This is a genomic window from Streptomyces sp. NPDC058864 (assembly GCF_042742985.1).
Lineage (GTDB): Bacteria > Actinomycetota > Actinomycetes > Streptomycetales > Streptomycetaceae > Actinacidiphila.
This window is the reverse complement of the sequence record NZ_JBHYMQ010000060.1, coordinates 1-54,535: the sequence shown is the minus strand read 5'-3', so window position 1 is coordinate 54,535 and position 54,535 is coordinate 1. Positions and strand designations below refer to the sequence as shown.

Here is a 54,535-nt window from a genome sequence, read left to right as displayed (position 1 = left end):
CAGCATGGACATGACGAGCAGTCGGCCGGGACGAGGATCAGTAACACGATCGAGCGATCGCGAACCAGGGAAGATCGGACTTAACGACCTCTCAGTGTCGAGGGGTACGGTTCAACGCGTGAAGATCGTCGTGCAGGTGAAGGTGCTGCCGACCGCTGAACAGGCGGTTGCGATGCGCTCAACCCTGCGCGCGTGCAATGACGCGGCGAACTGGGTGTCGCAGGTCGCGTTCGATCGGGGTTTGCCGCGCGAGTACGAGCTTCGGAAGCACACGTACTCCGAGCTCAAGGCCCGCGGTCTGGGCGCCCAGTCGGCGCAGCACGTCATCAAAAAGGTCCGCGACGCTTACACAACGCTCCATGCGAACATCAAGGCCGGAAAATTGGGGAAGTCTGGTTCGAAGCGCAGGGTGAAGGCAGAGGCGAAGCCGATCACATTCCGGTCGGAGGCCGCTCAGCCGTACGACGAGCGGTGCCTGACCTGGCAATATGGTGCCGCGACTGTGTCCATTTGGACCACGGCTGGTCGGCTCAAGGGCGTCAGGTTCGTCGGCGGCGCAGACCAGTTGAAGATCCTGCGGGAGTACCGGAAGGGGGAGTCTGACCTCGTGGAACGCGACGGCGAATTCTACCTCCTCGCAACCTGCGAGATTCCCGAGGCCGACTTCAACGACGACCCAGCTGGGTTCCTCGGCGTGGATCTCGGCATCGTGAACATCGCAACCACCTCAGACGGCAACGTTCTCGTCGGCCGACGGCTGAACCGGTATCGGGCGCGGCAGGCAGATTTACGAGCCAAGCTGCAGAAGAAGGGCACCAAGTCGGCGAAGCGGCTACTGAAGAGGCGCGCCCGCCGGGAGCGGCGGTTCGCCGCTGACACCAATCACGTCATCTCGAAACGCATCGTGGCAGAGGCTGAACGCACCTCCCGTGGAATCGCCCTGGAAGACCTGGGTGGGATCCGCATGAGGGCTCGGTTGAGAAAGCCCCAACGAGCTGCGGTGCACAGCTGGGCGTTCGCCCAGCTCGGAGGGTTCCTGGCATACAAAGCACGCCGGGCCGGCGTGCCTGTGGTCTTCGTCGATCCGGCGTACACCAGCCAGACTTGCTCAGAATGCCAGTACACAGACAAGAGGAACCGGGCCTCACAGGCCCGGTTCCAGTGCAGGTCGTGCGGCGTCGTTGCGCAAGCAGACCTGAACGCTTCCCGCAACATCGCTCGCAAGGGCGAGGCTGCGTGGACTGCGGGGCGTCAGTCACGCGTCCCAGCCCCTGCCTAGCAGGGGCTCAGATGCGGGAGGTCCCACGGCCGCCAGTCGTGTACCTACCTGCAAGGCCGGTTCTTCAGGGCCGGGTTAAGTTGACGAGCAGTACTGCGCCTCCTTGCCGATGGCGCGGTACATGCAGTCCGCGTTCTCCAGGAGCAGCAGCACCGCCTCGCGGTTGCGGCTGGTCTGGGCGGGGATCACCTCGTCGGGCGGGTAGAAGCCCGACGAGCCGTTCGGGCCGGGGTACATCTCGAAGGTGTACGCCCAGACCCCTTGGTTCGCCCAGAGCCAGTCGATGATCGACCCGTCGGTGATGTAGAGGTCGCTGGACTGTTCGGGGGTGTAGCCGTTGGTGGCCGCCATGGTGCGGCCGAAGGTCGCGAAGGTGTTGTACTGGTCGGCCGTCATGCCGGTGGTGGTGTTCGCGGTGGTGTAGCCGAAGGGCCACAGCACGAGCTGGCTGTAGGTGTGGAAGTCGATGCCCGCGGTGATCTGCTGCCTGCCGCCGACGACCCGGCCGCGGACGAAGTCCGCGACGAGCCTGACCTCGGGTGCGGACTCGGCTGACGCGCCCCGGTAGGTCTCGCTCGACTTGGTGCCCGAGGAGCCGCCGCAGCAGCCCCAGCGGTAGTTCCAGTTGCGGTTGAGGTCGGTGCCCACGGCCGAGGAGCCGGCGTTGGGCTGGCGGTTCTTGCGCCAGCTCCGGTAGGAGCCGGTCGCGATGTCGTACTCGCCGCCGTCCGGGTTGAGGTCCGGGATGATCCAGATCTCGCGGGAGTCGACGATGTTCCTGACGCGGCTGTCGGTCGCGTAGCCGTCGCCCAACTGGTGCAGCAGGTAGAGCGCCATCTCCACGGTGAGGTGCTCACGGGCGTGCTGGTGATGGGTGAAGAGCACCTCGGGTTCCGCCTCGTCGGTGCCGACGTTGTCGCTGATCTTGACGGCGACGATGTTCCGTCCGCTGTAGGAGGTGCCGATGACCTGCTGCCGCATGACGGCGGGGTGTGCGGAGACCAGGGCGTTGATCTCCGCGGTCATCTCCGCGAAGTTGTGGTAGCCGGAGTCGGCGCCGGGGAAGTCCAGCACCGAGGCGCCGCCCTCGCCGCCGCGGCCGGTGGCGGCCGCCGCGGGCGGGCCGGGGAGCGCGGTGAGGCGGTAGCCCGCGGAGCGCAGTGCGGCGGCCTGCGCGGCGTTCGCGGTGACGACGGTGGAGTGGCTGCGGGCCGCGTCGATCGACACGCCGTGGGCGGCGAGCGCCGTGCGGGCGGCGACGGTGCCGGTGCCGGCCACCTCGTACTGCCGGACGACCTCGTCGGCGGCGGCCGCGACGGGACGGCCGCCGGCGGTGGAGGGCGAGGCGTCGGCCTGTACGGCGAGCGAGGTGGCGAGGACGCAGGCGAGCAGCGCGGCGGTGACCGTCGCCCGTCTGCCGGTCCGGGGGATGCGCATGGTTGTCCTCCTGGGTGTGGGGGTGGCGCAGGAGTTCGGACCGATCGTGCGGGTGTGGCATGACCGCGTCAACGCGGAATGCGTGCTTCGGTTGTGAACGCCCGGAATTCTCCCGCGGATTGGCCGGTGGGACCTGCCTGTGGCGGGTTCCGCGGTGCCGGTAGGATCGGGCCGATGCCCGGGCGTAGCGCAGAGGCAGGCGCACCGCCTTGCTCAGGCGACTCACGCCGGTTCGAATCCGGCCGTCCGGGCAGCCGGCGCACATGGGCCCGTAGGGCAGAGGCAGACCCGCCGCCCTCTCAAGGCGGATACGCCGGTTCGAATCCGGCCGGGCCCCCGATAGGATCATCGCAATGCCCGGATGTAGCGCAGAGGCAGGCGCCCCTCCCCTCAAGGAGGGACACGCCGGTTCGAATCCGGCCGTCCGGGCAGCCGGCGCACACGGGTCCGTAGCGCAGAGGCAGGCGCCGCCGCCTTGGCAAGGCGGATACGCCGGTTCGAATCCGGCCGGACCCACCGGGAGGCGCCGGAGGACGGGCAGGGGCAGTGGGGGACACGGACGGCATCACGGAGGCGGAACTCGCCGTCTTCGACGAGGTGGTCGGCAAGCTGCGCGAACTGCCCGTCGACGACCCGGTACGGCTGCGCGCCGAGCAGGTGGCCGCCTCCTTCGCGCGTGACGGACGGCTGCGGCGCAGGAAGACCCGGCGTGAGGACCGCGCCGCGGCGGACGCGGAGGTCGTGGCGGCCACCGCGACGGGAGCGCGGGAACGCCGCGAGGACGCACCCCTCGACGAGACCCCGCAGGGCGGCGCCGCGGGGGAGTTCGCCAGGCCCCGTCGCTGCTACGTCTGCAAGTCCCCCTACCGGCGGGCGGACGCCTTCTACCACCTGCTCTGCCCCGACTGCGCCGTGGACAACACCGCACGCCGGGGCGCCCGTACCGACCTCACCAGCCGACGCGCGCTGCTGACCGGCGGCCGCGTCAAGATCGGCTTCCAGCTAGCCCTGATGATGCTGCGGGACGGCGCCGAACTCCTGGTCACCAGCCGCTTCCCGTGCGACACGCTCCGCCGCTTCACCGAGGCGCCCGGCAGCGAGCGGTGGCTGCCCCGGCTCACCGTCGTCGCCGTCGACCTGCGCGACCCCCGGCAGGTCGTCGGCCTGTGCGAACGGCTCCGCGAGAGCGGTGAGCCGCTCGACATCCTCGTCAACAACGCGGCCCAGACGGTCCGGCGGCCCCCCGGGTCGTACGCGGCCCTCACCGCGGGTGAGCGCGCGCCGCTGCCCGCCGGGGCCCGGCCGGCGGCGCTGCTCACCGCCCCCGGCTTCGGCACCGTGCGCGCGCTGCCGGCCGCCGCCGGGCCGACCGCCGAACTCCTCCTCGCCGAGACCGACGAGGCGGGGCTGCTGCCCGACCTCGCCCCCGAGAACTCCTGGTCGGCGGAGCTCGGCGGCCTCGACCCGGCCGAGGTGCTGGAGACCCAGCTGGTCAACTCCCTCGCCCCCGCGCTGCTCTGCGACCGCCTGCTGCCCCTGCTGCTCGCCTCCCCGCGGCCGCGCCGCTACATCGTCAACGTCACCGCCGTCGAGGGCCGCTTCGCGGTGCGCAACAAGACCGCCGGCCATCCGCACACCAACATGGCCAAGGCCGCTCTCAACATGCTGACCCGCACCAGCGGACCCGCGCTCGCCGCGCAGGGCGTCCACATGTGCAGCGTCGACACCGGCTGGATCACCGACGAGAACCCGCTGCCGAAGAAGAACCGGCTGGCCGGCCAGGGGTTCCGCACCCCACTGGACGTCGTGGACGGCGCGGCCCGGATCTACGACCCGATCGTGCGCGGAGAGGCCGGGCACCCGGTCTCCGGCGTCTTCCTCAAGGACTACCAGGAAGCCGAGTGGTGACATGACGGACGACCGGCCGCCCTACGCGGGTGTCCCCGAGGTCGTGCCGCGCCCGCACGCCGACCTCGAACCGCTGCTGGGCTGGCTGCGCGGCGGCGAGGGGGTCGCCGAACGCCGGGACTTCCCGGCCGGGACCGCCCTGCCCGACGGGCGGCTCGACCTGTGCAAGCAGGCACTGGGCCCGGAGGGCGCCGCCGCGGTTGCCGAGGCCCTGCGCCGGGCACCCGTCACCGGTGCCGTACGCCATCTGCTCCTCGGCACCGACGGACTGGGCGACGAGGGTGCCGAGGTCGTCGCCGAACGCACCCGGGACACCGGGGTCGAGACGCTCTACCTCGGCTGCAACGGCATCACGGCGGGCGGAGCCTGCCGCATCGCCGACAGCCTGAGGGCCTCGCCGCAGGCCGTCACCGGGGTCTGGCTGAAGCGCAACCCGCTCGGCGGCGGCGCGGGCGAGGCGGGCGCCGGACTCGTGGAGGCCGCACGGTCGTTGCGCACCCTGGACCTGGTGCAGACCGGACTCGACCCGGCGGGCCTCGCCGTGCTGGCCGACGCGCTCGTCGTCGCCGCCCGCTCCGGACGCGCCGTGGAACGGCTGTTCGTCGGCGGCAACGCCCTCGGCACGGCCGGCGCGGCCTGCCTGACGACCCTCGTCACGACGGGAGCGGTCGCCGAACTGTACGTGTCGGCGGCCCGCCTCGGCGACGAGGGCGCCCTTCTGCTCGCCGAGGCCCTGGCCCGGGCGCCGTACGGCCGGCTCACCCGGCTCTCCGTGGCCAGCAACGGCATCGGGCCGGCGGCCTGCGCCCGCCTCGTCGCCGCCGCTACGACCGCCGGCGTGGAACTCCTGGACCTGGGGCGGGTCAAGGCCGCGCGGGTCCTGGACGCCGCGGACAACCGGGTCGACACCGAGGCGGCCGCGGCGATGGCCGGGGCACTGAGCTCGGCGCCGCACCGGCTGACCCATCTCGTGCTGGCCCACACCGGAATGCGCAGCCGGGAGGCGCACCGTCTGCTCGACGCCGCCCCGGGGGCCGCGACCGCGACCCGCTACGTCCTCGGCAAGGGCATCGCGACCAGCGTCCGGCGGCGGCTCGACGCGCTCAGCGCCCACCTGCCGCCGCCGGCCCTGCCCGCGGACGTGGCCGCCGTGCGCAGCGTCCACCGCACCCCGCGCTGATCAGCGGGGCATACGGGCGAAGGTCTCGATCCAGAAGCGCTGCGTCTGCTCCGAGGCGCCCACCAGATACGTGGAGCGCAGCTTGGGCGGCAGCAGTGCCACCAGCCGGGCGACCGCCTTGCGGTGCCGCTTGAGCTGGGACAGCTCCGCGTTGGCGAGCACCTGGTGGACGACGTCGCTCTCGTCGTTGCCCTCCGCGGACTCCTCCCGGGCACGTCTGAGCCGGGCCTCCCAGGCGTCCACGTCCCGGGCCAGCTCGCGCAGCCCCGTCACCGAGCGGTTCGCGAGCCGGTCGACCAGGGCGGTCAGCGGCACCGGTGCGTACTCGCCGTCGCCGAGGTAGACGGTGGCCATCTGCAGCGGCAGACCGCGCTGGTGGAGCTTGATCAGCCGCTCGATGGTGCGCTTGGTGATCCAGGCGCGGCCGTCCTCGTCGATGTCGTGCTTCCACCACTCCAGCACGGTCTCGGCAATGCCGCCGTACCGCGCGATCAGCCACTCGTTGGCCGGGATGTCGCCCGGCTCGACGGTGAGCGAGGCCGTGAAACGGGTCGCCTGGGCGATGTTGTTGCGCGACACCATCAGCCTGCGGCCCAGATGGTACGGCGGGTTCTGCACCGCTATCTGGGCGCGGAGGTTCTCGATCGGGCGTCCCGCCAGCGACCACTCCTGAGTGATCTCCATCAGCTTGGCGAAGGCCGCCTTGTCCTTGGGCCGGTTGTACTCGTCCCAGACGATCGCCTTCGGCTCGCTCCCGGTGAACTTCTGCGCCAGCAGGGTGTCCAGGGAGCCGTCCCGGTCCGGAACGGGCGCACACAGGTCCTCGACGTTGGTGACCGGCAGGGAGAAGTACAGCGGGTCCCGGCCCAGGTCCGCGCGCAGCGTCTCGCGCACCACCTCGGTCTTGCCGCAGCCGGGCGGCCCCTGGAGCAGCACCGACCACCGGTTGCGCAGCGCCGCCCGCACCACCGAGCGCACCGGGTCCGGCACCGTCGCCGGATTGGGCACACCGAGCTCCGCGGCGATCCGGTCCAGGATCTCCGGCGTCCGGTCCTGCCCAGGGGAGCCGTCCGGCCGGGGTTCCGCCAGGCGCAGCCGCTCGCCGTTGACCAACGGCAGCCCCCAGCGCAGCGGGAACCCCTCCCGCGCGTTGGCGAGGACGTGGTCGAGGGTGCGCGGGGAGAGCAGCTCGCGGACCGCCGGGCCGAGCGACGCCCACAGGGCGAAGACCCCGTTGAGGTCCCAGTCCCGGTACTTCTCGGCCAGCTTCCGCCGCCACGCCGTGTCGTTGGCGGTCACCCGCACCGTGACCATGCGGTCGAGGACGGCCAGGTCGCCGCGCCGGGCGGCCGTCTCGGACAGCGACTCGTTGTCGCTGAGGAACACCCCGATGCAGCCGAGTTCCCTGAGGTCGTACTCGCCGAGCGTCCAGTTGCAGGCGATCTGCATCAACTGCGACTGGATTGTCTCGCCCGCCTGCAGCGAGTCGTCGATGAGCAGCACGAACGGGCGCCCCGGCCGCAGCTGGCTCATCACCAGCTGGCGCAGCACCAGTTCGTCCGTGTGCGGGTCGCGGACCGGCGCGTTCACCAGGAGGTCGTCCGGGGTGAGGTTGGCGGCCGGGACGTAGACCAGTCCGGCCTGCGGATGGGACTCGGCGACGTGCGAGAAGAACGTCGACGTCTTGCCGATGCCGTGCTCGCCGAAGACCTGCCCGGTCTGCCCCATGTCGATCATCGCGTCGATGAACGACTCCAGCCGGGAGACCTCCGGGCGGCCCTCGGGAGGCCGCGGATAGGTGGCGTTGGCCCGCCGGGGCCGGGGGCCGGCCGTGGCGGTCGCCGCGGTGCTGGTCATGTCGCTCCTGTCGTGACGCGGTGGCAGGCCATGGGAGGGGTGTGGGCGTCGGGCCAGTCGTCTCCGCCCTCGGTGATCAGCCATATCCACTTGTCGGGTTCCTGCGGCGTGATGTGCGGGGCATGGCCGTCGGTGAGCACGATCACCGCGTCCGGACGCTCCTCGAAGCGCCGCCCCTGGACCTCCGTACGCCCTTCCACGTAGTCCGCCACGGCCTGGAAGCTCGTGCCCCCGCCGCCGTACACCCGCTCACCGGGGACGAAGGGCATCACGACGCCGTCGAAGGAGAGCCAGTGGGCCTCCACGCCGTCGATCCGCCCGACGAGTTCGGTCAGCCAGGTGATGACGGAACCCGGCATGGACCCCGAGGTGTCGTAGGCGATGACCAGTACCTTGTCGCGGACCGGGCCGCGCCGCGACAGCATCGGGTCGTGGCCGAGCGCCGCCAGCAGCGCACCCCGCTTCTTCGGGTAGACCAGCCGCTCGCCCTCCCGCAGCTTCGAGGCGACCACGTCGACCAGCCACCGCTGCCACCAGTCCACCCGACGGATCCTCACCGTCTCGCCGCGCAGCGCCCCCGCGCCCAGCTGTCCCCACAGCCGGGCCGTGCGCTCGGAGGCGCCCTCGGTGCGGCCCATGAGGTCCAGCAGCTCCCGCTCGGCACCGGTGTGCCCGCGCCGCGCGGCCAGCAGCGAGTTCAGCAGGGACGAGGACACCAGTGCGTCGATCGTCCCCTGGTCACCCGGCACGCCCCCGTCCCCGTGCCCGCCCTCGAGGTGCACGCACAGCGAGGTGAGCGGCACCGGCGGGTGCTTCATGCGCTTGAGCTCGGTGTAGACGCCCATGTCGGTCTCGACGAACTCCGCGTAGGGCAGCGGTGTCAGCCCCTGCTCCGTCAGATCCCGCTCGTACGCGGCGTGGACCTCGCGCGGATCGACCCCCGTCGGCCGTCCGTCCCGCAGCGGAAGACCGTCCCGCCGCAGCCGGACCAGCGCCACGTGGTTGATCGCCACCTCCGCCGCGGTGGAGAAGACCGGGTCCTCCCGCAGTGCGGGCTCCGCCAGCAGATGCCGGTGCACGACGTGCCGGGCCTCGTGGAAGAGGACGAACTTGACCCCCTCCAGCCCCAGGCCGACGAAGAACCCGGGGTTGTACAGCAGGAGCACCGAGCCGTCCCCCGAGGCCACCACCGCCGCGGTGTCCACGGCCGTGGTCGGGATCTGGTGCGGGCACTTGGCGTACAGCCAGGACGCGACCGCCGACTCGGTCAGCCCGAAGTCGAGCAGCGCGGCCTCCTTCAGTCGCTGCGCCTCCGCCACGACGTCCGGATCCGCCGGACGCCACCGCTCCAGCGCCCGCCGGTCGGCGAGGTCGACCACGGGTCGTCGTCGTGTCCGCTCGTCGAATCCCATGTCAGCCCCCCCGCTTTCGTCCCCCGAACCCTCCGGCTCCTCCGGTGACTCAGTGTTACCAGAGGCCACTGACATTGGGCCTCCGGCTCCTTCCGCGGCGCTCCCCGCGATCGCCCCCGCGGTCGTGACGAGTTCCGGCAACGTGCCCGTGAACGTCGGCAGGAGCTGCACCAGCACCGCCCACGCCTCGGTGTTCCCGCCCAGTTCCGAGCGCACCAGTGGCCGCAGCGCCGCCGCCGCCTCCGCCAGCCGCAGCGGGAACGCCCAGCGGCCCATGGCCAGGACCCGCAGGACCTCGCGTGCCGGACGCGAGCCGGTCGCGAACTCCGCCGGGCCGTCCACGACGCCCGCGTCCCGGAGCCGGTTGGTGAACTTGCGGTGCGTGCCGAACTGCGTGCGCAGCGCCGGCGGGCAGTCGGGACGGATCGCCAGGGCCCAGCGTGCGTAACCGGGCAGCGGCTGCTCGCGGTCGGCCCCGGCCACCACCGCCCAGTCGTTCCGGCCCACCAGCAGCGCGGCGGCGCGGCCCTGGGACATGCCCGTCACGGCACGCAGCGCGGCGGTCAGCTCCTCCGGGCCGGACGGCAGCCAGAGTTCCGGCGGCGGATGACCCGAAAGGTCCGCGGGCACCTTCACGCGGCGGGAGCGGCCCGGTCCGTACGGAACGCCGTTGAGGATGTCGTACCGTACGCGGTCGTCGGCCCGCCAGTGCTGGTACACCAACGAGTTGATCCGCGGATCGTCCTCCTGGAGCATCCACCAGAGCACCGACGCCGGCAGGCTGTGCCACAGCGTGCCCCACATCGGCTTCTGCGGGGGCTTCGCGGCCCCCGCCGGATCCTCCTCCGGGACCCCCGTCCGGCTCCGCGCACGCGCGGCGGACTCCGGGTCGACGAGACCCAGCAGGAAGCCCAGTTCGCCGGCGGACACCGCCTCGTTCAGCATGCCGCGATCTTCTCACCCGCCACCGACACCGGGCGACTCAGATTCCGCGGCGCAGCACCCCGTCCAGAACGGCCGACCACTCGCGCACGATGCCCGCGCGGCGCGCGCCGTCGTCGCTCAGCAGGTTCGCCAGCCCCAGCCCCCGCGCCATGTCGAGGGTGGCCTGCACGGTCTCCCGGACCCCGGTCACCGACTCGTCCGCGCCGAGCATCTCGACGGCCAGCCGGTGCGCCTCCCGGCCGATCCGGCCCTCCAGCGCCGTCACCCGGGGCCGCAGTTGCTCCTCGTTGGCCGCCGCCACCCACAAGTGCAGCGCAGCCCGGAAGATCGGCCCCGTGTAGAGGTCGACGACCATGCCGACCACGGCGTGCGTGCGGGGCACGCCCTCGCGGGGGAGGGCGTGCGCGTGCTCCCGCAGGGCGATCAGCCACTGCTCGGCGACGAACTCGATCGCCCCGGTGAACAGGTCCTCACGGGTGGGGAAGTGGTGCTGCGCCGCGCCCCGCGACACCCCTGCCCGCTCGGCGACCACCGTCACCGTGCTGCCTCCCCAGCCGCGTTCGGCCAGGCATGCGACGGCCGCCTCCAGCAGCCGCTGCCGGGTGGCGCGGCTGCGGTCCTGCTTGGGCGTACGGGCGGTGGCGCTCACAGCGCCCATGGCGCGGCCCGCCGTTCGAGGAACGCCCGCATCCCCTCCGCCGCCTCGGGTGAGCCGAAGAGCCGGGCCGACTGCTCGGTCAGCGCCGTCGCGTCCCGGTCGAAGACGCGCAGCACGGCGGCCGTCGTCAGCGCCTTGGACTCGGCGAGCCCCTGCGGCGACGCCGCGCGCAGCCCGGCGAGGATGCCCTCCAGGGCCTCCTCCGGCGCGGCCACCAGGCCGGTGCGGACGGCCTCCGCGGTGTCGAAGACCTCCCCCGTCAGGTAGTGGCGGGCGGCGGCCCGGGCGTCCATGCGCGGCAGCACCGTCAGCGAGATCACGGCGGGGGCGAGGCCGAGCCGCGCCTCGGTGAAGGCGAAGCTCGCCCCCGGCCCCGCCACCGGGACGTCACAGGCCGCCAGCAGCCCGAGGCCGCCCGCGCGCACATGACCCGTCACGTGCGCCACGACCGGCTTGGGCAGCTCCACGACCGCCCGCAGCAGCGCCACGAGCCGCCGCGGCCCCTCCGGCGACGCCGCCTCCTTCAGGTCCGCGCCCGCGCAGAAGGTGCCGCCGGTGTGCGTGAGCAATACCGCCCGCGTGGCCGGGTCCTTGCCGGCCCGGGCCAGCGCGTCGGACAGCTCGTCGACCATGCGTGCGGAGAGCGCGTTGCGGTTGTGCGGGGAGTCCAGCGTCAGCGTGGTGATCCCCCGGTCGTACGCGCTCCGCACGCAGGGTGCCGCGGCGTCGTCGGTCATCAGGTGGTTCCCCTTTCCCGGGCGCGCAGTTCGCGCCGGAGGATCTTGCCGCTGGCGGCCCTCGGTATCGCGTCGGTGAACTCCACGCGGCGCACCTTCTTGTACGGGGCGACCTGCGCGGCCACGTGCGCGATCACGTCGTCCGCGGTGAGGGCCGAGCCCTGCTGCGGTACCACGTACGCCTTGGGGATCTCGTTGCCGTCCTCGTCCACCACGCCGATGACCGCGGCGTCGGCCACCCGCGGGTCGGCGAGCAGCACGGCCTCCAGCTCTGCGGGCGGCACCTGGTAGCCCTTGTACTTGATCAGCTCCTTGACCCGGTCGACGACGTGCAGCCAGCCGTCGGCGTCCACCCGGCCGACGTCGCCGGTGTGCAGCCAGCCGTCCTCGTCGATCATGGCGGCGGTCTCCTCGGGCCGCCCCAGGTAGCCCTTCATGACCTGCGGACCGCGGATGTGGATCTCCCCGGAGCCGTCGGTGTCCTCGTCGGTCGCGTCCTCGTCGAGCGGCACGATGCGCATCTCGGTTCCGGGCAGCAGCTTGCCGACCGCACCGGGCGGCGCGTCGCGGGCGTCCAGCGGCACCACGTGCGTGCCGGGGGAGAGTTCCGTCATCCCGTACGCCTGCAGGATCGGCGGCAGCCCCAGCCGCTTCGAGCAGGCCTGGGCCAGTTCCGCGTCGAGCGGCGCCGCCGAGCACAGCACGTACTCCAGCGAGCTCAGGTCGTGCGCGGCGACGGCCGGGTGCTTGGCGAGCGCCAGCACGATGGGCGGGGCCACGAACAGCCCCTGCACCCGGTGCGTGGCCACCGCTTTCAGGAACTGCTCCAGGTCGAAGCGCGGCAGCACGACGACGGTGGCGCCCTTGCGCAGCGGGGCGTTCATGAGCGCGGTGAGCCCGTAGATGTGGAAGAACGGGAGCACGGCCAGGATGCGGTGCCCGGGACCCATCGCCAGCGTCGGGTCCAGCTGGGCCAGGTTGGTGGCGATGTTGCGGTGGGTCAGCATCACGCCCTTGGGCACGCCGGTGGTGCCCGAGGAGTACGGCAGCGCGGCCACGTCCTCGCCCGGGTCGAAGACGATCTCCGGCTCGGGGGCGGTGGAACCCAGCAGGTCGAGGACCGAACGGTGGCCCTCGGCGCTGTCGCAGACCAGGATCTCCCGCACGCCGCCCGCCTGTTCGGCGGCCTTGCGGGCGGTCTCCAGCAAGGGCGAGACGGTGACGATCCACGAGGCGCCGCTGTCCCGCAGCTGCCGGGCGAACTCCTCGGCGGTGGCGAGCGGATGCACCGTGGTGACGGCCGCGCCGGCGCGGGTGGCCCCGTAGAAGACCGGCGGGTAGGCGATGGTGTTGGGGCTGTGCAGGGCGAGGACGTCACCCTTGCGCAGCCCCGACTCCGCCAGTGCCGCTGCGATACGGCGGGTGAAGGAGTCGAGCTGCGCGTAGGTGAGCGTCGTGCCCTCCACCCCGTCGACGAGCGCGGGCCGGTCGCCGAACTCGGCGGCGTGGCCCAGTACGGCCTCGTGGATCGGCAGGTCGATGGCGGGAACCGCGGGGTACTCGCTGTGGAACACGGCCGGCTGTGCCATGGCCGTTCCCCCCTCCTCGGTAGGACGTGCTCAGTGCTCAGTAGGACTTGGGCAGACCCAGCGTGTGGTGCGAGACGTAGTTGAGAATCATCTCCCGGCTGACCGGCGCGATGCGACCCACGCGTGAGGCCGTCAGGAGGGAGGCCAGCCCGTACTCGGCCGTCAGGCCGTTGCCGCCGAGGGTGTGCACGGCCTGGTCGACGGCCTTCGCCCCCGCCTCGGCCGCCGCGTACTTCGCCATGTTCGCGGCTTCGCCGGCCGCCGTGTCGTCCCCGCCGTCGTACAGGAACGCGGCCTTCTGCATCATCAGCCGGGCCAGTTCCAGCTCGATGTGGGCCTGCGCCAGCGGGTGGGCGATGGCCTGGTGCGAGCCGATCGGGGCCTTCCACACCTGCCGTGTGCGGGCGTAGGCCACGGCGGCGTCGAGCGCGAAGCGGCCCATGCCGATCGAGAAGGCGGCCGTCATGACGCGTTCGGGGTTGAGGCCCGCGAACAACTGCAGCAGCCCCGCGTCCTCGTCGCCGACGAGGGCGTCGGCGGGCAGCCGTACGTCGTCCATGTAGATGTGGAACTGCTTCTCTGGGGCCGACAGTTCCATGTCGATCGGCCGGAACTCGAAACCGGGCGTCTCGCGCTCCACGACGAACAGGCACGGCTTGAGCCTGCCCGTGCGCGCGTCCTCGGTGCGGCCGACGATGAGCGTCGCGTCGGCGATGTCGACGCCGGAGACGAAGACCTTGCGGCCGGTCAGCAGCCAGTCCGAGCCGTCCCGGCGGGCCGTCGTGGTCAGCCGGTGCGAGTTGGAACCGGCGTCGGGCTCGGTGATGCCGAAGGCCATCCGGGTGGAACCGTCGGCGAGCCCGGGCAGCCACCGGCGCTTCTGCTCCTCGGTGCCGAAGCGCGCGATGACCGTGCCGCAGATCGCGGGGGAGACGATGAGCAGCAGCAACGGGCAGCCCGCGGCGCCCAGTTCCTCCAGCACGATGGAGAGCTCGGCCAGGCCGCCGCCCCCGCCGCCGTGCTCCTCCGGCAGGTTGACACCGAGGTAGCCGAGCGAGCCGGCCTCCTGCCACAGCTTGTCGGTGTGCCGCCCCTCGCGCACGGCGTCGAGGAAGTAGGAACGCCCGTAGCGGCGGCCCAGGTCGGAGACGGCCTTGCGCAGCGCGCGCCGCTCCTCGCTCTCCAGCAGGACGTTGTCGAAGGTGCCGGTCGGTCCGTTCACGGCGGGCGTGGCGCTCAAGGGGATTCCTCTTCCTGGACGACGGCGAGTACGGTGCCGACGTCGACCTGGCGGCCGGCCTCGGCGTGCAGTGCGGTGAGCACTCCGTCCGCCGGGGCGGCGACGCGGTGCTCCATCTTCATGGCCTCCAGCCACAGCAGCGGCTGCCCGGCCGCGACCTTGTCGCCGACGGCGACGTCCGCGACCCGGACCACCGTCCCCGGCATCGGGGCCAGCAGCGAGCCGGGCGCGAGCTGGGCCTCCGGGGCGGGGAAGCGGGGGAGCGCGGTGAAGCGGTGGGAGGCCGACGCGCCGTCGACGCACACCTCGTCCCCGTAGACCGCCACGTCGAAGGCGCGGCGCACCCCGGCGACCTCCAGCACCACCCGCTCCGGCGTCCGCTCCAGCACACGCACGTCCGGGTGGCCCTCGGCCGTCAGTCCGTCGCGGCCGAGCCGGTAGCGGACCTCGTACTCGGCGCCGCCCGGCTCGGCCCGGTAGCTCTTGGACTGCGGTGCCGACGCCAGGTTGCGCCAGCCGCCCAGCGGGTGCCGGCCGCAGGCGTCGGCGAGCGCTGCGGCCAGGGCCGCCAGTCGCGCGGCGCCCCCGTTCCCGGCGGGCGCCGGGCCGAGTCGGTCCAGGAAGGCCGTGGACAGCCGCCCCGCGGCGAAGTCCGGGTCCCGCAGCACCCGTACGAGCAGCTCGCGGTTGGTCACCAGACCGTGCACGCGGGCCCGCTCCAGGGCGCCCGCGAGCAGCCGCAGCGCCTGCGGGCGGGTGGCGGCGTGGGCGACGACCTTGGCGAGCATCGCGTCGTAGTGCACGCCGATCCGGTCGCCGTCGCCGAAGCCCGCGTCCACCCGCAGCCCCGGCGCCCGCGGCAGCCGGAAGCGGTGCAGGACGCCGGTCTGCGGCTGCCAGTCGCGGGCCGGGTCCTCCGCGTACAGCCGGGCCTCGACCGCGTGACCGGAGGGCGCCGGGGGAGCGGCGGGAAGTCTTCCGCCCTCGGCGACGTCCAGTTGCAGCGCGACGAGGTCCACACCGAAGACGCACTCGGTGACCGGGTGCTCCACCTGGAGGCGGGTGTTCATCTCCAGGAAGTACGGCCGGCCGTCCGGCGAGACCAGGAACTCCACCGTTCCCGCGCCGACGTAGCCGATGGCCCGCGCCGCGGCGTCGGCCGCCTCGTGCAGGGTCCGGCGCAGCACGTCGGTGATGCCGGGCGCCGGGGTCTCCTCGATCACCTTCTGGTGGCGGCGCTGCACCGAGCAGTCCCGCTCCCCGAGCGTCCACACGGTGCCGTGGGTGTCGGCCAGCACCTGCACCTCGATGTGCCGCCCGTCCTCGACGTACGGCTCGAGGAACACCTCGCCGTCCCCGAAGGCGGACAGCGCCTCCGCGCGGGCGGCGGCGAGCTCCTGCTCGAGGGCGGCCGCCTCCCGGACGACGCGCATGCCGCGCCCGCCGCCGCCCGCCGCCGCCTTGACCAGCACGGGCAGGTCGTCCGGTCCGGCCTCCAGCACCGGGACACCGGCCTCGGCCATCAGCCGCTTGGCCCGGGTCTTGGAACCCATCGCCTCGATGGCCTCCGGCGAGGGCCCGATCCAGGTCAGGCCCGCCGCGATGACGTCCCTGGCGAAGCCGGCGTTCTCCGACAGGAACCCGTAGCCGGGGTGGACGGCGTCCGCGCCCGCCGCGAGGGCGGCCTTCACGATGAGGTCGCCGCGCAGATAGGTGTCGGCGGGCGCGTCCCCCGGCAGCCGCACGGCGGCGTCCGCCTCCCGTACGTGCGGGGCGGTCGCGTCCGCGTCCGAGTGGACGGCGACCGTGGCGATGCCCAGGTCGCGGCAGGTGCGGAAGACACGGCGGGCGATCTCGCCGCGGTTGGCCACCAGCACTGATGCGATCACGGTCAGGTGCTCCTCACATCCGGAAGACGCCGAAGCCGCCGCGGGCGCCCTCGACCGGTGCGCTGTGGACGGCCGACAGGCACAGGCCGAGCACCGTGCGGGTGTCGCGCGGGTCGATCACCCCGTCGTCGTACAGCCGCCCCGACAGGAACATCGGCAGGGACTCGGACTCGATCTGCTGCTCCACCATCGCGCGCAGCCCCGCGGCGGCCTCCTCGTCGAAGGGCAGGCCCCGGGCGGCCGCCGACTGCCGTGCCACGATGGACAGCACGCCCGCGAGCTGCGCGGGGCCCATGACGGCCGACTTGGCGCTCGGCCAGGCGAACAGGAAGCGCGGGTCGTACGCCCGGCCGCACATGCCGTAGTGCCCGGCGCCGTAACTCGCGCCCATCAGCACCGAGATGTGCGGCACCCGCGAGTTGGACACCGCGTTGATCATCATGGCGCCGTGCTTGATGATGCCGCCCTGCTCGTACTCGCGGCCCACCATGTAGCCGGTGGTGTTGTGCAGGAACAGCAGCGGGATGTCGCGCTGGTTGGCGAGCTGGATGAACTGCGCGGCCTTCTGCGACTCGGCGCTGAACAGCACGCCCTGCGCGTTGGCGAGGATCCCGACGGGGTAGCCGTGCACCCGCGCCCAGCCGGTCGCCAGGCTCGGCCCGTACAGCGGCTTGAACTCGTCGAACTCCGAGCCGTCCACGACCCGCGCGATGACGTCCCGCGGGTCGAAGGGGGTCTTGAGGTCGGCCGGGACGATGTCCAGCAGCTCGTCCTCGTCGTACCGCGGCGGGTCGTAGGCGGCGGCCGGGGCGGGGCCCTGCTTGCGCCAGTTGAGCCGGGCGACCACCCGGCGGGCGGTGCGCAGCGCGTCGGGCTCGTCCAGCGCGAAGTAGTCCGCGAGCCCGGAGACGCGGGCGTGCATGTCGGCCCCGCCCAGCGACTCGTCGTCGCTCTCCTCGCCGGTGGCCATCTTCACCAGCGGCGGGCCGCCGAGGAACACCTTGGAGCGCTCCTTGACCATGATCACGTGGTCGGACATCCCGGGGACGTACGCGCCGCCGGCCGTCGAGTTGCCGAACACGACGGCGACGGTGGGGACACCGGCCGCCGACAGCCGGGTCAGGTCGCGGAAGAGCGCGCCGCCCGGGATGAAGATCTCCTTCTGGCTGGGCAGGTCCGCGCCGCCCGACTCCACGAGGTTCACCAGCGGGAGCCGGTTGGTGAGCGCGATCTCGTTGGCCCGCAGGGCCTTCTTCAGCGTCCACGGGTTGCTCGCCCCGCCGCGCACCGTGGGGTCGTTGGCGGTGATCACGCACTCGGTGCCCTCGATCACGCCGATCCCGGTCACCAGTGACGCGCCCACCGGGTAGTCGCTGCCCCAGGCCGCGAGCGGCGACAGCTCAAGGAACGGGCTGTCCTGGTCCAGCAGCAGCTCCACCCGCTCCCGCGCGGTCAGCTTCCCCCGCGACCGGTGCCGGTCCACGTACTTGGGGCCGCCGCCGGCGAGCGCCTTCTCGTGCTCGGCCGCCAGTTCGACCAGGCGCTCCAGCATGGTCGTACGGTTCTCGGTGTTCACGCCGTTCCTCCCTCACCCGGCTCGCGCCCCGCACCCGGAGGCCCCGCGAACGCCTGGGCGATGTCCAGCCAGCGGTCGGCGTCCGCGCCCTCGGCGCGCACGGCCAGGTCGGCACGGTGCCGGCGGCGGGTCGCCAGCAGGCACAGGTCGAGCGCCGGGCCCGTGACGCGCTGCGCGGCGGCCTGCGGGCCGTACGTCCACAGCGTTCCGTCGGGGGCGGTCAGCTCGACCCGGAACTCCCCGGCGGGCGGGGTCAGCTCGTTGACGAAGTACGCGTAGTCGCGGGCCCGTACGGCGATCCGCGCCACGTGCCGCAGCCGCGCGGTCGGCGCCCGCCGAACGCCGAGGGCGTCCGCGACGTCCTCGCCGTGCGCCCAGCTCTCCATGAGCCGGGCCGAGGCCATGGACGCGGCGCTCATCGGCGGCCCGAACCAGGGGAAGCGCGTCCCGGGCGGCTGCGCCCGCAGCGCGGCCTGCAGTTCCGCCCGCCCCGAACGCCAGTGCGCGAGGAGTTCGGCGGGCGGGAGCGCCGCGCCCTCCTCGGCGCCGTCGTCGACGAAGGTGCCGATCGCGGCGGCGGCCTTCTCCACCACGGAGCCGAAGCCCTCCGGGTCGGTGACCGCCAGCACGGACTGCCGGTCGGTCCAGGCCAGATGGGCGATCTGGTGGGCCACCGTCCAGCCGGGGGCGGGCGTCGGTGCCGCCCAGGCGTCCTCCGGCAGCGGGGCGACCAGGGCGTCCAGGCCCTCGCTCTCGTCCCGGAGGTCGTCCAGTACGGGTGTGGGGTCGGACAAGGGTCCCCCTGAATGACGCAGCGTCAGCGAAGCCGTGCGCGTCACAGGCTGGCACCGCGACCGGAAACAATCAAGCGTGCTTGCATGATTTTTCGCACGGGCCCCGCGCGGCGGGGCGGTCACCTCCTGGTTGACTGCTCCGGGCCGCCCCGGAGACCCCGGGACCGCGCCCGACGGCCCACCGGACAACCCGAGGTTCCATGCACGCCCTGCCACCGCTGCTCGCCGGTTTCGTCCCCATATGGGCACTCAGTGCGGCGGGTTACGTGGTCGGCCGTACCGGACTGCTGGGACCGCAGGCGGAGTCCGTGCTCGGACGGTTCGTCTTCCACGTCGCGATGCCGGCCGCCCTGTTCACCATGGTCGCCGGAACACCCCTGGACGCCTTCGGCAACACGTCCGTGATCGCCTTCGCGGCCGGTACGGTCCTGGCCTGCCTGCTCGGGTTCGCCCTCAGCCGGTGGCTCTTCGGACGGAGTCTGCCGGACCAGGCGATCGGCGGCATGGCGGCCGGATACGTCAACTCCGCCAATCTGGGCATCCCGGTCGCGGTGCAGATCCTCGGGGACGCCTCCTTCGTCGCCCCGGTGCTGCTGTTCCAGGTGCTGCTGGTCACCCCGGTGATCCTCACCGTCCTCGACGCGGGCACCGGTGGTGCCGCCGGGCGGAGGCGGGGAGGTGCCGGGCTCGCCCGGCTGCTCCTGGTGCCGCTGCGGACCCCCGTCATCCTGGGGGCCGCCCTCGGCTGCGTCGTTTCCGCGGCCGGCTGGCGGCTGCCCGCCGCGCTCGGTCACTCGGTCGGGCTGCTCGGCGGCGCCGGTGTGCCGACCGCCTTGATCACCCTCGGCATGTCGCTGCACGGCCGCCCGCCCGCCCGCCACCGGCACCGCGTTCCGGGCGGAGGTCGGTGCCACCGTCCTCATCAAGACCCTCGTCCAGCCCCTGGCCGCGTTCGCGGTCGGCAGCCTCGTCCTGCACCTTCCGGCGCATCAGCTCTTCGCGGTGGTGATCCTCTCCGCGCTGCCGAGCGCCCAGAACGTCTTCGTCTACGCCCGTCAGTACGACCTGAGCACGGCCCTCGCGCGCGACGCGGTCATGCTCTCCACGCTGCTCTCGATGGCGACGCTCTCCGCCGCCGCCTGGATCCTCGGTCCCCCGCACGGCTAGGCACTGCCGTCGACCGCCGCGCACATGGAGCGGGGGAACCGGTGACGCCGCGGCCCGCGCGCTGCCACCCTCGTGGGATGGAAGGTGTCGTGATCCGCCCGGCCCGCCCGGAGGAACTGCCGTTCCTGGACGCGCTGGTCCTGCGGTCGAAGTCGCACTGGGTGGACGGCCGCGTGGCGGACGTCCCCGATGTGACGCCGAAGCTCACGGTGGCGGACATCGACTTCCGGCACGCCACCGTCGCGGAGAAGGACGGCGTGCCCGTCGGCCTCTACACCCTCAACGAGCACCAGGACTATCTGGGGATCGGGCTGCTGTTCGTCGACCGCCCGTTCATCGGAGCCGGGGTCGGGCGCCTGCTGTGGGGCCACTTGGTGCGGCGGGCGGTCGCGCTGGACGCGCGTCTGCCCGGGGTCGGTGCGGAGCCGCGCGCGGAGGGCTTCTACCTGCGGATGGGCATGGCCAGGCGGTACGAGTTCGAGCACCACGGTGAGCGCCTGGTCTGGATGGTGGGCGAGGTCGCCGCGCTGGCGGGCTGACCGGCCCGCGACGATGGGGCGCCTCCCTGGAGGCGCCCCACCGCGGGGAACGGGTGCGTCAGGCTCGCGCGGCCCGCCGGGCCAGCAGGGCGTCCCTGCGCTCCTCGAACTTGCGGGCCTGGCTGTCGAGCTCGCCCATGAAGAAGCCCAGTTCCTCCTGCGCCTTCAGGCCCTCGGGACCGAGCCCCGAGGTCTCCAGCACCTTCAGGTGCCGCAGCACGGGCTGGAGCACGTCGTCGTGGTGGATGCGGAGGTTGTAGATGCCGCCGATGGCGATCCGGGCCGCGGAGCGCTCGAAGCCGGGCATCCCGTGTCCCGGCATCCGGAAGCCGACGACCACGTCACGGATCGCCTGCATCGTCTGGTCCGGCGCCATCTGCAGCGCCGCCGCCAGCAGATTGCGGTAGAAGACCATGTGCAGGTTCTCGTCGGTCGCGATGCGCGCCAGCATGCGCTCGCACAACGGGTCGCCCGACTCGCGGCCGGTGTTGCGGTGCGAGATGCGGGTGGCCAGTTCCTGGAAGGCGACGTACGCCACCGAGTGCAGCATGCTGTGCCCGTTGTCGGACTCGAAGCCGTCCGACATGTGCCGCATGCGCAGCCGTTCCAGCTCCACCGGGTCGACGGCCCGCGTGGTGAGCAGGTAGTCGCGCATGACGATGGCGTGCCGGCCCTCCTCCGCGGTCCAGCGGTGGACCCAGGTGCCCCAGGCGCCGTCCCGGCCGAAGAGGGTGGCGATCTCGTGGTGGTAGCTGGGGAGGTTGTCCTCCGTGAGCAGGTTGAGCACCAGCGATATCCGGCCGATCTCGGTGACCTTCGACTGCTCGGGCGCCCAGGCCTCGCCGCCCATCACCCCGTCGAAGTCACGGCCCTGGCTCCACGGCACGTACTCGTGGGGCATCCACTCCTTGGCCGCCGTCAGGTGACGGTTGATCTCGGTCTCGACGACCTCTTCCAAGGCGTACAGCAGCCTGGTGTCGCTCCATGCTTCCGATCCTGTGCTCTGGGACGGGGCAATGGTCACGCTGGGCTCCTGGGGGATCGCTGAGGGTGCCTACGGAATCGTAAGTTACGAAACCGTAGGTTAGGTGACACTCAAAAGGCAACCCGCCGTCAGGCGTACAGCTCCCGCAGGCGAACGGACAGGCAGGTCACACATCCCTCGAGCTTCTCGAACTCGCCGATGTCCACCAAAACGGGCTCATATCCCAGGTCGCCCAGGAGTTCCGCGCTGCGCGGCGCGCTCGCCGCCATCAGCAGCCGGCCGCCTCCGAGCAGCACCACATGAGCGCCCTGCTCCTCCGGCACCGGCAGGAACCGCGCAAAGACCGACGGTTCGTCAACCAGCGGCGGATACCCGATGACCGTGCCGTCGGGCAGCGCAGTCACCGCCGACTTCAGGTGCAGCACCTTGGTGACGGGCACGGCGACCACCCGTGCCCCCAGCGGCTCGAACGCCGACCGCAACTGCCGCACCCCCTCGGCGTCGGTCCGCCCGCCCCGGCCCACGTAGACGGTGTCCCCCGCCTTGAGGACGTCCCCGCCGTCCAATGTGCCCGGTTCGCGCACCCGGTTGACCGAGAGCCCCAGCGCGGTGACCGCCTCCTCGGCCCCGGCCGTCTCCGGACGCCGGGACACGGCACCGGACCGGGCGAGCAGCGCGACGTTGCGGAAGACGACCACCGCGTCCTCCACGAAGACCGCGTCCGGGCAGTCGTCCGCCGCCGGCACCTCCACCGTCTCCCAGCCGTGGGCGCGCAGCGCCGCCACGTACCCCTCCCACTGACGCGCTGCGAGCCCGGCGTCGACGGGGGAGCGCTCGAGGTGGGTGACCAGCCCCTCGGCGAGGCGCGGACCCGGACGGCGGACGAGGACCTTCTTGCTCGGCATGGGACGTTCCCTCCCTGGGTCGGGGACGGCCGGCGGCCGTCCCGGGCGCCGCCGCCGGGCTGCGGGACGCGGTCCGCCGGGGCGATAGCATCGGCAGCCTGATGAGTGCCACTCTTGTCGTCAAGGATCTTGCCGCCGGCCACGGGGACCGTGTTCTGTTCTCCGGCCTCGACCTCGTCGTCGCCCCCGGCGACGTCGTCGGTCTGGTCGGGGCCAACGGTGCCGGGAAGTCGACGCTGCTGCGCATGCTCGCGGGCCTGAGCGCTCCCGAGCAGGGGGAGCTGCGGCTCAGCCCGCCCACCGCGACCGTCGGCCACCTCCCGCAGGAGCCCGAACGCCGCCCGGACGAGACCGTACGGGCCTTCCTCGCCCGGCGCACCGGAGTGGCCGCCGCCCAGGCCGCGCTCGACACCGCCACCCAGGCGCTGGTCGACGGGACGCCCGGCGCGGACGACGCCTACAACGACGGCCTGGAGCGCTGGCTCGCCCTCGGCGGCGCGGACCTCGACGAGCGGGCCGAGGAGGTGGGCGAGGCGCTCGGCCTCGGCGTCGGTCTCGACATGCCCATGATGGCGCTCTCCGGCGGGCAGGCCGCCCGCGCCGGTCTGGCGTCCCTGCTGCTGAGCCGCTACGACGTCTTCCTCCTGGACGAGCCCACCAACGACCTCGACCTGGACGGCCTGGAACGCCTGGAGACCTTCGTCAGGGGCCTCAAGGCGGGCACCGTCCTGGTCAGCCACGACCGCGAGTTCCTGATCCGCACCGTCAACCGCGTCGTCGAACTCGACCTGGCCCAGCAGCAGGTCAACACCTACGGCGGCGGCTACGCCTCCTACCTGGAGGAGCGCGAGACCGCCCGCCGGCACGCCCGCGAGGCGTACGAGGAGTACGCCGACACCAGGGCCGGCCTCGAGTCGCGCGCCCGCATGCAGCGCAACTGGATGGAGCACGGCGTCCGCAACGCCCGCCGCAAGGCGACCGACAACGACAAGATCGGCCGCAAGCTGCGCGCCGAGTCCACCGAGAAGCAGGCCGCCAAGGCCCGGCAGACCCAGCGCATGATCGAACGCCTCGACGTCGTCGAGGAGCCCCGCAAGGAGTGGGAGCTGCGCATGGAGATCGCCGCCGCGCCCCGTGCGGGCGCGGTCGTCGCCACGCTGCGCGGGGCGGAGGTCCGCCGCGGCCCGGAGTTCACCCTCGGACCGGTCGACCTGCAGATCGACTGGGCCGACCGGGTCGCCATCACCGGCGCCAACGGTTCCGGCAAGTCGACCCTCCTGGCCGCGCTCCTGGGCCGGGTGCCCCTCGACGCGGGCGCGTCCCACCTCGGCCCCGGCGTCGTCGTCGGCGAGGTCGACCAGGCCCGCAAGCTGTTCCTCGGCGGCGAGTCGCTGCTGGACGCCTTCGGCGCCGAGGTCCCGGACACCTCCCCCGCCGACGTCCGTACCCTGCTGGCCAAGTTCGGCCTCAAGGCCGCCCACGTCCTGCGCCCCGCCGCTACCCTCTCGCCGGGCGAGCGCACCCGGGCCGCCCTCGCCCTCCTGCAGGGCCGCGGCGTGAACCTCCTCGTCCTCGACGAGCCCACCAACCACCTCGACCTGCCCGCCATCGAACAGCTCGAGTCCGCCCTCGACTCCTACGACGGCACCCTGCTGCTGGTCACCCACGACCGCCGCATGCTGGAGGCCGTCCGCACCACCCGCCGCATCCGCGTCGACTCCGGGCGCGTCACCGAGCACTGACGCCGGGCCCGCGGCCGCGCCCGGAACCCCCTCCCATGGGAAGATCGGCACCGTGACCGGGGTTGAATGGACGACCTGTGGTCAGTCCGCGCCGCCCCGAAACGAGGAGATACCCACGTGAGCATCTACGACATCCCGCTGCGCACCCTCACCGGTGAGCCCGCCTCCCTCGGCGACCACCGGGGCAAGGCCCTGCTGATCGTCAACGTGGCCTCCAAGTGCGGTCTGACCCCGCAGTACGAGGGCCTGGAGCGGCTGCAGAAGCGGTATGCCGACCGCGGGTTCACCGTCCTGGGCTTCCCCAGCAACCAGTTCGCGGGCCAGGAGCCGGGCACGGCCGAGGAGATCGCGACCTTCTGCTCCGCGACCTACGGCGTGAGCTTCCCGCTCTACGAGAAGTCCGACGTCAACGGTGACCAGCGGCACCCGCTGTACGCGGCGCTGACCGAGACCGCCGACGCCGAGGGCCAGGCGGGCGACGTCCAGTGGAACTTCGAGAAGTTCCTCGTCGGCGCCGACGGCCGGGTCGCCGGCCGGTTCCGCCCCCGTACCGAGCCCGAGGCGGACGAGATCGTCGCCGCCATCGAGGCGCAGCTCCCCGCTTGAGCCTGCGCGCGGCTCTGACCCGCCTCGCCGTGCCGGCCGTCGTGGCCGGCACGGCGGCCGCGGCCCCCTGGGCGCCGTCCGCGCTGCCCGACCGCATGGCGGACACCGGCGGCGGCACCCAGCTGATCACCGCGGTCGCCGCCTCCCCGGAGGCCACCACCGGGACGCTGACCTGGTGGGACCGCCGCGACGGCCGCTGGGTCGCCGCGGGTTCCGCACCCGCCCGCTTCGGCGGGGGCGGCCTCGTCGAGGGCCGGACGCGGGTGCAGGACACCTCGACCACCCCGACGGGGCTGTACGACCTCCCGTTCGCATTCGGCACCGAGCCGCCGCCCTCCGGGACGACCACGCGGTACCTGCCGGTCACCGAGGACTCCTGGTGGTGCCAGGACAACGCCTCGGACTCCTACAACCGCTGGGTCGAACCCCTGCCCGAGGACTGCGCCCCCGAGGAGTCCGAGCACCTCGCCGACTTCGGCCGGCAGTACGCGCACGCCCTGGTCATCGGCTTCAACTACCGCGAGCCGGTCCGCGAACGCGGCGCCGGTATCTTCCTCCACGTGAACGGCCGATCCGCCACGGCGGGTTGCGTCTCGGTCCCGGCGGACGCCATGCGCCGCGTCCTGGCCTGGGCCGACCCCGGCCGCCACCCCCACATCGTGATCGGCACGGAGTCGGGCCCGACGTCGGTCACGCGGTACTAGGCGAGGGGGCGCGCCCCCGTCACCCGGAAGCCCGGCCCGGCGATCCTCGCGGGCACTGCCGGGAGGTGTCCCCGCGCGACGGTGCAGCGCAGCGCGGGGAGTCGTCGTCGGCCCCGGGCCGCGCCCCGGGGCCGGAGTGTTCGAGGCCAGGGGAGGGCATGGGACGCCAGGGCCCAGGGCCGTACCGGGACGCACTCGGCCGATAGGGTGAGTAGGGGGAGGCGACGGCCCGACACCCCGTTGGCCTGCGTCTTTTCCCGACGTCGAGATCGTTCTCGTCCCGTGAGGATGCCCGTGCTGCTCCGTGGCCCCGGCCGCCGAACCGTCGCCCTGCCGTCCTGGCTGGCCCATCCGCTGCGCTGGCAGCGGGGGCCGGTGCCGTGGCCGGCCGTGCTGCGCGGGGCACTGGCGGCGGGGCCGCTGCTCGCGTTGGGGATCGGGCTGGGACGCGTCGAGATCGGGGTGCTGGCCGGGCTCGGCGCGCTGTTCGCGGGCTTCAACGACCTCCCCGGCACCCGCAGGACGGGCGTCGTCCACATCGGGCTGCCCGCGCTTGTCGCCACGCTCGGCGTGCTGGTGGGTGCCGTGACGCAGAACGCCCTGACCGGCTGGTGGGTGCTGCCGGTGCTGTTCGCGGCGGGGGCGGCGTCGGGCGCGGTCAGCGTGGTCGGCCCGGTCTGTTCGCGGGCCGCCATGCAGGGGCTGGCCGCCACCGTGATCGGGATGGGACTGCCGTTGCCCGGCGGACCCGGCTACAAGGCGCTGTGCTTCCTCGCCGGGTCGGGCTGGCTGCTCCTGCTGCGGCTCGTCCTGCGCCCGCCGCGTCCGGCGGGCGGCGCGCTGGACGGCGAGCGCGCCTCGCTGGCCCGGATCTTCGACGCCCTCGCGGACGCCCTCGACTCCGTCGGCGGCCCCGGCGCCGAGGCTGCGCGGCGGCGGCTCAGCGCCGCCCTGGACCGCGGCGACGAGGCCGTCCGGTTGCGCCGGCTCAGCCGGCGGGTGCTGGGTGTGTCCGCGAGCCCCGAGGAGTTGCTGCTCGCGGAGCGCTTCGGCGTGGCCACCGAGCTGACGGACGCCGCCGCGGCCCTGCTGTGGGAGGCCCGGCCGCTGCCGCCCGGCACCGGCGACGGTCCGCGGCGGCTCGCCGGGGCCCTGCGGACCGGAGCGCCGCCCGGTCCGCTGCCGGCGCGCGGGACGGCCACCCCGGGCCGCGCCGCGTTCGACGCCATGATGCTGCACGCCTCCGCCGTCTTCGCCCGCACGGTGCCCGACACGGACCGCCCCGAGGACGCCGCCCCGCTCCCCGCCCGCGGGTCGGTGCCGATGCTGCGGCGCCGCGTGCTCGGACCCGTGGGCCGCGAGTACGGACTCAAGGTCGCGGTCTGCGTTACCGCCAGTGCGGCCGTGGCCCTGGCCCTGCGCGCGGACCACTGGTACTGGCTGCCGCTCACGGCCGCGTTCCTGGTGAAGCCCGACATCGGCCCGCTGTTCTCCCGGGTCGTCAACCGCTTCCTCGGCACGGCGCTCGGCGTACTGGTCTTCGCGGCGCTCGCCGCGCCCCTGGGCGGCGGGATCTGGTGGACCGCGGTCTGCGCCTCCGTGGCGGGGGCGCTCCTCCCGTTCGCGGCCCGCCACTTCGCACTGCAGACCACCGCCGTCACGATCATGGTGCTGGCGTTCGTCTGGGCCGGCGGCGACACCCAGGCGGCCCTGTCCCGGCTCCTGGACACCGCGATCGCCTGCGCGATCGTCGTCGTCGTGGGCCACCTCCCACGGCTCACCGACCCCACGGCACGGGTCGGCCACCTGCTGGCCGTGGCCCAGCGGCGCACGCGGGACTACCTCGACCACGTCCTGACCGCGCCCGCCGGCGAGCGCCCCGAGGAACGCAGGGTGCTCCGCCGGGCGGCCTACAGCGCACTCGGGCAGGCCCGTGTCGCCGCCGAGACCCTCGCCGCCGAGCTGCCCTCCCGGCACGGCGGCAACGGCGACTGGTTCCGGGTGGTCGCCGCCTCCGAGCGGATCGTCGACGCGACCACCGCCTGCGTCCTCCGGATGGAGCAAGGCGCCCCGCGCCCCTCGGCCCGCGAGGGAGCTCAGGTGGTCGCCGCGCTCACGGCGGTGGCCGACACCCTGGACGGCCGGGCCCCCGTCACGGGTCCCCCGGCGCTCCCCGTGGCCCCCGAGTGCGAGACCATCGCCGACGTCGTCGCCGAGTTGCACTTCATCCGCGGCATCGTGGCCGGCCTGCCCGTACCCGCGCGGGGCGGGCGCGGCGCACCGCACCCCGTCGCGACCGCCGCGGCCGGAGGCCGGGAGCGCCGGGAGTCAAGGGCGGACAATCGTCGCGATCAAGACGGGTGAGGGGCTAAGGTCGGGCCAGTCGGCGACACCGGGAGGTTGACGAGGTGGCCGTATTCCTGCTCGGGGTGGGGGCTGCTTGCTGTCTGGGGCTCGGCTTCGTACTCCAGCAGCTGGCCGCCCAGCGCGCTCCGCTGTCCGACTTCCTCTCCTTCAGACTGCTGCTGGACCTCATGCGGATGCCGCAGTGGCTGCTCGGCGTCTTCCTGATGATCTGCGGCATGCTGCTCAGCGCCCTCGCGCTCACCAAGGGCGAGGTCTCCCTCGTCGAGCCGCTGACCGCGACCAACCTGCTCTTCGCGATGGCGCTCTCGCGCCGCCTCACCGGTCAGAGACTCGGGTGGCACGGGTGGTCGGGCGTGGCGCTGCTGGCGCTCGGCGTCACGGCCTTCATCGTGGCCGGCCGCCCCTCCGGCGGCGGTCCGCTCGCCGGGGCGCTGCGCCACTGGCTGGTGGTCGGCGTCGTCGTCGGCCTGGCGCTGCTCCTGGTGGCCTGCGCCAGGCGGCTGCGGCCGTCGCCCGAGGCAGCGGTGCTGGCGCTGGCCGCGGGCCTGCTCTACGGCCTCCAGGACGCCCTGACCCGGATCTCCGGTCAGGTCGCCCAGGACGAGGGCGTCGGCTCACTGTTCGTGCACTGGCAGCCGTACGCGGTCGTCGTGATGGGCCTGACCGGGCTGATGCTCGTGCAGAGCGCCTTCGAGACGGCCCCGCTGCGCATGTCGCTGCCCGCGCTGACCGCCGCCCAGCCGCTGGCCGGGATCGCCTGCGGCGTCGGCTTCCTCGGCGACCGGGTACGCGTCACGCCCGGCGCGCTGGCCTGGGAGGCGGCGGGGCTCGCCGCGATCGCCGTGGGCGTCGTGCTGCTGGGCCGGCACCCGGCGATGCCGTGCGCGCACGGCACGTCCCGGAAGGACACGTCCGGCGTCGGCGGAACCGGCGAGGAACCCGTCAGGGTCGTCCGCTGACCCGCTGACCCGCTGACCCGCTGACCCGCTGACCCGCTGACCCGCTGACCCGCTGACCTCGCCCATTCCGGTCGCCCGGCCCGCTCACCCCGTGAGCAGCCGGGCGACCGTCGCGATCGGCGGCCACGACCACTGACCGGCGCGCGCCACGAGGAAGTGCCGCCGCGTGCCGACCAGAGGGTCCAGCGGACGGGTCACCACGTCCTCGCGCTGCCGCTCGACCCCTGACTCGGCGAGCAGCGCCACACCGAGCCCCGCCCCGGTGAGCAGGTTCACCAGGTGCAGGCTGTCGACCCGGTGCACGATCCGCGGGGTGAAGCCGGCCATCGCGCACACCCGCTGCACCAGTTCGTCGTCGTCGCTGCCGCGCGAATTGGTGATCCACCCCGCGCCGGACAGCCTGCTCAGCCCGGACAGCGGCACCGGCCCGTCCGGCCCCGGGGCGCTGGGGTGCCCGGCCGGCAGCAGGAGCACCATCGGTTGCGTGGCGAACTGCCGGGCGCTGAGGCCGTCCGGCACCGGGCGCGGCACCAGGCTGTAGTCGTAGACGATGCCGAGGTCGACGTCCCCGGACAGCAGCAGCGCGAGGGTCTGCTCCGGCTCGTGCTCGTACAGCTGCACCTCGACGCGCGGGTGCTCGGCGCGGAGCCGGCCGAGCGCGGGCACGACCGTGGGCTCGACCGCGCTGACGAAGCTCGCCAGCCGCACCCGGCCGGCAGGGCCGGACGCCCCGCGCAGCTCGGCCCGGGCCTCCTCGACCGCCGCGAGGATCCCCACGGCGTGTGCGACCAGGCGCTCGCCCGCCGGTGTGAGCCGCACCCGGCGGCCGACCGGGGTGAGCAGCCGTGTGCCGACCTCCTGTTCCAGGACGGCGAGGTGCTTGGAGACCGCCGAGGTGCCGTACCCGGTGCGCTCGGCGACGGCGGCCATGGTGCCCAGGCGGCTCAGCTCGACCAGCAGGCGCAGGCGGCCGAGGTCGGGCAGCTGGTCGGACGCGTCGATCATCCACCGATCGTAAACAATGCGTCCGCCAATGACTCGTGGACAGAAACAACGGACTCCGTGTCCAATGGGTCCCGTGTCCGAGCCGCATACTTTTACGACCCACCGCATACCTGGTGCCGTGCTGATCCTGGCCGCGATGACGGTGCTCCACACCGGCAGTGCCCTGACGACGGAACTCTTCGACGACATCGGCCCGGCCGGCACCACCTGGCTGCGCGTCGGTTTCGCCGCGCTGCTGCTGCTCGCCTTCACCGGCCGTTCGCTGTGGCCCGCGCTGCGCGCCGCCCCGCGCCGTGACCTGGCGGCGGTCGTCCTGCTCGGCGCGGTCAGCGGTGCCATGATGCTGCTCTTCTCGGAGGCCGCCGCTCGGATCCCGCTGGGCACCGCGACCGCGCTCGAGTTCCTCGGGCCGCTCGCCGTCGCCGTCGCCTCCCTGCGGCAGCGCCGCGAACTCGCCTGGCTGGTGCTCGCGGCGGCGGGCGTCCTGTGCCTCACCTCCCCGTGGCAGGGCGGCGCCGACCTGGCGGGCGTCCTGTTCGGGGTGGCCTCCGGCGCGTGCTGGGCGCTGTACGTGATCGGCACCCAGCACGTCGGCAGCCGTTTCCCGGCGCAGCACGGCCTCGCCGTCTCCCTCGGCGTGGCCACGGTCTTCACCGCGCCCTTCGGGGTTCCGGGCGTGGTCTCGGGCGCCACATGGGCGGTCGTCGCGGCGGTCGCGGGCATCGCCGTCCTGATGCCGCTGGTGCCCTTCCTGCTGGAGATGAAGGCCCTCCAGCGGATCGGCAAGACCGCCTACGGCACGCTCGCGGGCATGGAACCCGCGGTCAGCCTGCTCGCGGCGCTGGTGCTGGTCTCCCAGGTCCCGACCGCCCTTCAGGCGGTGGGGACGGCCCTGGTCGTGGTCGCGGGCATCGGCGCCGCCCGCGGCGAGAAGCGCGCGGCGGACCGCTCCGCCCGCGAGGTCACCCGCGGCGAACCCGCCGCCCCCGCCCCCGCCGCCCCCGCCCCGGCCGCCCCCGCCCCCTGACCCGGTGCCGCCTGCGGGGGCCCGCCGCGCGACGAACCCGACCGCAGCGTGGTCTCCAGGGCTCTCCCGTGCAGGCGACGGGGGCCAGGCACGCCCCGCACGGCGCTGTCGCCGAGGTCGCCCGGGCGGTCGGCAGCGCTCGGCAGGGGAGCGGCAACGCCACCGGGGCTGCCGTCGTCCTCGTCGCGTGTCCTGCCGCGCTCCCGATGGACCGCGTCATCGCCCATGTCCGCCCCGGCCACCGGGCTCGGGGCACGTGGCGGCCGGCGCCACCGCCTCAGTTCTTGCCGAAGTGTTCCAGCGGGAAGCCGCCGTTGCCCAGGACGCGGTGGGTGAGGGCACCCGCGAGTGTGGTGAGGCGGTCGACGGCGGCGGCGCCGAGGTGCTCGTAGGGGGCGCGGTCGAGGCGGTCGGTCACGCCCTCGATCTCGCGGCGCAGTTCGACGCCGCGGTCGGTGAGGTCGCCCGCTGCGTCGAGCAGGCCGCGCTCCCGGAGCCGGTCCTGGGCCGAGGTCCAGTCCTGGGCGGACCAGCCGCGGCTGCGCTGCACGAAGCCCGGGGTGAAGCCCTTGCCGGTGGCGGTGTGCGTCACCAGGGCCTCCAGTCCGCCCAGGCCCGCCGCGGCGAGGGCCGCGAGATGACCGTCGCCCCGGTGCTCGCGCAGCAGGGTGGCCGCGTGCCAGAGCGCGAGGTGGGGCCGCTCCGGCACCGGCAGGTCCGCGTTGGCGGCGTAGAGGGGCCTGGCCTCGCGGGTGCAGGCCTCGGCGGCGCGCAGTGCCAGGCACGCGGCGTCGGCGAGGTCGGCGGAGGCGATGACCTCCGGGCCCAGCAGCCGCGTCAGTACGGCGTCGGCGACACGCAGCCGGGTCTCGACCACGGCTTCCGGGCTCGCGATGTCCCAGGCGCGCGGGATGACCGGGGCGATGATCGCGTGGTTGAAGTTGTAGAAGGTGGCGGTGACCGTCCCCGCCGCGACGGCGCCCAGCGGGGCGGCCCGCCCGGCGAAGTAGGCCATGGCGCCGCGCTCCAGGCCGAGTGCTGTGAGTTCGTGGCCGTACTCGGGTGAGAAGTACACGACCGAGTGCAGGGGGTTGAGGGCGTTGTGGCAGCGCCGGCCCGCGCGCGGTTCCAGCGCGGGAACGGGGACGGTGGCGGTCATGGCAGCAGGTTACCGACCGGTCGGCATGTCGCCGAGGCCTGCACCGCCGAAACACCGATTCCGTCGTGCGAACGGCCAGAGCCACCGATTTCGCGGAATGTATGGCGGCCGGCCGCTGATCTGGCTAGTCTCGGCGCCCAGTAGCCGCGATTCCTCGGAGGCCCAGCTCGTGCCAGCCCCCGGCCGCACCCTCCCCGTGACCGAGCGCACCCGCCACCGCCGTCTCCGTGAGCAGGGCAGTGTCTCCCGCGACGACCTGGACGCCGTGCTGGGCGCGGGCTTCGTGTGCCACCTCGCCGTCCTCGTCGGCGGCACGCCGATGGCCGTGCCCACCGCGTACGGCTACGACACCGCCGCAGGCACCCTCTACCTGCACGGTTCCGTGGCGAGCCGCAGCCTGCGCCCGGCCCCGGGCGCCCCGGTGTGCGTCACGGTGACCCATGTGGACGGCCTGGTCCTGGCCCGTTCCGTCTTCGAGCACGGCGTCAACTACCGCAGCGCGATGGTCCTCGGGACGCCCCGCACCGTGACCGATCCCGAGGAGAAGCTGCACGGCCTGCGCGTGCTGAGCGAACAGTGCGTCCCGGGGCAGTGGGACCACGCCCGCCGGCCGGACCGTCGCGAACTCGCCGCGACGACGCTGCTCGCGCTGGCCACCGACGAGGCCTCGGTCAAGCTCCGCTCCGGCCCGCCCGACGACGGCAACGGGCCCGACGCCGCGCTGCCCGTGTGGGCGGGCGTCCTGCCGCTCACCACCGCGTGGGGCACCCCCGTCCCCGACCCCGCCCTGCGCGACGGCGTGCCGCTGCCACCGCACCTGGCGGACCTGGTCGGGCCTGTCGCCGGATGAGCTCCCCCAGCCGGCGCCGGGAGATGCCCCGGCGCGGTGCCTCGCAAGGGTGAGAGTCATCCGCTTCTGGGACACTCGGACGATTCGACAACGCGGGGGTGGGCAGGTGACGACGTGGCCTAGCGTCCCGTCGTCCATGTGAAGCGGGGCTCGCGGCCCTCCAGGAACGCGGCGACGCCCTCCGCCGTCTCGGCGCTGCCCTCCGCCTGGCGGGCCCAGTACCCGACCCGCGCCGGGTCGGGGCCGGGCGCGGTGAACTCCTTGGCCGCCGCCTGCGTCAGCAGCGACCGGGAGGCCAGCACCCCGGCGAACTCCTCGACCCGCTTGTCGAGCGCGTCCTCCGCCAGCACCTCGTCCACCAGCCCGGTGCGCAGCGCGCGTTCGTGGTCGATCAGCTCCGCGGAGAACAGCAGGTGCTTCGCCGTCGACGGTCCGACCAGGTCCGTCAGCCGCCGGGTGGAGGACGCCGGGTAGACGATGCCCAGCCGTGCCGGGGTGACCCCGAAGCGCGCGCCCTCCGCGGCGAACCGCAGGTCGCAGGCGGCCGCGAGCTGGCAGCCGCCGCCGACGCAGAAACCGCGGATCGCGGCCAGTGCGGGCTTCGGGAACGCCGCGAGCGCCTCCTCCGCTCCCACGGCCGCGCTCTGCGCCGCGCCGGAACCGCTCGCCGGGTCGCGCAGGTCGGAGATGTCCGCGCCGGCGCAGAAGGTGCCGCCCGCCCCCGTCAGCACCAGGACGCGCACGGCCGGGTCCGCCGCGAGCCCGTCGAGCAGGCGGGGCAGTTCCCGCCACATCGCGAGGGTCATCGCGTTGCGCTTGGCCGGATTGCTGATCGTCACGGTGGCGGTGGCGCCCGCCGTGTGCACCACCAGGCCCGGCCCCGACGGCTCGGACATGCCCGCATCCCTCATCTCGTCGTGGTCCCGGCCGGCGGAGATGGCGCAGGCCGCCGGACGGGGATCCTATCCCGGTCCGTGCCACGGCAAATCGGGTATATGAGCAGTAGCTCCCGACTGGCTCCCGACGCGCGCAAGGAGGCGGCGGCCATGGCCCCGTTCAAGGGACGCAAGAAGCATCCGGAGCCCCCGGAGGCCGGGATCAAGCGCAGCTTCGGCTGGGTCGCCGCCCTCGGCGCGGTCCTGGTCGTGGGCGGCCTGGTCGGGCTGTTCTACGTGGGCTTCGCGACCATCACCTCGATGCTGCTCTTCGGCTGGCTGCTGCTGGTCGGCGGTGTCGTCGGCCTGGTCCAGGCGGTGCAGAACCGCAACACCAACTTCTTCTGGCTCGCCCTGGTCGTCGCGGCCCTCTACATCGCCGCCGGGGTCGTCGTGATCCGCAACCCCGAGCAGACCGCGGCCGCCCTCACCATGTTCGCGGCGCTGCTCTTCCTGACCGGGGGGATCTTCCGCCTCTTCGGCGGGATGGTGGTGCGCGGGCCGCACATGGTGTGGACGCTCATCCAGGGCGCCATCGGCATCCTGCTGGCGATCCTGGTCCTGGCCGACTGGCCGCAGAGCAGCGTCTACGTCATCGGGGCCTTCTTCTCGCTGGCGCTGCTCTTCGACGGACTCGGGCTGCTCGGCGCGGGTCTCGGTGGCCGGCGGATCGTCGGAATGGTCGCCGATGCCCGGGACGCCCCGCTGACGCGTCAGTGAAGCGGAAAGGCCGGATCAGTAGGGCTCACTGGACTGACATGTCCGATCGCCTTGGGTCGGACGTGGTCGAAAGCTGCGGATTTACGGTCAGCGGCTCGGGGTGAGCCCCTCGCCTGCCGACACTCGATCCGTGAGGCGGACCCCGCCGCCGCCCTGGGCGGCCCGCGGGGCCGCGGGGTGCATCGCGCGAATGCGAGGGTGAAGACCGCCATGGACGTACGCGGGAGCGTCCCGCCCCCCGACCCGGTGCCCCCGGTGGCGCCGGATGTCCCGCGCCCGTACGAAGGCGTGTGGCGCTTCACCGCCCCCGCGCTCGACTCCTCGGTCCCGCAGGCCCGGCACGCGGTACGGGAGCTGGTCGTCCGTCAGGGCGTGCCGGTCAGTGAGGACCTGCTGCACGGCCTGCTGCTGATCGTCTCCGAGCTGGTCACCAACGCCGTGCGGCACGCCGCGCTGCTGTCGCCGGAGATCGCGGTGGAGTTCGCCGCGGGCGTGGACTGGGTACGGGTGGCCGTCGAGGACAACCACCCGTACCGGCCCAAGGCCCTCCAGGTCGACGACGCCGACACCGGCGGGCGCGGCCTGCTGCTGGTCAAGACGGTCACCGCCGAGGCGGGCGGGATGTGCGACGTCCAGCAGACCACGACCGGCGGCAAGGTCATCTGGGCCGCGCTCCCGCTGCCGCCGGGCCTGGTGCACTGACCGCTGCGGCCGCGGCTACCAGCCCGCGTCGCCGGTCAGCTCGCGGACCGCGGGCAGCGCGGCATCGAGCACGGTCGGGAACCAGGCGGAGAACGGCCCGGCGGCGCGGAGCGCGGCGAGCTCGACGGGCGCCACGAACGCGGTCTCGCCGATCTCCTCCGGGTCCGGGTCCAGGGGCGCGGTCACCAGGCCGACGAAGAGGTGGTTGAACTCCTGCTCGACCAGGCCCGACGCCGGGTCCGGGTGGTTGTAGCGGACCGTGCCGGCCTCCCGCATCAGCGCGGGCGCCGCGCCGAGCTCCTCGGCGGTGCGGCGCGCGGCGGCGACGAAGGGCGCTTCGCCCGGGTAGGGGTGGCCGCAGCAGGTGTTCGACCACACACCGGGGGAGTGGTACTTCCCCGCGGCCCGGCGCTGCAGCAGCAGCCTGCCCTCGCCGTCGAAGAGGAAGACCGAGAACGCCCTATGGAGCCGCCCCGGCGGCATGTGGGCCGACAGCTTCTCCGCGGTGCCGATCGTCGCACCGGTCTCGTCGACCAGCTCGAGGAGGATCGGCGCCGGGGCACCGTTGGAGGAGGGGTCCGCGGCGGGTGTGCGGGGCCGGCCGGCGGCGGGGCTCGTGGGCATGGCCATCCTTTGCTTCGACGACAAGACCTCAGTTTGCCTCACGCAAGGACGCACGGTGCGGTTGCAGCGTGTTTCCATCCGGTGACGCTGCGTCGACCGGTGCGACCTGCCCTCAGTGGCACAGCCGCGCCTCGTGCTCCGCGTGTCCCACCGGCTCCAGCTGGAAGGTGCAGTGCTCGACGTCGAAGTGGACGCCGAGGCAGCTCTGCAGGTCGTGCAGCATCTTCTCGTGGCCGACCGCGTCCAGGACGTCCCGGCTCACCACGACGTGCGCGGAGAGGACCGGCATCCCCGAGGTGATCGTCCACACGTGCAGGTCGTGCAGCCCGGCCACGCCGGGCAGCGCGAGGATGTGCGCGCGGACGTCGGCCATGTCCACGTCCTTGGGCGCGGCCTCCAGCAGGACGTCGATCGCCTCGCGCAGCAGCTTCCACGTCCGCGGGACGATCATCAGGCCGATCAGGATCGAGGCGACCGGGTCCGCGCGCTGCCAGCCGGTGGCCAGGATCACCAGCGCCGCCACGACAACGGCCAGCGAGCCCAGCGCGTCGGCCATGACCTCCAGGAACGCGCCCCGGACGTTCAGGCTCTCGCGCTGCCCGGCCATCAGCAGCAGCAGGGACACCGAGTTCGCCACCAGGCCGACCGCACCGAAGACGACGGTCAGTCCGCCCTCGACCTCGGTGGGCGTGATCAGCCGGCGGACCGCCTCGTAGAAGATGAAGGCGCCCACGCCGAACAGCAGCACCGCGTTGGCCACCGCCGAGAGGATCTCGGCCCGCGCCAGCCCGAAGGTGCGGCGCTCGCTCGGCGGGCGGTTGGCGAAGTGGATGGCCACCAGCGCCATCGCCAGGCCCGCCGAGTCCGTCGCCATGTGCCCGGCGTCGGCGAGCAGCGCCAGCGATCCGGTGAGCGCGGCACCCGCGACCTCCGCCACCAGGATCAGCAGCGTGATGCCGAGTGCCATGCGCAGCCGCCCGCGGTGGGCGGCGGCCGCCGTGCCCGTCGGTACGGACCCCGGCCCGTGCGGGTGGCCGTGGCCGTGCGCGTGTCCTGCGCCCATCGCCCGACACTCCCGTCCGTCGCCCTCAGCGCGACGGCGAGCCCGCGCGCGGAGACCGGCGAGCCCAGTGAACAACGGTCACCGTCCGTGGGCAACTCGCCGGCGGTCACCGCTGTCAGCCGTGGTGACCTGCGGTGATGTGCCGGACCGCGACGGCAGGGGAACGCCCGTGGTCAGGCGCCCCGCGCCTCCGGGCGGTTCAGGCACCAGCCCTCCCACGCGGACTCGACCATCTCGCGGACGCCACGGGTCGCCGTCCAGCCCAGCTCCCGGCGGATCAGCTCGGACGAGGCGACCACGCTCGCCGGGTCGCCCGCGCGCCGCGGCAGCACCAGGGGCACGACGTCCTTGCGGCCGGTGACCTCCAGGACGATGTCGATCAGCTCCCGGACCGAGACGCCCTCGCCGCGTCCGATGTTCACCGTCAGGTCGTCGCCGCCGTCCCGCTCGCCGACCCAGCGGGCCGCCGCGAGATGGGCGTCGGCGAGATCCTCGACGTGGATGTAGTCACGCACGCACGTGCCGTCGGGGGTGGCGTAGTCGTCCCCGAAGATCTGCGGTGCCTCGCCCCGGGTCAGCTTGTCGAAGACCATCGGGACGATGTTGAACACCCCGGTGTCGGCCAGCCGGGGCTCGGCCGCCCCCGCGACGTTGAAGTAGCGCAGACAGGCGGTGGAGATCCCGTGCGCCCGGCCGGCCGCCCGGACCAGCCACTCGCCGGCCAGCTTGGTCTCGCCGTACGGGCTCAGCGGCAGGCACGGCGTGGACTCGGTCACCAGCGGCACGTCGGGCAGGCCGTACACGGCGGCGGAGGAGGAGAAGACGAAGCGGCCGATGCCGGCGTCCGCCACCGCCTCCAGCAGCGTCCCGAGGCCGCCGAGGTTCTCCCGGTAGTAGCGCAGCGGCTGCTCCACCGACTCACCGACCTGCTTCCTGGCGGCCAGGTGCACCACACCCGTGACGCCGTGCCCGGCGATCGCGCGGTCCAGCACGGCGCGGTCCAGCACGGAGCCGGTCACCACCGGGACGTCCGCGGGCACCCTGGTCGGCACACCGGCCGAGCCGTCGTCGAGCACGACCACGTGCTCGCCCGCACGACTCATCGCCCGCACCACGTGAGATCCGATGAAGCCGGCCCCGCCGGTGATCAACCAAGTCATGGCGCCACCCTAGTGGCTCGGCGCGGGAGCGGGTGAGCGCCGGCCTCTCCCCTCGGGGCCACCGCCGAGGGCCCGGCTCACGGGGCACCGGGCGCCACACGTACGGGTTCCGTACGCCGGCTCCGGGCCGTGGCCGTGAGCGGGGTCGTGGCCGTCGACCGGACCGCGCGCACCGGCGTTCCGCTCGCGAGGGCCGGGCCCGCCGGGAGCCCGCGCACGCCGGTGGCCACCGTGATCTCCGTCCCACGGGACGCACCGGGCGTTGTCGGCGCCCGCGTGTTCGACGATGATGATCACGCCGTGCGGCCCACCGCAAGGGAAACGGCCGGTGAACGGAGCCTTCCGGGAATCCGATAGCCTCTGCCGACACGGCCCCGCTCGGCGCGTCGCACCCTGTGCGGCGGCGCCCGCGGAAGGCGCCGAGCACACCCGCAAGCCCAGGGAGATGAGTCCTTCTGTCGACCGCCATCCTCACCGGTCCGCCGGTCGCGATGTCGCCGATCGGGGGCGACCTGCGGAACCTCGGCTTCGAGGTCGTCACCGCGGAGGACGCCGCCTCGCTCGCCGCCCGCCTCCAGGCCGTCCCCGCGTCCGAGCGCGTCGCCGTTGTCGACCCGCGCTTCGTCGGGCACGTGCACGCACTGCGCCTCGGGCTGACCGACCCCCGCTTCGAGGCCTCCGCCGTGCCCGGCGCCGTCTCGGTGCGCCCCGACGCCCGCGCCGCCCTGGTGCGGGCCGTCGCGGAGACCGGGGCGGAGGGCGAGGGGGAGACCCTCGCCGACCGCCTCGCCGGGCGGATGGAGAAGGACGGCCTGACCGTCCACCGTCCCGAGCTCGGCGTCCTCGTCGCGACCGTCCCGGCCGACGCCACCGGGCGTGCGGGCGCGGAGGCGGCGGTCGCCGCCGTCGACGACGAGGCGGTACGGCTGCGCGGCGCCGTGAAGTCCCGCGACGGCTTCTTCACCACGTTCTTCATCAGCCCCTACTCGCGCTACCTCGCGCGCTGGTGCGCCCGCCGCGGGCTCACCCCGAATCAGGTGACCACCGCCTCGCTGCTGGTGGCCCTGATCGCGGCCGGCTGCGCGGCCACCGGGACCCGGCCGGGCTTCGTCGCCGCCGGCGTGCTGCTGCTGGCCTCGTTCGTCCTGGACTGCACCGACGGCCAGCTGGCCCGTTACTCGCTGCAGTACTCCACGCTCGGCGCCTGGCTGGACGCCACCTTCGACCGCGCCAAGGAGTACGCCTACTACGCGGGCCTCGCGCTCGGCGCGGCCCGCGGCGGCGACGACGTCTGGGCGCTGGCGCTCGGCGCCATGGTGCTGCAGACCTGCCGCCACGTCGTGGACTTCGCCTTCGCCGAGACCAGCCAGGACACCGGGAACGGCACCGCGGTGCTCTCCCGGAAACTCGACGGCGTCGGCTGGACGGTGTGGCTGCGCCGCATGATCGTGCTGCCGATCGGCGAACGCTGGGCGCTGATCGCCGTGCTCACCGCGACGACGACGCCGCGGATCACCCTCACCGTGCTCATCGTCGCCTCGGGGCTCGCGGCCTGCTACACCACGGCGGGCCGCCTGCTGCGCTCGCTCCGCCGCAGGACGCCCTACGGCGACGCCACCGCCCGGGCGCTGGCCGACCTGGCCGACACCGGCCCGCTCGCCGAGGGCCTCACCCGTCTCTTCCGGGGCCGCGGCGTCCCGGTGGCCGCGCTGCTGGGCGCGGCAGTGATGATCGCCACGTCGACGCTGGCGCCGGCCGGCAGCGCGTGGCCGCTCGTCGCCGCCGGCGGCTACGCCGTGACGTCGGCCCTCGCCGTCTCCAGGCCGCTCAAGGGAGCCCTCGACTGGATCGTGCCGCCGGTCTTCCGCGCGGCCGAATACACAACCATCCTGGTGCTCGCGGCGGTCTCCGACGTGAACGGAGCGTTGCCCGCGGCTTTCGGGCTGGTGGCCGCCGTCGCCTACCATCACTACGACACGGTGTACCGCATCCGTGGCGGGGCCGGAGCGCCTCCGCGGGGCCTGGTCCGCGCGACGGGCGGTCACGAGGGCCGGGTACTGCTGGTCACCGCGGCGGCCACGGCCCTGGCGCACCACACGGGTTTCACCGTCGCGCTGACGGTCCTCGCCGTCGCGCTGGCGGTGGTGGTGCTCACCGAGAGCATCGGCTTCTGGGTGTCCTCGCAAGCACCCGCTGTACACGACGAGACTGGAGGACCTGCATGATCGGCCTCGTGCTGGCGGCCGGCGCCGGACGGCGACTGCGCCCCTACACCGACACCCTGCCGAAGGCCCTGGTGCCGGTGGACCCGGCCGGCGAGGGGACGACCACCGTGCTGGACCTCACCCTGGGCAACTTCGCGGAGGTCGGCCTGACCGAGGCCGCCATCGTCGTGGGCTACCGCAAGGAGGCCGTCCGCGAGCGGCAGGCCGAGCTGGAGGCCAAGTACGGCCTGAAGCTCCACCTCGTCGAGAACGACAAGGCCGAGGAGTGGAACAACGCCTACTCCCTGTGGTGCGCCCGTGACGTCATCAGGGAAGGCGTCATCCTCGCCAACGGCGACACCGTGCACCCGGTCTCCGTGGAGCAGACCCTGCTCGCCGCCCGCGGCGACGGGCAGCGCATCATCCTCGCCCTCGACACGGTCAAGCACCTCGCCGACGAGGAGATGAAGGTCGTCACCGCCGAGGGCAAGGGCGTCCGGCGCATCACCAAGCTGATGGACCCGGCGTCCGCGACGGGCGAGTACATCGGTGTCACCCTCATCGAGGGCGAGGCCGGCGCAGACCTCGCCGACGCGCTGAAGGCCACCTTCGAGCGCGACCCGCAGCTGTACTACGAGGACGGCTACCAGGAGCTGGTCAACCGCGGCTTCCAGGTCGACGTCGCCCCCATCGGCGAGGTCCCCTGGGTCGAGATCGACAACCACGACGACCTCAACCGTGCCCGGGAGATCGCGTGCCGGTACTGACGAGGCTCATCCCCTCGCCGGTCGTCGTCGACATCAGGGCCGGCGCCCTGGACGACCTGGCGACCGTGCTCGCCGACCAGCGCATCTCCAGTTCCGGCAGGCTCGCCATCGCGGTGAGCGGCGGATCGGGTGCCGTGCTGCGCGAGCGGCTCGCCCCGGCGCTGCCGGGCGCGGACTGGTACGAGGTGGCCGGAGGCACCATCGACGGCGCCGTGCAGCTCGCCGACGCCATGCGCGGCAGCCGCTACGACGCGGTGGTCGGGCTCGGCGGCGGCAAGATCATCGACGCCGCCAAGTACGCCGCCGCGCGCGTCGGCCTGCCGCTGGTGGCGGTCGCGACCAACCTGTCGCACGACGGCATCTGCTCGCCGGTGTCCACCCTGGACAACGACAACGGCCGCGGCTCCTACGGCGTGCCGACCCCGATCGGACTCGTCATCGACCTCGACGTGATCCGCGAGGCCCCGGTCCGCTACGTGCGCTCCGGCATCGGCGACGCCCTGTCCAACATCTCGGCGATCGCCGACTGGGAGCTGTCCCACCGCGAGACCGGGGAGCCGATCGACGGGCTGGCCGCCGCCATGGCGCGCACCGCCGGCGAGTCGGTGCTCCGGCACCCCGGCGGCACGGGGGAGGACGACTTCCTGACCGTGCTGTCCGAGGCACTGGTGCTCACCGGCATCGCGATGTCGATCAGCGGCGACAGCCGTCCCGCCTCCGGGGCGTGCCACGAGATCAGCCACGCGATCGACCTGCTGTACCCCAAGCGGGCCGCCGCCCACGGCGAGCAGGTCGGCATCGCCGCCGCCTTCGCCATGTTCCTGCGCGGCGCCAAGGAGGAGGCCGGCCTCTTCGCGGAGGTCCTGCACCGCCACGGGCTGCCCACCACGCCAGGTGAAATCGGTTTCACCGAGGCCGAGTTCGTCACCGCCGTCGAATACGCTCCGCAGACCCGCCCCGGGCGTTACACGATCCTGGAGCACCTGGAGCTCTCCACCGACCAGATCAGGGACGCATACGCCGACTATGCCAAAACCATCGGTAGCTGAGCTGCGGCCGGTCGTTCACCCCGCGGGGCTGAAGGACCGTCGCAGCGGTGAGCACTGGGCCGGGCGCATCTACATGCGGGAGATCTCGCTGCGCTGGACCCGGCACCTCGTCAACAGCCGGGTAACCCCCAACCAGCTCACGTACCTCATGATCGTCGCCGGTATAGCGGCCGGCGCGGCCCTCTTGGTGCCCGGCTTGGCCGGCGCCGTGGCGGGCGCGCTGCTGATCCAGCTGTACCTGCTGCTGGACTGCGTCGACGGCGAGGTCGCACGCTGGCGCAAGCAGACCTCGATCACCGGCGTCTACCTCGACCGGGTGGGGCACTACCTGTCCGAGGCGGCGCTATTGGTCGGCTTCGGGCTGCGCGCGGCGGACCTCTTCCACCGCGAGGGCGCCACGACCCAGTGGGGCTGGGCCTTCCTCGGGACGCTGGCCGCGCTCGGCGCGATCCTCATCAAGGCCGAGACGGACCTGGTGGACGTGGCCCGCTCCCGCAGCGGCCTGCCCGCCGTCCAGGACGAGGCCTCCACGCCCCGGTCCTCCGGCCTGGCACTGGCCCGCAAGGCCGCCGCCGCGCTGAAGTTCCACCGACTGGTGGGCGGTGTCGAGGCCTCACTGCTGATCCTCGCGGCCGGCGTCGCGGACTCCGTCCACGGCGACCTGCTCTTCACCCGCATCGCCGTCTGCCTCCTGGCCGCCATCGCCGTGCTCCAGACGCTGCTGCACCTGGTGTCGATCCTCGCGTCGAGCAGGCTGAGGTGAGCGTCGTGGGGACGTCGACAGGGACGATCCGGCTGGGCGCGGTGATCATCACCATGGGCAACCGCCCCGAGGAACTGCGCGACCTGCTGGACTCGGTCGCCAAGCAGCGCGGACCGGCGGTCGAGGTGGCCGTGGTCGGCAACGGCTCGCCGCTGCCCGAGCTGCCCGCCGGGGTGCGGTCCGTCGAGCTGCCCGAGAACCTGGGCATCCCCGGCGGCCGGAACGTCGGAATCGAGGCCTTCGGCCCCGGTGGCAGCGAGGTCGACGTCCTGCTCTTCCTGGACGACGACGGGCTGCTGCCGAACGAGGACACCGCGGAGCTGGTGCGCGAGGCCTTCGCCGCGGACCCCGAGCTCGGCATCGTCAGCTTCCGGATCGCCGACCCGGAGTCCGGGACCACCCAGCGCCGTCACGTCCCCCGGCTGCGTGCCTCCGACCCCCTGCGCTCCTCGCGCGTCACCACCTTCCTCGGCGGTGCCAACGCCGTGCGCACGGAGGTCTTCCGGGAGGTCGGCGGCCTGCCCGACGAGTTCTTCTACGCCCACGAGGAGACCGACCTCGCCTGGCGGGCCCTCGACGCGGGCTGGATGATCGACTACCGCGCGGACATGGTGCTCTTCCACCCGCTGACCGCCCCGAGCCGCCACGCGGTCTACCACCGGATGGTGGCCCGCAACCGCGTGTGGCTGGCCCGCCGCAACCTGCCGTGGACCCTGGTCCCGGTCTACCTCGGCGTGTGGATGCTGCTGACCCTGCTGCGCAGACCCTCGGGCCCCGCGCTGAGGGCGTGGTTCGGCGGTTTCAAGGAGGGCTGGACGACCTCGAGCGGCCCGCGCCGGCCCATGCGGTGGCGGACCGTGTGGCGTCTCACCCGACTGGGCCGGCCCCCGATCATCTGACAAGCTCGGACAAGAGTGACCCCGCGCGACGGGCCCCGGCCCGTGGCGCACCAAGAGGACGAAAGTGTCAACTGTGAGCGAGACAACGCACGACGGTGCGGTCGCCGTGGGCCGGGTGCCCCCGGCGGACGGCGGCCTCACGCCGTCCCAGCTGGCGGCCAAGTACGGCCTGTCCGTCAGCGGCGCACGTCCGGGCCTCGTCGAGTACGTGCGGCAGCTGTGGAGCCGCCGTCATTTCATCGCGGCGTTCGCCCGGGCCCGCGTGTCCGCGCAGTACACCCAGGCCCGGCTGGGCCAGCTGTGGCAGGTGCTGACGCCGCTGCTGAACGCGGCCGTCTACTACTTCATCTTCGGCCTGCTGCTGGGCACCGACCGGGGTGTCGACAACTACATCGCCTTCCTGGTCACCGGCGTCTTCATCTTCACCTTCACCCAGTCCTCGGTGCTGGCGGGGGTGCGCGCCGTGGCGGGCAACCTCGGGCTGATCCGCGCACTGCACTTCCCGCGCGCGAGCCTGCCGATCGCGTTCACCCTGGTCCAGCTGCAGCAGCTGCTGATGTCGATGTTCGTGCTGCTGGCGATCGTGCTGATGACCGGCGAGGTGCCCGGCCCGTCGTGGCTGCTCGTCGTGCCCGCGCTCGTCCTGCAGTGCGTCTTCAACGCCGGTCTGGCGCTGGTGATGGCCCGGCTCGGCAGCAAGATGACCGACCTGGCGCAGCTCATGCCGTTCATCCTGAGGACCTGGATGTACGCGTCCGGTGTCATGTACAGCATCAGCCACTTCGCGGCGGGTGCCCCGGCCGTCGTCAAGATCGCCCTGGACGCCAATCCGGCGGCCGTCTACATCGACCTGATGCGCTTCGCGCTGATCGACAGCTTCACCTCCGAGCAGCTGCCACCGCACGTCTGGGCGCTGGCGCTGGGCTGGGCCGTGGTCATGGGCGTCGGGGGCTTCGTGTACTTCTGGAAGGCCGAGGAGAGGTACGGCCGTGGCTGAGCACAACGACGCCGCCCCGGGCGGCGAGCGCATCCCCACCGTGATCGTGGACGACCTGCACATCGTGTACCGGGTGCACGGTGCCGGCACCGGCAAGGGCAGCGCGGTCGGCGCCCTGTCCCGCATGGTCACCCGCAAGGGCAACCCGAACGTCCGCAAGGTGCACGCCGTGCGCGGCGTGAGCTTCACCGCCTACCGCGGCGAGGCGATCGGCCTGATCGGTTCCAACGGCTCGGGCAAGTCCACCATGCTGCGCGCCATCGCCGGGCTGCTGCCCGCGGAGAGCGGCAAGGTGTTCACCGAGGGCCAGCCCTCGCTGCTGGGCGTGAACGCCGCGCTGATGAACGACCTGACCGGTGAGCGCAACGTCATCCTGGGCGGCCTCGCCATGGGCATGTCGCAGGACGAGGTGCGGGAGCGCTACGAGCAGATCGTCGAGTTCTCCGGGATCAACGAGAAGGGCGACTTCATCTCGCTCCCCATGCGGACGTACTCCTCCGGCATGGCGGCGCGCCTGCGCTTCTCGATCGCCGCGGCCAAGAGCCACGACGTCCTGATGATCGACGAGGCCCTCGCCACCGGCGACCGCTCCTTCCAGAAGCGCTCGGAGGCGCGGATCCGCGAGCTGCGCAAGGAGGCGGGCACGGTCTTCCTGGTCAGCCACAACAACAAGTCGATCCGCGACACCTGCGACCGCGTGCTGTGGCTGGAGAAGGGCGAGCTGCGCATGGACGGCCCCACGGACGTCGTCCTGAAGGCGTACGAGGAGTTCACCGCGAAGTGACCCCGCGGACCGGCCCGCGCCCCTGACCGGGGCGCGGGCCGGCGCATGCCCGGAGGCCGGGGGAGGCGCCATGCGGGCGCCCCGGCGCTCGTCCGGTCCCCGCGACCTGCGAACTCTCCCGCCCCCGCGCGCCGTTCGACCGCGTTCCCGCCCCCGCCGCGGCTCCCGTCCGCCGGGACGCCGTCCGGGCTCCCCGCGGGCCCGGTGGGGATACGCCAAGTGAGTGGGCGCGCGCCCGGCGCATCCGCGGCGCGCGGTTTGCGGGGCGAATGGGGCTGATGATTTTCCCGGGATTTTGCGAGACACCGGGGACGGGAACCCGCGGTTTGTGCGTTGCTGCTTTCGGATCGACATCGGTCCGCCCCCCGGCGCACGCCGGAGCGGATCCGCGCCGTAAGCTGTAGCGGTACTCAATCGCCGGATCTCGGGCGATACGTCCGGAGAGTCGGTTCGAGTGCAGGGACAGCCCGGAGCAGGAATTATAGGAGCGGCGTGTCCGAAATTGGGTGTAATGGGCTATCGGTGTAGAACGGGGGATGTGACGGAAATGGCTCTGTGGACCCCTGGGGAGAAAGCACCCACCGCCCGCACAGCGGGACGTCCACGGTGACCGGTCTCAAGCCCGAGGCGCGGGCTGTCACGGCGCCGGACCCCCATTCACGTGCCGTCCTCGACAAGGCGGCCCGCGAGAACTTTCCCGTCGCTCCCTTCTTCGTCCCCCGCTCCTGGCGTGCCGACCTGATGGCGGTCTACGGCTTCGCCCGGCTCGTCGACGACATCGGCGACGGGGACCTGGCCGACGGCGGCCGTACCGACGCCGTACGTCTGGGACTGCCGGCGGAGGCCGCCGAGGACCGTCTCGCCATGCTCGACGCCTTCGAGGCGGACCTGCGCCGGGTCTTCGACGCCGGCCCCGACGACATCCGCCACCCGCTGCTGCGCGCGCTGCGGCCCACCGTCCGGCGGCACGGTCTGACACCGGCCCCGTTCCTCGGCCTCGTCGAGGCCAACCGCCAGGACCAGGTCGTCCGCCGCTACGCCCGCTACGAGGACCTGCTCGCCTACTGCGAGCTGTCGGCGAACCCGGTCGGCCGGCTCGTGCTCGGCATCACCGGTACCGCCACGCCCGAGCGGATCCGCCGCTCGGACGCGATCTGCACCGCGCTGCAGATCATCGAGCACCTCCAGGACGTGGCCGAGGACCTCGGCCGCGACCGCATCTACCTGCCCGCCGAGGACATGAAGCGCTTCGGCGTCACCGAAACCGATCTCACCGCGGCGACCGCGGGCGCACAGGTGCGCGCACTGGTTGCGTACGAAGCGGAACGCGCCCGAGACCTCCTGAATGAAGGCACCCCCTTGGTGGGTAGCGTCCACGGCAGGCTCAGGCTGTTGCTCGCCGGGTTCACCGGAGGAGGCCGCGCCGCCCTGCGGGCGATCGCGGACGCGGGGTACGACGTGCTGCCCGGGCCGCCGAAGGCGGGCAGGTTGAGCCTGCTGCGCGAGGTGGGGTCGACATTGCGAAGAGAGGGGTGAGCCGGACCGTGAACGGCTCCGATCGCATGTCCGGACCTGTGCTCGCGGCCTACCGCTACTGCGAGGTCGTCACCGGCCACGAGGCCCGGAACTTCGCCTACGGCATCCGGCTCCTGCCCACCCCCAAGCGGCAGGCCATGTCCGCGCTCTACGCCTTCTCCCGGCGGGTGGACGACATCGGCGACGGCGACCTCGACCTCCCCGAGAAGCAGCGGCGGCTCGACGGGACCCGGGCGCTGCTCACCCGCGTCCGCGAGGGCGCGGTCGGCGAGGACGACACCGACCCGGTGGCCGTCGCGCTCGCCGACGCCGCGCGCCGCTTCCCGCTCCCGCTCGGCGGGCTCGAGGAACTGATCGACGGCGTCCAGATGGACCTGCGCGGCGACACCTACGAGACGTGGGAGGACCTCGCGTCCTACTGCCGTTGCGTCGCCGGTGCCATCGGCCGGCTGTCGCTCGGCGTCTTCGGCACCCGTCCCGGCGTGCCCGGCCGGGAGCGCGCCGCGGAGTACGCGGACACCCTCGGCCTCGCCCTGCAACTCACCAACATCCTGCGCGACCTGCGCGAGGACGCCGCCAACGGGCGCACCTACCTGCCCGCCGACGACCTCGCGAAGTTCGGCTGCTCCGCCGGTTTCCTCACCGACACCCCGCCGCCCGGGTCCGACTTCGCGGGCCTGGTCGAGTACGAGGTGAAGCGGGCCCGCGCCCTGTTCGCCGAGGGGTACCGGCTGCTGCCCATGCTCGACCGCCGCAGCGGCGCCTGCGTCTCGGCCATGGCCGGCATCTACCGCCGCCTCCTGGAGCGCATCGCCGCCGATCCCGAGGCCGTCCTGCGCGGCCGGGTCTCGCTCCCCGGCCACCAGAAGGCGTACGTCGCGGCGCGCGGCCTCGCCGGTCTCGACGCCCGACGTGCCGCCAGGAGGCGCGTGTGACACCCGCCCCACCGGCCGCGGGCCCCTTCACCCGCACCGGCAAAAGCACCGCAACCAGCACGGGAGCGGCAGCGTCGCGGAAAACCGCTGTTTTCCGCCGCCATGAGGCAACCGCCGCCGTGCCGGCGGCGTCACTGTCGGCAATGGTGCGCCGCGCCTCGCGCGGCGGCACCCGGGGGAGGACGCATGGCTGAGCGCACGGCCGTCGTGATCGGCGGCGGGCTCGCGGGCACGACGGCGGCACTCGCACTGGCCGACGCCGGGCTGCGCGTCACCCTGCTCGAGGCCCGGCCCCGGCTGGGCGGACTCGCCTTCTCCTTCCGGCGCGGTGACCTCACGGTCGACAACGGCCAGCACGTCTTCCTGCGGTGCTGCGTCGCCTACCTGCGGTTCCTGGAGCGCATCGACGCGGCCGACCTCGTCACCCTCCAGGACCGGCTCGACGTACCGGTACTCGACGTGGCGACCCCGCGGCCCCGGCTCGGCCGGCTGCGCCGCGCGGGGCTGCCCGTACCGCTGCACCTGGCCGCGAGCCTGGCCACCTACCCGCATCTCTCCCTGGCCGAGCGGGCGTCCGTCGGGCGCGCCGCGCTCGCGCTGCGCTCACTGGACCCCGCCGACCCGGCGCTCGACGCCGTGGACTTCGGCACCTGGCTGCGCGAGCACGGCCAGTCGGCCCGCACCATCGAGGCGCTGTGGGACCTGGTCGGCGTGGCCACACTCAACGCCACGGCCGACGAGGCGTCACTGGGCCTGGCCGCCAAGGTCTTCAAGACCGGTCTGCTCTCCGCCCCGGGCGCCGCGGACATCGGCTGGGCCGCCCGGCCGCTCGGCGAACTGCACGACGACCGCGCCCGCACCGCCCTGGACAAGGCGGGCGTGCGCACCCTGCTGCGCACCCGCGCCACCTCCCTCACCCGCACGGACGCGTCCGAGCCGGTACGGTCCCGCGACGGCGGCCCCGGGGACGGCGGACCGGTCTGGGAGGTCGAGGCGGAGTCCGGACCCGGACGCGCCGAGCGCTTCACGGCCGACGCCGTCGTCCTGGCCGTGCCGCAGCAGGAGGCCCACGGACTGCTCCCCGCGGGCGCCCTGGCCGACCAGGACGCGCTGCTGCGCATCGGCACCGCGCCGATCCTCAACGTGCACGTCGTCTACGACCGCCAGGTCATGCGGCAGCCGTTCTTCGCCGCCCTCGGTAGCCCCGTGCAGTGGGTCTTCGACCGCACGGAGCACTCCGGCCTGACCGGCGGGGGCCAGTACGTCGCCCTGTCCCAGTCGGCGGCCCAGGAGGAGATCGATCTCCCCGTGGCCGAACTGCGAAAGCGCTACCTGCCGGAACTGGAGCGGCTGCTCCCGGTCGCGCGCGAAGCCGCCGTACTGGACTTCTTCGTCACCAGGGAACGGACCGCGACCTTCGCGCCCCTCCCCGGTGTCGGCGCCCTCCGCCCGGGTCCCCGGACCCGGGAACCGGGCGTCTGGCTCGCCGGCGCTTGGACCGCGACCGGCTGGCCCGCGACGATGGAAAGCGCGGTCCGCAGCGGTTTGCAAGCCTCCCGAGCAGCTTTGACCGCACTCCGCCATCCCTTCGACCCACGTACCTTCGCAATCGAAGGCCTGGAGCCGGTATGAGCATGACCAGTGCAATCAGAGGAGAGAATGTGACCGCTGGCAACGAGCAGATGACCGCGGGCGTCGACAGAGGGACCGTGACCGCGCTCCTGGAGCGCGGCCGGGAACTGTCCACGCCGGTGCTGCGCGCCGCCGTGGACCGCCTCGCACCCCCGATGGACACCGTCGCCGCCTACCACTTCGGATGGATCGACGCCGCCGGCAACCCGACCCACGGCGACAGCGGCAAGGCCGTACGGCCGGCACTCGCGCTGCTGTCCGCCGAGGCGGCCGGCGCCGCCCCCGAGGTGGGCATCCCGGGCGCGGTCGCCGTGGAACTGGTGCACAACTTCTCCCTGCTGCACGACGACCTGATGGACGGTGACGAGCAGCGCCGCCACCGCGACACCGTCTGGAAGGTGCACGGCCCCGCCCAGGCCATCCTGGTCGGCGACGCCCTCTTCGCCCTCGCCAACGAGATCCTGCTGGAGCAGGGCACCGTGGAGGCCGGCCGGGCCACCCGCCGGATCACCACCGCCACCCGCAAACTGATCGACGGACAGGCCCAGGACATCTCCTTCGAGCACCGCGAGCGGGTCACCGTCGAGGAGTGCCTGGAGATGGAGGGCAACAAGACCGGTGCCCTCCTGGCCTGCGCCTGCTCCATCGGCGCGGTGCTCGGCGGCGCCTCCGAGGCCGACGCCGACGCCCTGGAGGAGTACGGCTACCACCTCGGCCTGGCCTTCCAGGCCGTGGACGACCTGCTCGGCATCTGGGGCGACCCGGCCGCCACCGGCAAGCAGACCTGGAGCGACCTGCGCCAGCGCAAGAAGTCCCTCCCGGTGGTCGCCGCACTGGCCGCGGGCGGCTCCGCCTCACGGCGCCTGGCCGACATCCTCGCCGCGGACGCGAAGGCCGCGGATTCGACGGACCGTAATGACATCGAGTCCTTCGACGAGGAAGAGTTCGCGACACGGGCGGCGTTGATCGAGGAGGCCGGAGGCCGGGAGTGGACCTCCCGGGAAGCCCGCCGGCAGTACGCCACCGCCATCGCCGCACTCGACAAAATGGACATGCCGGGAGAAGTTCACCGTAAGCTCGTGGGCCTGGCGGATTTCGTGGTGGTTCGCGAGAAGTAAGGACACAACTGGAGCGCAGTACGTCGCCGGCCGGGCGCGCGTGACGGCCGACGGCAGCCCCAACACCGCAGACAGAACGACTGTGCAAAGGGGAAGCCATGACAGCGACGACCGACGGCGGTCCCGGGGGCGATGCGGCCCGCGGGACACCCTCGGCCAGAACGAAGACCTCGGGCGCGATCCCGGAACCGGCGTCAGGTCCCGGGCCCGGCGGCCTCACCGGCCGGACCGAGGAGCTCGCGGCCGAGGCCGCGCGCCGGGCCACCGGCCACCTGCTGGCCCGTCAGCATCCTGACGGCTGGTGGAAGGGCGACCTCGAGACCAACGTCACGATGGACGCCGAGGACCTGCTGCTCCGTCAGTTCCTCGGCATCCAGGACGAGAGGGTCACCGAGGCCGCCGGCCGCTGGATCAGGTCCCAGCAACGCGAGGACGGCGCCTGGCCCACCTTCCACGGCGGACCCGGCGACCTCTCGGCCACCGTCGAGGCCTACGTCGCGCTGCGGCTCGCCGGTGACGCCCCGGACGAGCCCTGGATGGCCGCCGCGTCGGCCTTCGTCCGCGAGCGCGGCGGCATCGCACGGGCACGGGTCTTCACCCGGATCTGGCTCGCCCTGTTCGGCTGGTGGCGCTGGGACGACCTCCCGGAACTGCCGCCCGAGCTGATCTACCTGCCCAAGTGGGTCCCGCTCAACATCTACTCCTTCGCCAGCTGGGCCCGGCAGACCATCGTGCCGCTGACCATCGTCGCCGCCCACCGGCCGGTACGGCCCGCCCCGTTCGTCCTCGACGAGCTCCACACCGACCCCGCGCGGCCCAACCCGCCCGTCCCGCGGGCGCCGCTGTCCAGCTGGGACGGCTTCTTCCAGCGGCTCGACCGGGCCCTGCACGCCTACCGCAAGGTCAGCGTCCGCCCGCTGCGGCGGGCCGCGATGCGCTCGGCGGCGCGCTGGATCATCGAACGCCAGGAGAACGACGGCTGCTTCGGCGGCATCCAGCCGCCCGCCGTGTACTCCGTCATCGCGCTCCACCTGCTCGGCTACGACCTCGACCACCCCGTGCTGCGCGCCGGCCTGCGGGCGCTGGACGAGTTCGCGGTCTGGCCGGACAAGGACACACGGATGATCGAGGCGTGCCAGTCCCCGGTCTGGGACACCTGCCTTGCCACCATCGCGCTCGCCGATGCCGGTGTCCCCGCCGACGACCCGGCGCTCGTCAAGGCGGCCGAGTGGATGCTGGGGGAGCAGATCACCAAGTCCGGTGACTGGGCCGTGCAGCGGCCCGGGCTGCCCTCGGGCGGCTGGGCGTTCGAGTTCCAGAACGACACCTACCCCGACATCGACGACACCGCGGAGGTCGTCCTCGCCCTGCTCAGGGTCGACCACCCGGATCCGGAACGGATCAGGGCCTCGGTCGACCGCGGGGTGCGCTGGAACGTCGGGATGCAGTCGAAGAACGGCGCCTGGGGCGCCTTCGACGCGGACAACACCAGTGCCTTCCCCAACCGGCTGCCCTTCTGCGACTTCGGCGAGGTCATCGACCCGCCGTCGGCCGACGTCACGGCCCACGTGGTCGAGATGCTGGCCGCCCTCGGCCTGGAGCACGCCCCGCACACCCGGCGCGGGATCGACTGGCTGCTCGCCGAACAGGAGCGCAACGGCGCCTGGTTCGGCCGCTGGGGCGTCAACTACATCTACGGCACCGGTTCGGTGGTCCCGGCCCTCGTGGCGGCCGGCCTCCCGGCGGCCCACCCCGCCATCCGGCGGGCGGTGGGCTGGCTGGAGTCCGTGCAGAACGAGGACGGGGGCTGGGGCGAGGACCTGCGCTCGTACTCCTCCGACGAGTGGATCGGCCGGGGCGAGTCCACCGCCTCCCAGACCGCCTGGGCCCTGCTGGCCCTGCTGGCGGCGGGCGAACGCGACGGCGAGGCGGTCCGGCGCGGGGTGCGATGGCTGGCCCGTACCCAGAAGGAGGACGGGTCCTGGGAAGAGCCGTACTTCACCGGCACCGGCTTCCCCAGGGACTTCTCCATCAACTACCACCTCTACCGGATGGTCTTCCCGCTCACCGCCCTCGGGCGCTACGTGCGCGGCGAGCCGTTCGGCGGGCTACGGAAGGGGGCCTGATGGGGCCGTCCGGCCCACCTCTGCTCATCGTCTGCGCGCTGCGGGTGGAACGGTTCGCCCTGCGCGGCGGGGACCGCAGCCACGCGGCCGGCCCGGTCGCCTTCGTGCGCACGGGCATGGGGCCGCAGGCCGCGGAACGCGCCGTCACCGCCGCGCTGCGCGACCCCGCCCTGGACGGTGCGGCAGTCCTGACCACCGGCTTCTGTGCCGGGCTGGCCCCCGGGATGCGGCCGGGCGACGTGGTCGTCGCCGACGAGCCGCATGACGGGGAATCACTCGCCGCCGCCCTCAAGGCGGCGGGACACACCGTGCACGTGGGCCGGCTCGCGGAGTCGGACCACGTCGTACGGGGCCCGGAGCGGGCGGCGCTCCGGGCCACCGGTGCCGTCGCCGTCGACATGGAGTCGGCGGCGATGATGCGGGCCGCGCTCGCCCGGGGTCCACGCCCGGTCGCCGCGGCCCGCGTGGTCGTCGACACGCCCGAGTTCGAGCTCGTGCGGGTCGGCACGCTCCGCACGGGGATCACCGCTTTCCGCGTGCTGAGGGACCTTCTTCCTGTTTTTCTCGATTGGCACCGCTCTACTGCGCTCCCCTGGAGGTGAGCTAGATGGCCATGCCGCTCCGACAGTCCATCAGGGTCGGCACCTACCTCTTCGAACAGAAAATGCTCCGCAGGCGCGAGAAGTTCCCGCTCATCGTCGAACTCGAGCCGCTTTTCGCGTGCAACCTGAAATGCGAGGGCTGCGGGAAGATCCAGCACCCGGCGGGCGTGCTGAAGCAGCGCATGCCGGTGGCACAGGCCGTGGGTGCCGTCCTGGAATCGGGCGCGCCGATGGTGTCGATCGCCGGCGGCGAACCCCTGATGCACCCGCAGATCGACGAGATCGTGCGGCAGCTGGTGGCCAAGAGGAAGTACGTCTTCCTCTGCACCAACGCCATGCTGCTGCGCAAGAAGATGGACAAGTTCACCCCGTCGCCCTATTTCGCCTTCGCCGTGCACATCGACGGGCTGCGCGAGAGGCACGACGAGTCGGTCGCCAAGGAAGGAGTCTTCGACGAGGCGGTGGAGGCGATCAAGGAGGCCAAGCGGCGCGGTTTCCGGGTCACCACCAATTCGACCTTCTTCAACACCGACACCCCGCAGACCGTCATCGAGGTGCTCAACTTCCTCAATGACGACCTGCAGGTCGACGAGATGATGATCTCGCCGGCCTACGCCTACGAGAAGGCTCCCGACCAGGAGCACTTCCTCGGCGTGGAACAGACCCGCGAACTGTTCAAGAAGGCCTTCTCGGGCGGCAACCGGAAGAAGTGGAGGCTCAACCACAGCCCTCTGTTCCTGGACTTCCTCGAGGGCAAGGTGGACTTCCCGTGCACCGCCTGGGCGATCCCCAACTACTCCCTGTTCGGCTGGCAGCGTCCCTGCTACCTGATGAGCGACGGTTACGTGACCACGTACAAGGAGCTCGTCGAGGACACCGACTGGAGCAAGTACGGCCGCGGCAAGGACCCGCGCTGCGCCAACTGCATGGCGCACTGCGGCTACGAGCCGACCGCCGTCCTGGCCACGATGACCTCCCTCAAGGAGTCCATCAGGGCCACCCGGGAGACCGTCACGGGCAACCGCGGGAAGTGACGTCGCGATGACAGCTGTCGAGCCCGTTCCGCTCGGCCTGCCCTCCGTACCGGCCCGACCGCTCGCGGAGCGCCGCCCTTCGCGGCGCATCCAGGTCGGGCCGGTGGCGGTGGGCGGCGACGCCCCCGTCTCGGTCCAGTCCATGACGACCACGCTCACCGCCGACGTCAACGCGACCCTGCAGCAGATCGCCGAACTGACGGCGGCGGGCTGCCAGATCGTCCGGGTGGCCTGCCCCTCGCAGGACGACGCCGACGCGCTGCCGCAGATCGCGAGGAAGTCGCAGATCCCGGTGATCGCGGACATCCACTTCCAGCCGAAGTACGTGTTCGCGGCGATCGACGCGGGCTGTGCGGCGGTGCGGGTGAA

General features: G+C 73.1%; 47 protein-coding genes, 4 tRNA genes and 1 pseudogene. 34 read left to right on the top strand and 18 right to left on the bottom strand.

Features of this window, described 5'->3' with window-relative positions; genetic code table 11:
• Positions 1-118: 118 nt before the first annotated feature.
• Positions 119-1,279: an RNA-guided endonuclease InsQ/TnpB family protein gene (locus ACFW3D_RS32435; protein ID WP_500510303.1), complete on the top strand. Its 1,161-nt coding sequence runs from the start codon at positions 119-121 to the stop codon at positions 1,277-1,279.
• A 75-nt stretch (positions 1,280-1,354) separates the two neighbouring features.
• On the opposite strand, the gene ACFW3D_RS32430 is transcribed toward ACFW3D_RS32435, so the two are convergent.
• Complete coding sequence (locus ACFW3D_RS32430; protein ID WP_500510301.1) at positions 1,355-2,716, bottom strand: M14 family metallopeptidase; 1,362 nt, start codon at positions 2,714-2,716, stop codon at positions 1,355-1,357.
• A 178-nt stretch (positions 2,717-2,894) separates the two neighbouring features.
• Between ACFW3D_RS32430 and ACFW3D_RS32425 the strand changes: the two genes are divergently transcribed.
• From ACFW3D_RS32425 to ACFW3D_RS32400, 6 genes are all read left to right on the top strand, one after another.
• Positions 2,895-2,967: transfer RNA gene (locus ACFW3D_RS32425), tRNA-Ser, on the top strand.
• Positions 2,968-2,981: 14 nt separating this feature from the next.
• Positions 2,982-3,053: transfer RNA gene (locus ACFW3D_RS32420), tRNA-Glu, on the top strand.
• A 20-nt stretch (positions 3,054-3,073) separates the two neighbouring features.
• Positions 3,074-3,145: transfer RNA gene (locus tag ACFW3D_RS32415), tRNA-OTHER, on the top strand.
• Between the two features lie 14 nt (positions 3,146-3,159).
• A tRNA-Ala gene (locus ACFW3D_RS32410) sits at positions 3,160-3,232 on the top strand.
• 30 nt (positions 3,233-3,262) lie between these two features.
• The gene (locus ACFW3D_RS32405; protein ID WP_500510298.1) at positions 3,263-4,624 is read left to right on the top strand and encodes an SDR family NAD(P)-dependent oxidoreductase; all 1,362 of its coding nucleotides are present in this window, start codon (positions 3,263-3,265) and stop codon (positions 4,622-4,624) included.
• Between the two features lies 1 nt (position 4,625).
• The gene (locus ACFW3D_RS32400) at positions 4,626-5,804 is read left to right on the top strand and encodes a leucine-rich repeat domain-containing protein (RefSeq protein WP_500510296.1); all 1,179 of its coding nucleotides are present in this window, start codon (positions 4,626-4,628) and stop codon (positions 5,802-5,804) included.
• On the opposite strand, the gene ACFW3D_RS32395 is transcribed toward ACFW3D_RS32400, so the two are convergent.
• The 9 genes from ACFW3D_RS32395 to ACFW3D_RS32355 form a co-directional block, all read right to left on the bottom strand.
• Positions 5,805-7,661, bottom strand: a complete 1,857-nt coding sequence (locus ACFW3D_RS32395; RefSeq protein WP_500510293.1) for an ATP-binding protein — start codon at positions 7,659-7,661, stop codon at positions 5,805-5,807.
• Entirely contained in the window at positions 7,658-9,073 is a 1,416-nt protein-coding gene (locus tag ACFW3D_RS32390; protein ID WP_500510326.1) for a DUF2201 family putative metallopeptidase, read from the bottom strand. The genes ACFW3D_RS32395 and ACFW3D_RS32390 overlap by 4 nt, the downstream gene beginning before the upstream one ends.
• Positions 9,074-10,055: 982 nt before the next feature.
• Positions 10,056-10,676: a TetR/AcrR family transcriptional regulator gene (locus ACFW3D_RS32385; protein ID WP_500510292.1), complete on the bottom strand. Its 621-nt coding sequence runs from the start codon at positions 10,674-10,676 to the stop codon at positions 10,056-10,058.
• On the bottom strand, positions 10,664-11,413 hold the full coding sequence (locus ACFW3D_RS32380; protein WP_500510290.1) for an enoyl-CoA hydratase family protein: 750 nt from the start codon (positions 11,411-11,413) through the stop codon (positions 10,664-10,666). Before ACFW3D_RS32380 ends, ACFW3D_RS32385 begins: the two co-directional genes overlap by 13 nt.
• Positions 11,413-13,002: a 4-coumarate--CoA ligase family protein gene (locus tag ACFW3D_RS32375; protein WP_500510288.1), complete on the bottom strand. Its 1,590-nt coding sequence runs from the start codon at positions 13,000-13,002 to the stop codon at positions 11,413-11,415. Before ACFW3D_RS32375 ends, ACFW3D_RS32380 begins: the two co-directional genes overlap by 1 nt.
• Before the next feature lie 37 nt (positions 13,003-13,039).
• Entirely contained in the window at positions 13,040-14,224 is a 1,185-nt protein-coding gene (locus ACFW3D_RS32370; protein WP_500510324.1) for an acyl-CoA dehydrogenase family protein, read from the bottom strand.
• A 14-nt stretch (positions 14,225-14,238) separates the two neighbouring features.
• Entirely contained in the window at positions 14,239-16,131 is a 1,893-nt protein-coding gene (locus ACFW3D_RS32365; protein WP_500510286.1) for an acetyl/propionyl/methylcrotonyl-CoA carboxylase subunit alpha, read from the bottom strand.
• 13 nt (positions 16,132-16,144) lie between these two features.
• Entirely contained in the window at positions 16,145-17,683 is a 1,539-nt protein-coding gene (locus ACFW3D_RS32360) for an acyl-CoA carboxylase subunit beta (protein ID WP_500510322.1), read from the bottom strand.
• Positions 17,684-17,703: 20 nt separating this feature from the next.
• Positions 17,704-18,501, bottom strand: coding sequence for a TIGR03084 family metal-binding protein (locus ACFW3D_RS32355; RefSeq protein ID WP_500510284.1), 798 nt, complete (start codon positions 18,499-18,501; stop codon positions 17,704-17,706).
• 200 nt (positions 18,502-18,701) lie between these two features.
• Here ACFW3D_RS32355 and ACFW3D_RS32350 point away from each other — a divergent pair.
• The 3 genes and pseudogenes from ACFW3D_RS32350 to ACFW3D_RS32340 all read left to right on the top strand — a co-directional run.
• Positions 18,702-19,073: pseudogene (locus ACFW3D_RS32350) on the top strand (AEC family transporter); the annotation flags it as partial.
• A 349-nt stretch (positions 19,074-19,422) separates the two neighbouring features.
• Entirely contained in the window at positions 19,423-19,668 is a 246-nt protein-coding gene (locus tag ACFW3D_RS32345; protein WP_500510320.1) for an AEC family transporter, read from the top strand.
• A 77-nt stretch (positions 19,669-19,745) separates the two neighbouring features.
• Positions 19,746-20,207: a GNAT family N-acetyltransferase gene (locus tag ACFW3D_RS32340; RefSeq protein WP_500510318.1), complete on the top strand. Its 462-nt coding sequence runs from the start codon at positions 19,746-19,748 to the stop codon at positions 20,205-20,207.
• A gap of 58 nt (positions 20,208-20,265) precedes the next feature.
• Here ACFW3D_RS32340 and ACFW3D_RS32335 read toward each other — a convergent pair whose 3' ends face one another.
• Positions 20,266-21,231, bottom strand: a complete 966-nt coding sequence (locus ACFW3D_RS32335; RefSeq protein ID WP_500510282.1) for an acyl-ACP desaturase — start codon at positions 21,229-21,231, stop codon at positions 20,266-20,268.
• Between the two features lie 89 nt (positions 21,232-21,320).
• Positions 21,321-22,097, bottom strand: a complete 777-nt coding sequence (gene ddaH / locus ACFW3D_RS32330; protein WP_500510280.1) for a dimethylargininase — start codon at positions 22,095-22,097, stop codon at positions 21,321-21,323.
• Positions 22,098-22,198: 101 nt separating this feature from the next.
• On the opposite strand from ddaH, the gene ACFW3D_RS32325 reads away from it, so the two are divergent.
• From ACFW3D_RS32325 to ACFW3D_RS32305, 5 genes are all read left to right on the top strand, one after another.
• Positions 22,199-23,839 (top strand): ABC-F family ATP-binding cassette domain-containing protein, encoded by a 1,641-nt coding sequence (locus tag ACFW3D_RS32325; RefSeq protein ID WP_500510278.1) that lies wholly within the window; start codon positions 22,199-22,201, stop codon positions 23,837-23,839.
• A 117-nt stretch (positions 23,840-23,956) separates the two neighbouring features.
• Positions 23,957-24,445 (top strand): glutathione peroxidase, encoded by a 489-nt coding sequence (locus ACFW3D_RS32320; RefSeq protein WP_500510276.1) that lies wholly within the window; start codon positions 23,957-23,959, stop codon positions 24,443-24,445.
• Positions 24,442-25,149: a L,D-transpeptidase family protein gene (locus tag ACFW3D_RS32315; protein WP_500510274.1), complete on the top strand. Its 708-nt coding sequence runs from the start codon at positions 24,442-24,444 to the stop codon at positions 25,147-25,149. Before ACFW3D_RS32320 ends, ACFW3D_RS32315 begins: the two co-directional genes overlap by 4 nt.
• Positions 25,150-25,437: 288 nt before the next feature.
• Positions 25,438-27,513, top strand: coding sequence for an FUSC family protein (locus ACFW3D_RS32310; protein WP_500510316.1), 2,076 nt, complete (start codon positions 25,438-25,440; stop codon positions 27,511-27,513).
• 44 nt (positions 27,514-27,557) lie between these two features.
• A complete protein-coding gene (locus ACFW3D_RS32305; RefSeq protein WP_500510272.1) occupies positions 27,558-28,475 on the top strand; it encodes a DMT family transporter in 918 nt (305 codons plus the stop codon).
• Positions 28,476-28,559: 84 nt separating this feature from the next.
• On the opposite strand, the gene ACFW3D_RS32300 is transcribed toward ACFW3D_RS32305, so the two are convergent.
• Positions 28,560-29,480, bottom strand: coding sequence for a LysR family transcriptional regulator (locus ACFW3D_RS32300; protein WP_500510270.1), 921 nt, complete (start codon positions 29,478-29,480; stop codon positions 28,560-28,562).
• A 118-nt stretch (positions 29,481-29,598) separates the two neighbouring features.
• Between ACFW3D_RS32300 and ACFW3D_RS32295 the strand changes: the two genes are divergently transcribed.
• Positions 29,599-30,507, top strand: coding sequence for an EamA family transporter (locus ACFW3D_RS32295; protein ID WP_500510269.1), 909 nt, complete (start codon positions 29,599-29,601; stop codon positions 30,505-30,507).
• A 277-nt stretch (positions 30,508-30,784) separates the two neighbouring features.
• On the opposite strand, the gene ACFW3D_RS32290 is transcribed toward ACFW3D_RS32295, so the two are convergent.
• Positions 30,785-31,666 (bottom strand): SCO6745 family protein, encoded by an 882-nt coding sequence (locus tag ACFW3D_RS32290; RefSeq protein ID WP_500510267.1) that lies wholly within the window; start codon positions 31,664-31,666, stop codon positions 30,785-30,787.
• 196 nt (positions 31,667-31,862) lie between these two features.
• Here ACFW3D_RS32290 and ACFW3D_RS32285 point away from each other — a divergent pair, with 196 nt between their 5' ends.
• The gene (locus ACFW3D_RS32285; RefSeq protein ID WP_500510264.1) at positions 31,863-32,516 is read left to right on the top strand and encodes a pyridoxamine 5'-phosphate oxidase family protein; all 654 of its coding nucleotides are present in this window, start codon (positions 31,863-31,865) and stop codon (positions 32,514-32,516) included.
• Between the two features lie 119 nt (positions 32,517-32,635).
• Here ACFW3D_RS32285 and ACFW3D_RS32280 read toward each other — a convergent pair whose 3' ends face one another.
• On the bottom strand, positions 32,636-33,412 hold the full coding sequence (locus ACFW3D_RS32280; RefSeq protein ID WP_500510262.1) for an enoyl-CoA hydratase/isomerase family protein: 777 nt from the start codon (positions 33,410-33,412) through the stop codon (positions 32,636-32,638).
• A 150-nt stretch (positions 33,413-33,562) separates the two neighbouring features.
• Here ACFW3D_RS32280 and ACFW3D_RS32275 point away from each other — a divergent pair, with 150 nt between their 5' ends.
• Both ACFW3D_RS32275 and ACFW3D_RS32270 read left to right on the top strand, forming a co-directional pair.
• On the top strand, positions 33,563-34,171 hold the full coding sequence (locus tag ACFW3D_RS32275) for an HdeD family acid-resistance protein (protein WP_500510313.1): 609 nt from the start codon (positions 33,563-33,565) through the stop codon (positions 34,169-34,171).
• Between the two features lie 210 nt (positions 34,172-34,381).
• A complete protein-coding gene (locus tag ACFW3D_RS32270; protein WP_500510259.1) occupies positions 34,382-34,873 on the top strand; it encodes an ATP-binding protein in 492 nt (163 codons plus the stop codon).
• A 15-nt stretch (positions 34,874-34,888) separates the two neighbouring features.
• Here the strand turns inward: ACFW3D_RS32270 and idi are convergent, their stop codons facing one another.
• From idi to galE, 3 genes are all read right to left on the bottom strand, one after another.
• Positions 34,889-35,497, bottom strand: a complete 609-nt coding sequence (idi, locus tag ACFW3D_RS32265) for an isopentenyl-diphosphate Delta-isomerase (RefSeq protein ID WP_500510257.1) — start codon at positions 35,495-35,497, stop codon at positions 34,889-34,891.
• Positions 35,498-35,609: 112 nt separating this feature from the next.
• The gene (locus ACFW3D_RS32260; protein WP_500510255.1) at positions 35,610-36,560 is read right to left on the bottom strand and encodes a cation diffusion facilitator family transporter; all 951 of its coding nucleotides are present in this window, start codon (positions 36,558-36,560) and stop codon (positions 35,610-35,612) included.
• A 173-nt stretch (positions 36,561-36,733) separates the two neighbouring features.
• Positions 36,734-37,720, bottom strand: a complete 987-nt coding sequence (galE, locus tag ACFW3D_RS32255) for a UDP-glucose 4-epimerase GalE (protein ID WP_500510252.1) — start codon at positions 37,718-37,720, stop codon at positions 36,734-36,736.
• A gap of 455 nt (positions 37,721-38,175) precedes the next feature.
• On the opposite strand from galE, the gene ACFW3D_RS32250 reads away from it, so the two are divergent.
• The 15 genes from ACFW3D_RS32250 to ACFW3D_RS32180 form a co-directional block, all read left to right on the top strand.
• Positions 38,176-39,945 carry a DUF5941 domain-containing protein gene (locus ACFW3D_RS32250; protein ID WP_500510310.1) on the top strand — a complete coding sequence of 590 codons (1,770 nt, stop codon included), beginning with the start codon at positions 38,176-38,178 and terminating at the stop codon, positions 39,943-39,945.
• Positions 39,942-40,691 (top strand): phosphocholine cytidylyltransferase family protein, encoded by a 750-nt coding sequence (locus tag ACFW3D_RS32245; RefSeq protein ID WP_500510250.1) that lies wholly within the window; start codon positions 39,942-39,944, stop codon positions 40,689-40,691. The genes ACFW3D_RS32250 and ACFW3D_RS32245 overlap by 4 nt, the downstream gene beginning before the upstream one ends.
• Complete coding sequence (locus ACFW3D_RS32240; protein WP_500510248.1) at positions 40,679-41,740, top strand: iron-containing alcohol dehydrogenase family protein; 1,062 nt, start codon at positions 40,679-40,681, stop codon at positions 41,738-41,740. Before ACFW3D_RS32245 ends, ACFW3D_RS32240 begins: the two co-directional genes overlap by 13 nt.
• Positions 41,718-42,503 (top strand): CDP-alcohol phosphatidyltransferase family protein, encoded by a 786-nt coding sequence (locus ACFW3D_RS32235; protein ID WP_500510245.1) that lies wholly within the window; start codon positions 41,718-41,720, stop codon positions 42,501-42,503. The genes ACFW3D_RS32240 and ACFW3D_RS32235 overlap by 23 nt, the downstream gene beginning before the upstream one ends.
• A gap of 53 nt (positions 42,504-42,556) precedes the next feature.
• Positions 42,557-43,402 (top strand): glycosyltransferase family 2 protein, encoded by an 846-nt coding sequence (locus ACFW3D_RS32230; protein ID WP_500510308.1) that lies wholly within the window; start codon positions 42,557-42,559, stop codon positions 43,400-43,402.
• A gap of 73 nt (positions 43,403-43,475) precedes the next feature.
• The gene (locus ACFW3D_RS32225; protein ID WP_500510243.1) at positions 43,476-44,399 is read left to right on the top strand and encodes an ABC transporter permease; all 924 of its coding nucleotides are present in this window, start codon (positions 43,476-43,478) and stop codon (positions 44,397-44,399) included.
• Positions 44,392-45,183: an ABC transporter ATP-binding protein gene (locus ACFW3D_RS32220; RefSeq protein ID WP_500510241.1), complete on the top strand. Its 792-nt coding sequence runs from the start codon at positions 44,392-44,394 to the stop codon at positions 45,181-45,183. Before ACFW3D_RS32225 ends, ACFW3D_RS32220 begins: the two co-directional genes overlap by 8 nt.
• A 606-nt stretch (positions 45,184-45,789) precedes the next feature.
• Complete coding sequence (gene hpnC / locus ACFW3D_RS32215) at positions 45,790-46,719, top strand: squalene synthase HpnC (protein ID WP_500510239.1); 930 nt, start codon at positions 45,790-45,792, stop codon at positions 46,717-46,719.
• Between the two features lie 26 nt (positions 46,720-46,745).
• On the top strand, positions 46,746-47,654 hold the full coding sequence (hpnD, locus tag ACFW3D_RS32210; RefSeq protein WP_500510306.1) for a presqualene diphosphate synthase HpnD: 909 nt from the start codon (positions 46,746-46,748) through the stop codon (positions 47,652-47,654).
• A gap of 186 nt (positions 47,655-47,840) precedes the next feature.
• Positions 47,841-49,286: a hydroxysqualene dehydroxylase HpnE gene (gene hpnE, locus ACFW3D_RS32205; RefSeq protein WP_500510236.1), complete on the top strand. Its 1,446-nt coding sequence runs from the start codon at positions 47,841-47,843 to the stop codon at positions 49,284-49,286.
• The gene (locus tag ACFW3D_RS32200; RefSeq protein ID WP_500510234.1) at positions 49,283-50,404 is read left to right on the top strand and encodes a polyprenyl synthetase family protein; all 1,122 of its coding nucleotides are present in this window, start codon (positions 49,283-49,285) and stop codon (positions 50,402-50,404) included. The genes hpnE and ACFW3D_RS32200 overlap by 4 nt, the downstream gene beginning before the upstream one ends.
• Positions 50,405-50,502: 98 nt before the next feature.
• Entirely contained in the window at positions 50,503-52,530 is a 2,028-nt protein-coding gene (gene shc, locus ACFW3D_RS32195; protein WP_500510232.1) for a squalene--hopene cyclase, read from the top strand.
• Positions 52,530-53,132 (top strand): phosphorylase family protein, encoded by a 603-nt coding sequence (locus tag ACFW3D_RS32190; RefSeq protein ID WP_500510230.1) that lies wholly within the window; start codon positions 52,530-52,532, stop codon positions 53,130-53,132. The genes shc and ACFW3D_RS32190 overlap by 1 nt, the downstream gene beginning before the upstream one ends.
• A 5-nt stretch (positions 53,133-53,137) precedes the next feature.
• A complete protein-coding gene (gene hpnH, locus ACFW3D_RS32185; protein WP_500510228.1) occupies positions 53,138-54,166 on the top strand; it encodes an adenosyl-hopene transferase HpnH in 1,029 nt (342 codons plus the stop codon).
• Between the two features lie 7 nt (positions 54,167-54,173).
• Positions 54,174-54,535: flavodoxin-dependent (E)-4-hydroxy-3-methylbut-2-enyl-diphosphate synthase (locus tag ACFW3D_RS32180; protein WP_500510227.1), on the top strand; the 362-nt coding region annotated here is incomplete at its 3' end.

Excerpts from the sequence above, each read along its gene's own strand:
- ACFW3D_RS32430 (WP_500510301.1), bottom strand. The coding sequence starts at position 2,716 with ATGCGCATCCCCCGGACCGGCAGACGGGCGACGGTCACCGCCGCGCTG.
- ACFW3D_RS32400 (WP_500510296.1), top strand. The coding sequence starts at position 4,626 with ATGACGGACGACCGGCCGCCCTACGCGGGTGTCCCCGAGGTCGTGCCG.
- ACFW3D_RS32395 (WP_500510293.1), bottom strand. The coding sequence starts at position 7,661 with ATGACCAGCACCGCGGCGACCGCCACGGCCGGCCCCCGGCCCCGGCGG.
- ACFW3D_RS32390 (WP_500510326.1), bottom strand. The coding sequence starts at position 9,073 with ATGGGATTCGACGAGCGGACACGACGACGACCCGTGGTCGACCTCGCC.
- ACFW3D_RS32385 (WP_500510292.1), bottom strand. The coding sequence starts at position 10,676 with ATGGGCGCTGTGAGCGCCACCGCCCGTACGCCCAAGCAGGACCGCAGC.
- ACFW3D_RS32380 (WP_500510290.1), bottom strand. The coding sequence starts at position 11,413 with ATGACCGACGACGCCGCGGCACCCTGCGTGCGGAGCGCGTACGACCGG.
- ACFW3D_RS32375 (WP_500510288.1), bottom strand. The coding sequence starts at position 13,002 with ATGGCACAGCCGGCCGTGTTCCACAGCGAGTACCCCGCGGTTCCCGCC.
- ACFW3D_RS32360 (WP_500510322.1), bottom strand. The coding sequence starts at position 17,683 with ATGCTGGAGCGCCTGGTCGAACTGGCGGCCGAGCACGAGAAGGCGCTC.
- ACFW3D_RS32340 (WP_500510318.1), top strand. The coding sequence starts at position 19,746 with ATGGAAGGTGTCGTGATCCGCCCGGCCCGCCCGGAGGAACTGCCGTTC.
- ddaH (WP_500510280.1), bottom strand. The coding sequence starts at position 22,097 with ATGCCGAGCAAGAAGGTCCTCGTCCGCCGTCCGGGTCCGCGCCTCGCC.
- ACFW3D_RS32325 (WP_500510278.1), top strand. The coding sequence starts at position 22,199 with ATGAGTGCCACTCTTGTCGTCAAGGATCTTGCCGCCGGCCACGGGGAC.
- ACFW3D_RS32310 (WP_500510316.1), top strand. The coding sequence starts at position 25,438 with ATGCCCGTGCTGCTCCGTGGCCCCGGCCGCCGAACCGTCGCCCTGCCG.
- ACFW3D_RS32300 (WP_500510270.1), bottom strand. The coding sequence starts at position 29,480 with ATGATCGACGCGTCCGACCAGCTGCCCGACCTCGGCCGCCTGCGCCTG.
- ACFW3D_RS32290 (WP_500510267.1), bottom strand. The coding sequence starts at position 31,666 with ATGACCGCCACCGTCCCCGTTCCCGCGCTGGAACCGCGCGCGGGCCGG.
- ACFW3D_RS32280 (WP_500510262.1), bottom strand. The coding sequence starts at position 33,412 with ATGTCCGAGCCGTCGGGGCCGGGCCTGGTGGTGCACACGGCGGGCGCC.
- ACFW3D_RS32275 (WP_500510313.1), top strand. The coding sequence starts at position 33,563 with ATGGCCCCGTTCAAGGGACGCAAGAAGCATCCGGAGCCCCCGGAGGCC.
- ACFW3D_RS32270 (WP_500510259.1), top strand. The coding sequence starts at position 34,382 with ATGGACGTACGCGGGAGCGTCCCGCCCCCCGACCCGGTGCCCCCGGTG.
- idi (WP_500510257.1), bottom strand. The coding sequence starts at position 35,497 with ATGCCCACGAGCCCCGCCGCCGGCCGGCCCCGCACACCCGCCGCGGAC.
- ACFW3D_RS32260 (WP_500510255.1), bottom strand. The coding sequence starts at position 36,560 with ATGGGCGCAGGACACGCGCACGGCCACGGCCACCCGCACGGGCCGGGG.
- galE (WP_500510252.1), bottom strand. The coding sequence starts at position 37,720 with ATGACTTGGTTGATCACCGGCGGGGCCGGCTTCATCGGATCTCACGTG.
- ACFW3D_RS32245 (WP_500510250.1), top strand. The coding sequence starts at position 39,942 with ATGATCGGCCTCGTGCTGGCGGCCGGCGCCGGACGGCGACTGCGCCCC.
- ACFW3D_RS32235 (WP_500510245.1), top strand. The coding sequence starts at position 41,718 with ATGCCAAAACCATCGGTAGCTGAGCTGCGGCCGGTCGTTCACCCCGCG.
- ACFW3D_RS32230 (WP_500510308.1), top strand. The coding sequence starts at position 42,557 with ATGGGCAACCGCCCCGAGGAACTGCGCGACCTGCTGGACTCGGTCGCC.
- hpnD (WP_500510306.1), top strand. The coding sequence starts at position 46,746 with ATGTCCGGACCTGTGCTCGCGGCCTACCGCTACTGCGAGGTCGTCACC.
- hpnE (WP_500510236.1), top strand. The coding sequence starts at position 47,841 with ATGGCTGAGCGCACGGCCGTCGTGATCGGCGGCGGGCTCGCGGGCACG.
- ACFW3D_RS32200 (WP_500510234.1), top strand. The coding sequence starts at position 49,283 with ATGAGCATGACCAGTGCAATCAGAGGAGAGAATGTGACCGCTGGCAAC.
- shc (WP_500510232.1), top strand. The coding sequence starts at position 50,503 with ATGACAGCGACGACCGACGGCGGTCCCGGGGGCGATGCGGCCCGCGGG.
- ACFW3D_RS32190 (WP_500510230.1), top strand. The coding sequence starts at position 52,530 with ATGGGGCCGTCCGGCCCACCTCTGCTCATCGTCTGCGCGCTGCGGGTG.
- hpnH (WP_500510228.1), top strand. The coding sequence starts at position 53,138 with ATGGCCATGCCGCTCCGACAGTCCATCAGGGTCGGCACCTACCTCTTC.